Here is a 57,671-nt window from a genome sequence, read left to right on the forward strand (position 1 = left end):
TCAATGAGGATATCGATTTTGGCAATTTTAGGGAATTGAAGGAGCAGCCCTTGGGCCAACTTCTCAGCTAGGGTTTCAAGGAGCTTAAAGACATTGTCTTCGGTGAGGGCCTTGATGAACTGGCAGACTTCTCCGTAATTAATGGATTGGGCCAAATCGTCGGTGCAGCCGGCCTGTCGCGTGTTGACGTGCAGCGTTGCGGAAATGACGAATTTTTGGCCGAGAACATTTTCTTCAGGGAAAACGCCATGCTTGGCAAAAACCTCTAATTTCTTAATCCGTATTTTATCCATAAATGCCTCCTTTTACCGGGCCAGAATGGCCTGGGTCATTTGAATGATCCGTTTGTTTTCCAGCACATCATGGACCCGGACGAAGGCACAGCCCCTCAGCAACCCGATGACGGTGGTGGCCAGGGTTCCCTCTACCCGTTCATCGGATGGGAGGTGCAGGGTATTGCCAATGACGGACTTTCTGGAGGTGCCTAAAAGAATGGGAAGACCCAGGACCTTGAGGGCATCCAGATGGTTGATGGCAGCAAGGTTTTGATCCTGGGTTTTTCCAAAGCCAACACCAGGATCCACCATGATATTGGTCTTAGGAATACCAGCGGCCTGGGCCAGGGTAACGGATTCTAAAAGATCCGTTACCATATCCTTAAGGAAGTCGTTGTATTCCGCTTTATGACGATTGTGCATGAGGCAGCAGGCGGCGCCATGGGCGAAGGTAATTTTGGCAATGGTGGGATCGGCTTTAAATCCCCAAATATCATTGACCAGGTCGGCACCGGCCTGGAGGGCGGCTTCCGCCACAGGGCCTTTGTAGGTGTCGATGGAGATGGGGATATCGAATCGGGATTTAACTGCGGTGATGATGGGGGTGATTCGATCGATTTCTTCAGAATCAGAAATTTTCTGATGGCCTGGCCGGGTGGACTCACCGCCGATATCGATGATGTCTGCCCCCTGATGGATCATTTCTGCGGTGTGAACAAGGGCAGCATCCAGGCTGTTAAACTGGCCGCCATCGGAAAAGGAATCCGGGGTGACATTCAGGATACCCATAATGTAGGTGTGGTTTTCTGTGTCAAATTTTCGGTTACCAATAATCATTATCTGCCTCCTATAAGGTCAAGGTGAGGTTTTTTTTGCTGTCTGGCCAGTGACAGTCCTTTATAGCCGGGCAGGCAAAGCAGCAGCGAGAGGTTTTATCTGCCCGATAGAGATATTTAGATAAGGGGGTATCCGTACCGTCGGCGTCCCGGTGATGGCGGATTGCCCCTTGAATTGCGGCGATTTCGGGGGAAGAAAAGCGACAATCCTTTAGAATAAGGCCGGCGAGCTTCGCGCTGGCTTCATGGTGGGGTGTCCCCTGGGTAAGCTCCTCGTAGCGGCCGATATCGTGGAGAAGGGCGGTGGCGTAAAGGTGTTCCTTCGACAGGCCGGTGCCCTCCTCTAAATTATAAATCACCATTAATCGCGCAACATCTAAAAAATGCTCCAGGGTATGTCGGCAAAAAATACGCTCGGCTTCTGCGGTCTGTAAAAGGCGGTATTGCTCTCTGTACAGGGGGTGGCAGCGGACTTTTTCGATCCGGTTCATCGTCATTATCCCCGGACCATTTGCAGAAAGGTTTGCTGAAGGGAGTAGTCCTCGGCAAAAACACCCCGGACCATGGTGGTGACGGTTTGGGCGCCGGGCTTTTGGACGCCTCGCATGGTCATACACAGATGCTCGGCTTCCAGCACAACCATGACACCCTTGGGGTGCAGGTGGGTTTCCAGTGCCTCTGCAATCTGGGCTGTCATGTTTTCCTGGATTTGAGGCCGCCTGGCAAAAACCTCGACGGTTCGGGCCAGCTTACTCAGACCGGCAACCTTGCCGTCTGGGATATAGGCCACGTGGGCTTTGCCGTAAAAGGGGAGAAGGTGGTGTTCGCAAACAGAGTAAAAGGTAATATCCTTTTCGATAACCATGTTGTTATTGGTTGCCTGAAATTGGGTGCTCAAGTGGACTGCCGGGTCCTCGGTGAGTCCGCCGTAAATTTGTTCGCACATCCGGGCAATGCGGTCTGGGGTCTGAAGCAGACCTTCCCGGTTGATGTCCTCGCCGATGCCTTCCAGCATGAGCCGGACACCTTCTTTAATTTTCACAGAATCCATCATTTCTTATACCTCCTTAAATTTCGGAATGTCAGGTACAAAAAAACATCCCGTTGTATAAGTCTTTGAATAAATAATAATTCATTTCCCTTTACAATCGAGATGGTTATCATCTGTGTGTAGCAATGGGTGCGGATTTCGTATCGTAAGACATACTTTTCGTTTCGACGGCAACTCCCCATCCGTTGAACACTTGACGCACGAAATCCTATTTTGCATATTATTTATTTGGAAACAGTATAGCACGATTGGGCAGATCAATCCATTAAATTTTCTTTTTTATTTTTCAGGGAATTATTTTCTATCATAATTAAAAAAATTTGTTATAATAGGAATTAATACAAGCGGGAGGAGCATACATGAGGAAAAAAAGTATCTTAATCGATGGGAATAGCCTTTTATACCGGATGTTTTATGGTATTCGGGAAATGACGACAGCAAAGGGGGTGCCCACCAATGCCATTTATGGCTTTGTCGGGGTCCTGGTAAAAATTGAACAGGAATACCGTCCGGATTATTTCGGTGTCGCCTTTGATTTGAAAGCTCCCACCTTCCGTCATAAAAAATATGCTGATTATAAAGCAGGGCGGGATAAAATGCCCGAGGATTTGGGATCTCAGTTCGTTTTGTTAAAAGAGCTCCTTCGGAAAATGGAGGTGCCCATTCTGGAGCTTTCAGGATACGAGGCCGACGATATTATCGGGACCCTAGCAAAGGAGGGGGAACGCCAGGAGGCGGATACCTTCATTATTACTGGGGATAAGGATTCCTTCCAGCTGGTGGACGATCGGATTTCTATTTTATATACCACCACCCGCAGCGGCAACCAATTCACCACAGTGGATGCCGATTATATCATGGAGCGTTACGGGGTGACCCCACTAGAGCTCATTGATGTGAAGGCCCTCATGGGGGACCCCTCAGACAATATCCCCGGGGTAGCTGGAATTGGTGAAAAAACAGCCATAAAGCTTATCAAGGCTTATCACACGATCGACGGTCTGTACGATCATATTGATGACCTTAAGGGGAAGCAGAAGGAAAAGCTGCTGAATGGCCGGGACTCGGCCTATGAAAGTCGATTTTTAGGTGAGATCTGTGTGATGGCACCGGTGGAAAAACATATTGAGGATTTGGCCTTTGACGGGATGTTTACCGACAGTGCCAAGGAAATGTTAGCAGAATTAGAGTTTAAGTCCATCCTTAAAAAGGTGGATGGCTCTGATGCCGTATTGACAGACCACCAGGGAGATATGCTGCCCTTTACCCGGGTTGAGGATCAGCGCAGCCTTATGGGGCTGCTGGGGCAAATCAATCAATTCAGCCGTGTCTTTATCTATGCTTTAGAGGAGGGGGATGCCCTCTGGATGGCCCTGCGGGCGGGGAGTCAGTATTATTTTTTACCCGATGCGGCCATGGTAGAGGCTTTTATCGGCGGTTTAGCGGATATTCCTGTAGCCGATGATGTTGAAATCATCGGTCAGGATTTAAAACAGCTGACCCATATTTTTAACCGCTTTGGAGGATGTATTCCCAACTATACCTTTGATACCATGATTGGAGGCTATTTGCTGAATCCCTCGGACAGCCGATATCATTTATCCGCATTGGCGGCTAAGTACTTGGATGAGGCGTTACCGGATGACGAGGAATTCTTTGGAAAGGGTAAAACCAAGAAAGCCGCAGAGGACATGGAAGTCGGGGTGTTGGCACCTTACACCATTCGCCTTTGTGACGCTCTATATCGCTTGTGGAAGCTTCTGCCTGAAAAAATTGAAGAGGATGGCATGACCTGCTTAATGGACACCATTGAGCTGCCCCTTTTGGCTATTATGGCTTCTATGGAGGAATTAGGCTTTACCATTGATGTTGGGGCTTTAGAGGCATTATCCCATTCTTTTGAAAAGCGGCTTCTGGAGCTCACCCAGGAGATTTATGATTTGGCAGGGGAGACCTTTAACATTAACTCCACCAAGCAGCTGGGTGTGGTCCTCTTTGACAATTTAAAGCTGCCGGTGATTAAGAAAACAAAGACGGGATATTCTACCAGTGTGGAGGTATTGGAAGAACTGAAGCTTTTCCATCCCATCATTGAAAAGATTTTGGAATATCGATCCCTCTCGAAGCTTGATGGAACCTACGGCAAGGGTCTGATTAAGCTGATCGATCCCGAAACCCACAGGGTATATTCAACCTTTAACCAGACGGTGGCAGCCACCGGGCGGTTGAGTTCATCGGACCCGAATTTACAGAACATACCGGTCAAAACAGAGCTGGGGCGGGAAATCCGTCGGGTGTTCATTCCTTCGGCACCAGACCGAATTCTGGTGGACGCGGACTATTCCCAAATCGAACTGCGGGTCCTGGCCCATCTCTCCGGGGATGAAAATCTGATTGATGCCTTTAAAAAGGAACAGGATATCCATACCCGTACGGCTTCAGAAATATTTGGGGTGCCCATGGATGGGGTTACCAGAGAGCAGCGTGGCCATGCCAAGGCCATAAACTTTGGGCTGATCTACGGTAAGCAGGCCTTTAGTCTTGGGAAGGAGCTGGGCATCAGCCGAAAAGAGGCCCAGGATTATATCGATACGTATTTTGCCCGTTACCCCAAGGTGGCAGCGTATATGGAAAATGTGGTGACGGAAGCTAAAGAGAAGGGTTATGTGACAACCCTGTGGGGCAGACGGCGCTATCTTCCGGAAATCCACTCCCGTAATCGGATGCTGGTTCAATCCGGGGAACGCATGGCCTTGAATACTCCCATTCAGGGAACGGCGGCGGATATCATTAAAAAAGCAATGATTACCGTATCTGCCCGTTTGGCCCAGGAGGGGCTGAAGGCAAAACTGATTCTCCAGGTTCATGATGAGTTGATTGTGGATGCTCTGGAATCCGAGCAGGAACAGGTACTATCCATTTTGATCCAGGAGATGGAGCGTGCGGCGGTATTGTCTGTTCCACTGACAGTGGATGCCCATTGCGGCCATTCTTGGTATGAGGTCAAGTAAAGCAGGAGAGCACATGAAAGTTATTGGTTTAACAGGCGGCATCGCTTCAGGTAAAAGCACTGTATCCCGGATTCTTCGAGAGGAGTTCGGGATCCCCATTGTCGATGCAGATCAGATTTCCCGGGATGTGGTGGCCCCAGGGGGGGCTGCCCTGGAACGCATTGCAGAGTCCTTTGGATCGGAATACCTTATGCCCGAGGGGGGGCTGGACCGCAAACGAATGGGAGCCTTGATTTGCGAGGATCCCAAGGCAAAAAATCGTCTGGAGGGCATTCTCCATCCTATTATTGAGCACCATGTTGAAAATATTATTGCGGATTATCGCGCTAGGGGAATGGATTTGATCGTCTATGACTGCCCCCTTTTAATTGAGGCCAGACAGGAACGTTTTGTGGATTCGGTGGCCTTGGTGGTAACGGATATTGCCCTGCGGGTCCAGCGGCTCATGGAAAGAGATGGCATTGCAGAGGATGAAGCCAGGAAAAAAATCGCCATCCAAATGTCAGATGATGATAAAGAGCGGTACGCCGATTTTCTGATTTCCAATGATGGGGATGAAGAGGCTCTGAGAGAGGCGCTTTCACGGTTGGTCATGCGCTGGAAAAATTGTTGATTTTTTTGAAAAAAGTACTTGCAATTCAGAAATGCTTTGGTTATAATAATGCTTGTCTTCTTTTAGAGAGACAAACAGTGCGAGGATGGTGGAACTGGCAGACACGCAGGTTTGAGGGACCTGTGGCCAATGCGGCTGTGAGGGTTCGAATCCCTTTCCTCGCACCATGTATAAATAAACACGCAATATGCGGAAGTGGCTCAGTGGTATAAGCAGAGAACCCAAATCTGTGATTTGGTGTGAATCGCTTAGTGGGAGAGTTTAGCTCTTTTGAAGAGTCAGCACGAAGAAAAAAGAATGTTTTTAAGCGGAAGTGGCTCAGTGGTAGAGCATCGCCTTGCCAAGGCGAGGGTCGCGAGTTCAAATCTCGTCTTCCGCTCCATTAAAAAACCAAGCTCGATTGAATCGGGCTTTTTTAATACTTTGAATTAACCTCAAAAACTAAAAGCCACAGATTGCCCCCCCCAAAGGGGATCTGTGGCTTTTGTCTTGGAAATTCATTCTCGTTAAAAGTATTTTTCTAAACAATGTTGAATATAAACAACCTCCCCGATGATGTGAATGTCATCCCGTTTGATATGGCAGCATCGGGCATCGTAGTCAGGGTTATGGGGCTGGAGAATGACATAATCATCCTGTAGGACAACCTTACGAATGATGAGATTCTCTCGGTTGATGTGGAGAGCCATGGCGGTTCCTGGCTTCAAAGTGGTATCCAGGCGAATGATGGCCTGGGCACCTTGTTGCAGTGTAGGGGCCATGCTGTCATCTGGGATTTGGAAGGCGAAGACTGCTCCCCACGTAGCCACCTTCTCCACGGGAAGACGTAGGGATTCCCCGGTGCGGGCGTTGGAGAAAAGGGGGATATCGTACCGAATGCAGTCAAACACGGCAACCTCGGAGTAGGCATCGGCTGAAACCGTGTCTTCTAAAATGATTTCACTCTCATAGCGGTTAACGGGCTCTCCCATGAGCCATTGGGGGTTGACATCAAAGTAAGCAGCCATTTGCTGGATGGTGGTTATTTTAGGTGCCATTTCACCCCGGGTATAGCGTGAAATGCTGGGGGGTGAGAGATTAAAGGTCCGACCCATGGAATAGGTGTTTTCCTGGGCCGCATCCATTAGGGCCTTTAGCCGCTCGCCGAAGATGGCTTTGTTGATTTTAGGTTTTGCCATTTCAATGCCCACCCTTTGTGATACAGTCATAAAGATCAGTCCGCCGGGAGGAGAGAATGGGAAGTTCCTGGCGGACTTTTTTTACCAGATCAAAGTCTAAGGTCTCATAAAGAATACCCGGATGTTCATCCAAGGCCGAGACAATATGGCCCCATGGGTCCACCAGGGAGGAATGCCCCCAGGCACAATATTCGGCTTCTGTGTCCCGGGCAGAGGAACAGGCCGCCACATAGCATTGGTTATCCACTGCCCGGGCCCGAAGGGTTAAGTCCCAGTGCAGGGGACCGGTGGTCATGTTAAAGGCAGCGGGAATCACCATCAGCTGTGCTCCTTGATCCGCCATGATACGGAAAAGCTCCGGGAAGCGCAGGTCAAAACAGATGGCTACCCCAACGGGGCCAAATTCGGTTTGGACGACAGTGATGGTATCGCCGGCGGAAAGGACCCGGGATTCCCGGAAGTGGATGCCACCTTCGATGGAAACATCGAAAAGATGAATTTTACGGTGATGCCCGATACACGATCCCTTCCGATCAAAAACATAGCAGGTATTGTAAATGCGTTTATCGACGCGCTCAGGGACGCTGCCGGCAAAAAGATAGACCCCGGCATCGGCGGCCAGCTGGCTGAGCTGGCCATAGATATAGCCCTCCATGGGCTCGGCCACTCGGCTGAAATTGCCATGGCAATAGGGACAAACAAACATTTCTGGTAAGACAACGAAATCCGCACCTTGTCCAGCAGCTTTTTCAACCATTGCTTTGGCTGTATTTAAATTGGTGTCCAAATGATTAATGGGTGTCATTTGACAACAGGCGATTTTTGCTTTCATGTTTTCCTCCAGTTCATATTAGTATTATACCCTATCCTTTAAAAAGAAGGAAAGGGAGAAGTAAAAAACGGAAACGACAATCAAGAATTAAAAATTAAGGAATTATGCACCCAACCTCGGCTTTTTTTGTTATAATTATAAGTTAGTAAAGAGAAGAAGAGGTCTGTGCATGAGTGATTTGGCATTAACCATTGATTGTGGGACAAAAGGGTTAAGAGGCATTATTTTTGATACATATGGCAATCAATTGGCAACGGCTGAAAAGCGGTATGAAAGCTATTATAGCCTGAATATGGGATGGGTGGAAGCACCTGCCAAAATGTTTTGGGATGATCTATGCCAGGTGCTGGGTATTTTAAAGAAGGAAGAACCATCGCTTTTTGCCCGGGTGGCGGGTATTACCGTGGCTTGCCAGAGGGATACCGGTACCATTGTCGATTCTCAGGGCGAGGCATTAAGGGATTTCATTATCTGGCAGGATCGGCGAAAGTTGGATAAGCCTGTGGAGATTCCAAAGCTTTGGCGCATCCTTTTTGATTTGGCAGGAAAGGGCCCCTTTGTGGATTCCTTTAACACTCAGACCCATGCCCATTGGATAAAAGTCAATGAACCGGAAAAATGGGCGGCAGCCCATGCCTATGTTTTGTTATCCAGCTACCTCATCGGAAAATTAACGGGAAAACTCATTGATTGCCGGTCTGATATTGCCGGGCACCTCCCCTTTGACTTTAAGAAAAAGGAATGGAGTGGCTCCAAGGATATTTTAACCCAAATTATCCGCATTGAACGGGAAAAACTGGTTCCCCTGGTGGATTCCTGTGCCGCTCTGGGAGGCATCACAGAAACAGCCGCCCTGGAAACCGGGCTGCCAGTAGGACTGCCGGTTATTGGGTCGGGGACGGATAAGGGCTGTGAAACCATTGGTGTGGGCTGTCTGGGTCCAGACACAGCCAGCGTTTCCCTGGGAACCCAGGCGACAGTGGAAATAACGACCGATCATTACTTTGAATTGATTCGTTTTTATCCGCCATTTCCAGGGGTTGGCCCGAAGAGCTATAATCCGGAAATTACAGTTTATAATGGTTTTTGGATGATGAATTGGTTTGTTGAAACCTTTGCCCAGCTGGAGAAGCAGCAATGTGATGAGCAGGGAGAGGATATTTTAGCCTTTCTGGACCGGCAGATTGAAAGAATTCCGGCGGGATCTGAAGGCCTGGTGCTCCAGCCCTACTGGGGAATGGAATCCTTCAAGCCAGAAGCCATGGGGTCCATTATTGGGCTCACTGAGGGGCAAAACAAATACCATATCTACCGTGCCATCATTGAGGGGATTGGCTATGCCCTGCGGGAGGGGCTCGAACAGATCGAAGCGAAGTCTGGCACTCGGGTTAAAAGTATTGGATTATCTGGTGGTGGCGCCCAAAGTGATATCATTTGTGGCATAATGGCCGATATTTTTGGAAGAGAGACCTATCGGGTACAGACATCAGCGACTACAGGGCTCGGTGGAGCGATGGCCATATTTGTGGCCCTTGGCCGGTATGAAGATTTAAGGGAAGCGGGTTACAATATGATTCGGAAAACCCGGAGATATCGTCCAGACCCCAAAAGACAGAGGCTGTACGATGAGATTTATAGAGACGTATATGCGAAGGCTTATAAGCGGTACCAACCCTTATATCAATCCTTAAAGAGCATTATGGCAAAGGTGAAAAATGACTAAGAAATGTAAAATCGGATTGGATGTGGGATCAACCACCATTAAGGTGGTTGTTTTAGATGAAGAAAACACGATGATTTTTAAGGCTTACAGGCGCCATCTGTCTAATATTCGAGAGATGATGGCGGTGCTTTTGCAGGAAACGTACACCTTGATTGGTAATGTTCCAGTGACCATTAGCGTGACAGGTTCTGGAGGACTCTTGGTGTCCAAGTGGATTGATGTTGCCTTTGTCCAGGAAGTTGTCGCCGGGACCATTGCTGTGGAGAAGAAGATTCCCCGGACAGACTGTGCCATTGAACTGGGAGGGGAGGATGCTAAAATCACCTTTTTTGAAGGGAATATTGAGCAGCGGATGAACGGGACCTGCGCTGGCGGAACCGGTGCCTTTATCGACCAAATGGCCACCCTCCTTAAGACCGACGCCGGGGGCTTAAATGAAATGGCAAAGACCCACACCACCATTTATCCCATTGCATCCCGATGCGGGGTTTTTTCAAAGACGGATATTCAGCCCCTCCTCAATGAAGGGGCTGAAAAAGCGGATATTGCCGCCTCTATTTTCCAGGCTGTGGTCAACCAGACCATCAGTGGCCTGGCTTGCGGTCATACCATCCGTGGGAATGTTGCTTTTCTGGGGGGACCCCTTTTCTTTTTATCCGAGCTTAGGGAACGCTTTATTGAAAGCTTGAAGCTGACCCCGGCCCAGGTGATTTTCCCTGAAGATTCCAATCTTTTTGTTGCCATGGGAGCCGCTTACTCGTCAGAGAAAAATGGAGTCATTTCCTTTGGTGAGATTATCAGGCGGCTTAAGGAAAACACCTTTGTCCAGGATATGGGGGTGGATCGCCTTCAGCCCTTATTTGCAGATGCAGGGGAACGCCAGGCTTTTGAAGCTCGCCATGCCCAGGCCAGGGTGGTGCGCGGGGACTTGGCAGCATACGAAGGACCCTGCTTTTTAGGTATCGATGTGGGCTCTACCACCACCAAAACGGTTCTCATTGGAGAAAACGGGGAGCTGCTTTACAGCTTTTACGGCAGTAATGAGGGGGACCCCTTAGAAAAGTCCCGACAAATCCTGTTGGATATTTATGCTAATTTGCCCCAGGGGGCTGTCATTGCTAAGTCGGCGGTGACCGGCTATGGGGAAGGTCTTATTCAAACAGCCCTGAAGGTGGACATCGGGGAGATTGAAACCATCGCTCACTATAAGGGAGCCAAGTATTTTAAGCCCGAGGTGGATTTCATCCTGGATATTGGCGGCCAGGATATGAAGTGCATGAAGATCCGCAATGGAACCATCGACAGCATCATCTTAAACGAAGCCTGTTCCTCAGGCTGTGGATCCTTCTTGGAGACCTTTGCCAAATCCTTAAATCTTTCCATGGAGGATTTTGTGGAAAGTGCTCTGGATGCAGAAGCCCCCATTAATTTAGGGACCCGGTGTACAGTGTTCATGAATTCCAAGGTCAAGCAGGCCCAAAAGGAAGGGGCCAGCGTCGGTGAGATTTCGGCGGGATTGTCCTATTCGGTCATTAAGAATGCCCTCCAAAAGGTAATTAAGGTGCATAACCCTAAAGATTTAGGGGAGAACATCATCGTACAGGGCGGAACCTTCAATAATGACGCGGTGCTCCGGGCCTTTGAGAAAATTACAGATAAAGAGGTGGTACGCCCGGATATTGCCGGGCTGATGGGTGCCTTTGGTGCGGCTCTTATCGCCAGAGAAGGGTACATCCAGGGTGAGACGACCACACTGCTGGGGAGAGAAGCGCTGAATTCCTTCAGTGTGGCAATCAAACATCGTCGCTGCGGTGGCTGCAGTAATAATTGTCAGCTGACCGTCAATATTTTCGGGGATGGCTCCCGGCACATTACTGGAAACCGATGTGAAATCGGGGCTGGTGTCAGCCATAAGAAAAACGATCTTCCCAATCTGTATAAGTACAAATACCAACGAGTTTTTGATTACCAGCCCTTGCCCACGGCCATGGCCGCCAAGGGTGTCATCGGCATCCCCCGGGTGCTGAACCAATATGAAAATTATCCCTTCTGGTTCATCTTTTTAACATCCCTGGGCTACCGGGTCATCCTCTCCGGAGATTCTAACCGGAGGACCTATGAAAAGGGTATGGCCAGCATCCCCTCGGAATCCGTTTGCTACCCGGCAAAGTTGGTGCACGGACACATCCAGGATCTTATTGACAGTGGGGTTAAAAAGATTTTTTATCCCTGTATTTCTTTGGAGGAAAAGGAATTTGAAGGGGTGGATAATTGGTATAATTGCCCTATTGTAATGTCTTACCCTGAAACCATTAAGCATAATATGGATGTTTTGGGGGAAGAGGGCATTACCTTTATCAATCCCTTCCTGGCCCTGGATAACCATAAACGGCTGGAAGAACGGCTGATAGAGATCTTTGGGGAAGAGGGGGCAACCAAGGAAGAGGTGAGCATCGCCCTTCGCCATGCCCATGGAGAGCGGGAACGCTTTCGGAAGGATATGCAGCGCAAGGGCGAAGAAACCCTGGCCTGGCTGAAACGCAACCATCAAAGGGGGATTGTCCTGGCCGGCCGGCCCTACCACATCGACCCAGAAATCAACCACGGACTGGATAATGTCATTACCTCCCTGGGGCTGGCAGTCCTCACCGAGGATTCCATCGCCCATTTGGCGGCTGGAAGCAATGCTGGAGATCATTACCGCGTATTGGACCAGTGGAAATATCATAGTCGACTGTATAAGGCGGCGGAGGTGGTCGCCCAAAATGATTGCTTAGAGCTGGTGCAGCTGACCTCCTTTGGGTGCGGCCTGGATGCGGTGACCTCGGAACAAACCCAGGAGCTTTTGGAAAGCAAGGGGGGAATTTATACCCTCATCAAAATCGATGAGGTCAATAACCTGGGGGCTGTACGAATCCGAATGCGCTCCTTAAAGGCAGCCATGGAGGAACGGGCAAAAAATCATATCAAGCTGCCCGAACACCCCTTACCCAAGCGGATGTCCTTTACCAAGGAAATGCGCAAGAACCACACGATTTTAGCACCCCAGATGTCACCCATCCATTTTGATTTCATCGCTGATGTTATGAAGGTCTGTGGCTACAACTTAGAGGTGCTACCCAGCGTGGATGCGGCAGCGGTTGACGCAGGACTGAGTTATGTGAATAACGATGCCTGCTACCCCAGTATTTTGACAACGGGACAGATTATGGCGGCCCTGAAGTCCGGAAAATACGATTTGGATAACGTTTCGGTAATGATGACCCAGACCGGCGGCCCCTGCCGGGCATCCAATTATGTGGGCTTTATCCGGAAGGCCTTGCGGGAAGCGGGAATGGAGCAAATTCCGGTTATTTCCCTCAATGTAGTGGGTCTGGAGGAAAATCCCGGCTTTAAGATTACGGTGGGCATGGCCCATCGGCTGATGATTGCTGCGGTGTACGGGGATTTGTTTCAACGACTTATTTATGGAACACGTCCCTATGAACGGGATGCCGGGTCCACCATGGCGCTATACGAAAAATGGCGCCGAATCGTTAAGCACAATGTTACAAAGCCCAGTATTCGGGTATTCCGTCGCAATGTGCGGCAGATCATTGCCGAATTCGATGCCCTTCCCCGAATCAGCCGACATATCCCAAAGGTGGCCATCGTGGGGGAAATTTTGGTGAAATACCATCCGACGGCCAATAATAACCTTGTGGAAGTCTTGGAAAAGGAAGGTGCTGAGGTAGTGGTGCCGGATTTATTGGATTTCTTCCTCTATTGCTGTTATAATTCAATTTATAAGTACGATGTGCTTTCGGGTACCCTCTCCGGGAAGCGGAGCAGCCAGCTGGCCATCAAGGTGATTGAGCAGTACCGAAGAAATATGAAAAGGGCCCTTAATGAGAGTACCCATTACCGGGGACCTTCCACCATCCAGGAAAAGGCGACAAAGGCCCAGGAGCTCATTGCACTGGGGAACCAGGGAGGAGAAGGCTGGTTCCTGACGGCGGAAATGATGGAGCTCATTGAAAATGGGGTAGAGAATATTGTTTGTGTTCAGCCCTTTGCGTGTTTGCCGAACCATGTTATGGGGAAGGGGATGATTAAGCCCATTCGTAGACGTTATCCCAAGGCGAATATTGCGCCCATTGATTATGATCCCGGGGACTCCGAGGTCAATCAGATCAATCGGATCAAGCTGATGATGGAGACGGCCCGAAGAAATTTGGAAGAATAAAGATTGGAGAGATGTCATGTTAACGGATTTTAAAATCGACATGGGGAATATACCTGCCCATGTTGCCATCATTATGGATGGCAATGGACGTTGGGCAAAGAGAAAGTTGAGACCCCGTCTCTTTGGACACAATGCGGGGATGAAGGCGCTGCATACCACGGTAAAAACCGCCTCTGATTTAGGGGTAAAGGTTCTGACGGTGTATGCCTTCTCTACAGAAAACTGGAAGCGGAGCCCTGAAGAGGTGGACGGCCTGATGAAGATTGCCGTGGAGTATTTTATTAAAGAAATTGCAGAGCTCCATGAAAACCATGTCCAGGTCCGCATGATTGGAGATATGAGCCGGGTTCCTGCAGATGTTCAAAAGGCAGCGGCAGACGCCTGTGGGCTCACCGCCGAGAATGAGGGGCTGATTCTCAATGTGGCACTCAACTATGGTGGACGGGATGAAATCCTAAGGGCTGTTAAAGCTATTATGGCCGAGGGGATCCCTCCAGAGGAGGTTACCGAGGCCTGTATCTCCAACAATCTGTACACTGCAGGGCTGCCGGACCCAGATATTATTTTAAGGACTGGCGGTGAAAAACGCTTGAGTAATTTCTTGCTTTGGCAGGACTCCTACGCAGAAATTATTTTTGATGATATTTGGTGGCCGGATTTTGATTCAGATGCGTTTTATAGGGTTATTGAGGAATATCAAAAAAGGGAAAGGCGTTACGGTGCGGTAAAGTAAAATGCGAAAACGGATTTTGACGGCGGTGGTGGGCTTACCCCTGCTATTCGCAATGCTTTATTTTGGAGGGATTTACCTGTTTATAACCTGTGTCGTGCTCACGTCCATTGGTCTGTGGGAATATGCCAAGGCGGTTAATCGACGCTTAGACTGTAAAATCCGCTTCCCTTTCCTATTCATTCTGGGAATACTGATTCTATGTTTTATGAAGCTCGATTATGGGATGGTTTTGCCCTTGTTGGCGGTTTGCTTTATTGCCGTTTTTTGTACGGAGGTGTTTTTGGGAAAGGCCGATGTTTATCGGGGGATGGCTTCAGTTGTGGGACTGGTTTATATTCCCATGATGTTTGGTTTTCTACTGCTCTTTGATACGGTGCCATCGGGACGATGCTATCTTTGGATGGTTTTTGTCATCGCTTTTATCACCGATACAGCGGCTTATTTCACCGGAATGGCCATCGGAAAGACAAAGCTGGCCCCAAAAATCAGCCCAAAGAAAACAGTGGCCGGGGCTGTTGGCGGAGTGGTTTTTGCCGCCATCGCCATGGTGATCTACGGTTTGATTCTTCAGTATAATTTTAATTTTACCCTTCCGATTTATATGTACATCGTACTCGGCGTGGTGGGCTCTATTGCTGGCCAGTGCGGAGATTTAACGGCATCGATGCTCAAACGGAAGATGGACATCAAGGATTTTGGAAAATGTCTGCCCGGTCACGGAGGCATTTTGGATCGTTTTGATAGTATTCTGTTTATCATCCCCATTGTATATATTTTTGCGATATATACCTTCGGATATCTTTAAAAAGATGGGGTGCTAAAACTTAGGAGGTATTGATGTTAAATACAGTACTAATGGTTATCCTCACCCTGCTGATTCTTTCCATATTGGTGGTGGTCCATGAATGGGGGCATTATATCGTTGCCAAGAAAACAGGCGTGTATGTCATTGAATTTGCCATTGGCATGGGGCCGGTTCTCTTTTCCCGTCAGGGTAAGGAAACGCGTTTTAGCATCCGAGCATTGCCCATCGGCGGCTTTTGCCGCATGTATGGAGAGAATGAGGATGAGGAAGAAGAGGTGGAGCCAGAATCCCTCCCCATCGAAGTGGATGAATCCCGGAGCTTTCAGAATAAGTCCAAGGGACAGCGGCTGGCCATCTTAGTGGCCGGGGCAGCCATGAATATTATCTTTGCTTACCTTTGTCTGGTGGTGGTATTTTTACTCAAGGGAACTGGACTTGGCCCTTCACTTTTAAATGGTGTTCAGGCAACCGTCAGCTTTGGGGGGACCATCTTCCAAAGCTTGGGAATGCTCGTTACCGGCCAGCTTGGGCTGAATGATTTTGCTGGTCCCATTGGGATGGTGGGTATGGTTTCCAGTTTTTATCAATACGGATTTGCTGCTTTACTAACCTTTACAGCCCTTATTTCAGTTAACCTCGGTGTGATTAATCTGCTGCCCCTTCCTGCACTGGACGGTGGACAGGCATTGATTTTGATCATTGAAAAAATAACGGGGAAGGAGCTGGACCCCAAAAAGGCAGCAACCATTAATTATATCGGTTTTATGGCATTGATGGGGCTGGCCCTCGTCATTGCAGTGAATGATGTTTTACGCATAATGGGATAGGTGAGAAAATGAAAATTAATCGTAGAAAAACCAGGATTGTTTCCATCGGTGGCAGGGCCATCGGTGGAGAGAATCCTATTTTGATTCAATCCATGACGAATACGGATACCCGGGATGCAGAGGCGACAGCCGCCCAAATCAATGCCCTTTCGGCAGTGGGGTGCGAGATTGCCCGGGTGGCGGTACCGGACGAAGCTGCAGCGTATGCCCTGTCAGCCATTAAAACGAAGATCAACATCCCCCTGGTGGCGGATATCCATTTTGATTACCGTCTGGCTTTAAAAGCCATTGAAAATGGGGTGGATAAACTGCGGATCAACCCAGGGAATATTGGGGATATCAATAAAGTAAGGGAGGTTGTTTCAGCGGCTAAGGATCGGGGAATCCCCATTCGAATCGGTGTCAATGCTGGGTCTCTGGAAAAGCGTCTGCTCGATAAATACCAGGGGCCAACCGCCCAGGGAATGGTGGAAAGCGCCGAGGGACATATCCAAATCCTCCAGGATTTGGGTTTTGAGGATATTGTGGTATCTATGAAGGCTTCAAATGTCTTATTAACCATTGATGCTTACGCCCTATTCTCTGAAAAATACGATTATCCCTTGCATCTCGGTGTAACCGAGGCTGGGGTACTGCGCAGCGCCGCCGTTAAAACCGGTGTGGGACTGGGGTATCTGCTGTTAAATGGGATCGGGGATACCCTCCGGGTATCGGTAACCGGGGACCCTCTGGAAGAAATTTACGTGGCCAAGGACCTGTTATCCTCCATGGGGCTGTTTAAACAGAAGGATGGCATGGTAGAGGTGGTGTCCTGTCCCACCTGCGGCCGGACCGAAATCGACCTGATTGGCATTGCTCAGGAAATGAACAATCGGCTGCAAAATGTCCATAAGGACCTAAAGGTCGCCGTTATGGGCTGTGTGGTGAACGGCCCTGGAGAGGGTAAGGAAGCCGATATTGGTGTGGCCGGCGGAAAGGGAAAGGGCGTTTTGTTCAAAAAAGGACAGGTCTTTAAAACGGTGGCGGAGGATGAAATCATCCCCGCATTAATGGAAGAAATTGAAAAAATGTAGGAGGGCCCAGGATGAATCCGATGAGTGGAAAACAGGCAGCACTGCAAGACGTTCTAAAAAAATATAGCCTGGAACCAGAACGGATCGAGGTGGCCAGTGGCAGCCAGGAAATTATATTTACCTTTAAGGCAAACCCGAAATCCTGTGACAATGTGGCGGTCCAGCAGGATCTCTGCCAAATTTTTGATTATGCCAAAAGCGTGGCAGTGGTGATTCCAGTTGAGAAAACATCCCAAGGGCCAGATTTAAAGCTCATGGACCACATCACCACGGCGGATGAAGAGCGAAAGAACCAGATTGAGGCGGTTAAAGCCAAACGTCTGGAGGTTATCCAGAGTGAAAATGTGGCCATCGCCAAGCAAAAGCCCGTGGCAACACCGTCCTCCCCCAAGGGCAAGGTGGGAAAGGATGGCAAAGCCAGACCGAGTGCCAGTGGTGGTGCCCTTTGGGGGAAGCCCATCCGGGTTCCCGTAGAATCTCTGGCGACCATTGATTTTTCCAAGCAAACCCAGCTGGTCGGGCAGAAGCTTTGCATCGCCGGGTGCGTGTTCGGCATTGATAATCGGTCTGTCCGGGGAGGACGGGTCAGCTTTAATTTCAACGTAACCGATGGAACTGGTTCCGTAGGCTGCCAATTATTTGATGCCGAGGACCGTCTGCAGCCACTGATGGACAGTCTTAAAAAGGATGCCTGGGTTCGAATTGAAGGGACTCTGACTCTGGATAATTTCAGGAACCAAATCTTTTTAAAACCCCGAAATATTGAGCCAGCCACTGCCCCGATACGTACCGATGATGCCAAGATAAAACGGGTGGAGCTCCACCTCCACAGCCAGTACAGCTCCATGGACGCCGTCAGCAAGGTACATAAGATCATGAAGCAGGCAGAGGATTTTGGGCATGATGCCATCGGGATTACAGACCATGGCGTGGTTCAGGCCTATCCGGAAATGATGAACCTGAGTAAGAAAAATGGGATTAAGGTTTTGTACGGTGTGGAAGGTTATTTGGTGGATGATGGTGTATCCATTGCGAATGGTCCCCAGGATGAGCCCTTTACCGGGGAGTTTGTTTTCTTCGATTTGGAAACCACTGGTCTGGCCGCCGGGAAAGATGTCATCATTGAAATTGCCGCAACGAAGATTAAGAACAAGCATATTGTTGAAACCTTTTCTAAAATCATTAATCCCCATCGCCCCATACCCCCTAAGATTACTGAGCTTACGGGAATTACGGACCAAATGGTGTCGGGGGGGGAAGAGGCAGAGGATGTCATTCGCGATTTTTTGGAGTTTTGTGACGGCCGTATTTTAGTGGCCCACAACGCCGCCTTTGATATGGGGTTTTTACGTTGTGCCCTGGAGGACTATGGCATTGAGGACACGATCACCTATTTTGATACCCTGACCATGGCCCGGGCCCTCATGAAAGAAATTGGGAAGCATAACCTCAAAAAGCTGGCCAGTTATTTCAAAATCGATATGGGACACCACCATCGGGCGCTGGATGACGCCATTTGTTCTTCAAAGGTCATGTTCAAACTCATGGAGCGGGCAGAAAAATCCGGCTGCCATCGGGTGTCGGAGCTTAATGCGCTCATGAATAATGAGCAGATTTTAAAGACTGAACAAGGACGGCATGTCATTATTTATGCTAAAAATCAGGATGGGATCAAGGATTTGTACAAAATTGTCTCCAAGGCCCATGTGGAATATTTTTATCGCAAACCGAAAATTCCAAAATCACTCTTGGCGGCCAATCGAAAAAACCTGATTGTTGGGTCGGCCTGTGAGGCCGGGGAGCTTTATTTGGCCTTTAAAAATGGCGAAAAGCAAGCCCGTATCGATGCTTTGGCAGATTTTTATGATTACTATGAGGTCCAGCCCCTGGGGAATAATGACTTTCTTATTCGAGAGGAAGGACGAACCCGGGAAGAGCTCATCGAAATTAATCAAAAAATCATTGCCCTGGGGAAGGAAAAGGGAAAGCTGGTGGTGGCTACCGGGGATGTCCATTTTGTGGACCCTGAGGATGCCCTGTACCGGGAGGTGCTCCAATCCGGCCAAGGCTATCGGGATGCAGATATGCAGCCACCCTTGTACTACCGCTCCACCCAGGAAATGCTGGATGAATTCGACTATTTAGACCCGGAAACCGCCTACGAAATCGTGGTGACCAATACCCGTAAAATCGCGGATTCCATGGATGCCGTACTGCCCATTCCCGACGGGACCTTTCCCCCGGTCATTGAAGGTTCCGATGACGATATCCGGAATATGGTTTACGATAAGGCCCATGAAATCTATGGGGATCCCCTGCCGGAGATGGTGGAAAGCCGGGTAAAGCGGGAGCTGGATTCCATTATTGGCAATGGGTATTCGGTGCTCTACCTTATCGCTCAAAAGCTGGTGCACCATTCCCTGGAGGATGGGTATTTGGTAGGGTCCCGGGGGTCTGTCGGCTCCTCTTTGGTGGCCATGCTCTGTGGGATTACGGAGGTTAATTCCCTGGCACCCCATTATATCTGTCCCCATTGCAAGCATTATGAGTTTTTTGACAGCACCAAGGTGGGCTATGGCCCGGACCTTCCCGATGCCAATTGTCCAGAATGCGGTACGCCCATGCAAAAAGACGGCTTCGATATCCCCTTTGAAACCTTTCTGGGTTTCAAGGGAAATAAAGAGCCTGATATCGACTTGAACTTCTCCGGGGAAAATCAAGCAGAAGCCCACCGGTATACCGAGGTGCTTTTTGGGGAAGGCAAGGTCTACCGAGCCGGTACCATTGCCACCCTGGCAGATAAAACAGCCTATGGTTATGTCAAGAATTTCTATGAAGAAAAGGGAGAGTACAAGCCCGATGCGGAAATCAGCCGGGTGATCTCAGGATGTGAAGGGGTCAAGCGCACCACGGGTCAGCATCCTGGTGGGGTTATGGTCGTCCCCCGGGATAAGGATATTTACGATTTTACCCCCATCCAGCACCCGGCAGATGATCGGGACAGTGATACCTTAACCACCCATTTTGATTACCACTCCATTCAGGGGCGGATGCTGAAGCTGGATATTCTGGGGCATGATGACCCCACCATGCTGCGGATGCTTCAGGACCTTACCGGAGTAGATCCCCAAAGTATTCCCTTGGATGACGAAAATGTGCTGAAGCTCTTTAGAGGAACGGATTCCCTGGGATTAGTGGACGATGATTTCGATATTCCATTGGGAACCTGTGGGGTTCCGGAGTTTGGAACGGGCTTCGTCCGGCAGATGGTGCTGGATGCCAAACCCAACGCCTTTGCCGACCTTGTTCGGATTTCTGGGCTGTCCCATGGGACCAATGTTTGGCTTAATAATGCCCAGGACTTGATTCTCAATAAAGTGGTTTCCATTAAAGAGGTTATTTGTACCCGGGACGATATTATGCTTGGCCTGATTTCCATGGGACTGGATTCAGAAGAATCCTTTAAAATTATGGAGCATGTGCGAAAAGGGAAGGGCCTGACCGACGAGGAGGAAGCCTATATGCGCAGCTTTAATGTGCCGGAGTGGTACATTGATTCCTGTCAAAAGATTTCTTACATGTTCCCCAAGGCCCATGCCGTGGCTTATGTGATGATGGCCTTTCGGATAGCCTATTATAAGGTCTATCATCCATTGGCCTATTATGCCACTTATTTCAGTATACGGGCCAAGGAATTTAATCTGAGGGATATGACCAGCGGTAAGGAACACGTTAAAAAGACCATTGCAGAAATTAAGGCTCTGGGGAATAACGCCAGCAATAAAGAGTCCAATTCATTAACCTCATTGGAGCTGGCCCTGGAAATGTATTGTCGGGGTTTTGAATTTGTAAAGGTGGATATTTATCGCTCCCACTACAAAAATTTCCTCATTGAGGATGGCAAGCTATTGCCCCCCTTGATGGCCATTGATGGCCTGGGGGAAAAGGTAGCCGTCCAAATTTATGAAGAAGCCCGGATTAAGCCCTTCATGTCCAAGGAAGATCTTCAGAATCGGGCCCATGTCAATAAGAGTAACCTTGAAAAGTTGGATTCCTTTGGCTGTTTTGCAGGATTACCGGATTCGGACCAGATGTCCTTTTTTAGCTTTGGCTAAAAATTCAAAATTTCTTAAGTTATTGAGGGATGTTTTATGTTAGTGTTATACTATTAATGAAAAAAGGGGGTGGCGGCAGTTAATCGAAAAATAAATAAAAAAAAGAAACAACGCCAGTTGTACGGTTTTTTAGCCGGACTGTTGATTATTTTGCTGTGCCTTTTGGCCAGCAGCACTTTGTTTACCACAGACGCCGCCCATTACGCCGCTTTGACAAAAAAGGAGCCGGCAGGAGGGGGGTCCTCCATTACCGGGCCAGTGATTTCAACCATTACCGCTCCGGTGCCCACGGCTGAGCCAACCCAGAGGGTGGCGGTTGATCCCCTGACCACCGGAAGTATTACCCAGTTGGTTAATAAGACCCATGGACTACCCCAGGATTATAGCCCTGGAGACCTTGTGGCCAATGATCTGCCGGGTATCCGTCAGACCTATCTCCGCTCCGAGGCAGCAGCAGCTCTGGCAGAATTGTTTGCTGCTGGACAGGCCCAGGGCCTGGACTTACAGTGCTGTTCAGGCTTTCGGGATTATGATACTCAGGTGAGTGTCTTTGATTCGGAGGCGGCGAGTACAGGCCAAGCTTCTGCTGAGGCTACCACCGCCCCTCCGGGTTACAGTGAGCATCAAACGGGTTTATGCATTGATGTGACCAGTAATACCATCGGATTGGCCCTGACCACCGATTTTATCAACACCGCTGAGGGAGCATGGCTGGATGCCAATGCCTGGCGTTATGGTTTTATTATTCGCTATCCCAATGGTCAGGAGAGCATTACAGGCTACACCTATGAGCCCTGGCATTTGCGGTATTTAGGTGTGGATGTGGCTAAGGCAGTCTACGATAGTGGAAAGACCTATGAAGAGTATTTGAATATTATGGATTAAAGTGATTAGGAGAAGAAAAAATAAAGGGGCAGAGGTGGAAGCCTCTGTTCTTTTTTGTTATAATCTATTATTAGTATTAAGATTAAGAGAGGATGCAGCCCATTGAAAAAAGAAATGTCGAAAGTCTATGAACCCCATTCGGTGGAAGGCCGGATTTATGATTGGTGGCAGGAAAAAGGTTATTTTAAACCGGAGGTCCATCCAGAGGGAAAGGCCTACACCATCATGATGCCTCCACCAAATATTACGGGTCAGCTCCACATGGGCCATGCCTTTGATGATACCCTCCAGGATGTCCTCACCCGTTTTAAGCGGATGCAGGGTTATGCCGCCTTATGGGTTCCCGGTATGGACCATGCCAGTATTGCCACTGAGGTGAAGGTGGTAGATAAAATCCGAAATGAAGAAGGTAAAACAAAGGAAGATCTGGGTCGTGATGAATTTTTAAAGCGGGCCTGGGATTGGGCCATTACTTATAGAGACCGTATCCGGGAGCAGGTGAAAAAGCTTGGTGCTTCCTGTGACTGGGACAGAGAGCGCTTCACCATGGATGAGGGATGCTCAGAGGCTGTTAAAGACACCTTTATTCGCCTGTATGAGGAGGGCCTCATTTACAAGGGGAGCCGGATTATCAATTGGTGCCCGGATTGTAAAACGGCCCTATCCGATGCAGAGGTTGAATATCAGGAAGAAAATGGCCATTTGTGGCATATCCGTTATCCCTTTGAGGATGGTGAGGGCTACGTTACTGTGGCCACTACCCGCCCGGAAACCATGCTGGGAGACAGCGGTGTTGCCGTCAACCCCAAGGATGAACGCTACACCGACCTGGTGGGTAAAAACGTCATTCTGCCCATCGTGGGAAAAGCCATCCCTGTGGTAGCCGATGATTACGTGGACATGGAATTTGGCACCGGCGTGGTTAAGATGACCCCCGCTCATGATCCCAATGACTACGAGGTGGGCAAGCGCCATAATCTGGAAGAAATCAACGTGATGAACGAAAATGGGACTATGAATGCCTTGGCTGGTGAAAAATACGCCGGTATGGATCGTTATGCCTGCCGGAAGGCCGTTTTGGCGGATTTAGAGGCCTTGGGACTCCTCGAAAAAGTGGAGGAACACGTCCATAATGTGGGCCATTGCTACCGGTGCAGCACTACCGTGGAAACCATGACCTCTGAGCAATGGTTTGTAAAAATGGCACCCTTGGCCGAGCCAGCCATTGATGCGGTGCGAAACGGAGATACAAAATTTGTACCGGACCGTTTCAGCAAGATTTATTTCAATTGGATGGAAAACATTCGGGACTGGTGTATTTCCCGTCAGTTGTGGTGGGGACACCGGATTCCGGCCTACACTTGTGATGCCTGTGGTGAGCTGGTTGTTGCCAAGGAAAAGCCAGAGGTCTGTCCGAAATGTGGCGGCAGTCACTTCACCCAGGACCCTGATGCCCTGGATACCTGGTTTAGTTCTGCCCTCTGGCCCTTCTCAACTCTGGGATGGCCCAGGGATACCGCCGATTTAGAAAAATTCTATCCCAATGCCGTATTGGTCACAGGATATGATATTATTTTCTTCTGGGTTGCCCGTATGATTTTTATGGGGCTTTATAATATGGGTGAAGCACCCTTCTCGGATGTGTACATTCACGGCCTCATCCGAGATTCCCAGGGACGGAAGATGAGTAAATCCTTGGGGAACGGGATTGATCCCCTGGAAATCATTGAGGAATACTCTGCGGATGCTCTGCGTTTTGCTATTATCACCGGAAATTCTGCGGGAAATGATATCCGTTGGCAGGATGAAAAGGTGGAGTCCAGCCGGAACTTCCTGAACAAGGTTTGGAATGCCACCCGTTTTGTTCTCATGAATTTAGAAGACGATATCATGGATCAACAAGAAACCGCTATGGCGAACCTGGAAGCCACGGATAAGTGGATCCTTAGCCGGATGAACACCGTGGTGGGGGAAGTGACCCAGAACATGGAGAAATACGAGCTGGGGATTGCCGCACAAAAAATTTACGATTTCACCTGGAGCGAATACTGCGACTGGTATATCGAGCTGGTGAAACCCCGGCTGTACGGTGAGGATGAAGGCAGTAAGCTGGCGGCAGAATACACCTTAAATACTGTGCTCACGACGATTTTAAAATTGCTGCACCCCGTGGTGCCCTTTATCACAGAAGAAATTTATGCCTATTTACCTGGGAGTGGTGAGGCCATCATCGTGGCCAAATGGCCGGAATACGATGAAGCGCTGAGCTATCCCCAGGAGGAAAAGGACGTTGTTTTCTTAATGGAGGTCATTCGGAATATCCGGAATATCCGGGCGGAAGCCGATGTGCCAAATTCCAGAAAAGCTGAGCTGTATTTCATGACCGATAATGCGGAGCATGAAAGCCTCCTCATGACCTCAGAGGCCTTGCTTGAAAAGCTGGCGTCAGTATCCGGGGTGAAGACCATTGAGAAGGATGCGGTGGGGGATGGCTTTATCTCTGCTGTCATAGAAGATGCCGAAATATTCCTTTCCCTAGAGGATTTGGTGGATAAGGAAAAGGAAATCGCTCGTCTCCAGAATGAAAAGAAAAAAATTGAAAAAGAACTGGCCCGTTTAAATGGCAAGCTGGGTAACGAAGGCTTCCTTAAAAAAGCACCGGAGCAGGTAGTGGCCGCCGAGCGCGAAAAACTGGCAGGGTATACAGAGATGATGGCTAAGGTTGAAGACCGTCTGGCCTATTTTGAAAAATAGGTATAAATAAAGAGAGCAGCGGTAGATATCGCTGCTCTCTTGCATTTTAGGGTTCTTTACAATCGGGAAAGCGAATAGAGATTAGAGGTACTCTGTCTGCCCGATGGCCTCCAAGCCAGCTCTACAGCAGGATTCGTCTTCTTCTACAGAACCGCCGCTAATGCCAATGGCACCGATGAACTGATCACCGTCCTTTAAGGGAAAACCGCCGCCAAAGGTGACAATGCGCCCACCGCAATTATTCCCAATTCCGAATAGAGGGCCGGCTTCTTTAGCGGCGTCGGCAATACCGGCGCTGGTGCCCTTTAGGGCTGCTGCTGTCCAGGCCTTATCCTGGGCGATTTGGACACTGCAAAGAAGGGAATCCTCCATCCGTTCGACGTAAACGGGAATACCGCTCATGTCACAAACCGAAATGACCATAGGAACATTGATTTCAATGGCCTTTTTTTCGGCTGCCACCGCAAATTTTTTGGCTAAATCCAATAGTTTACCTGTTTGGGTCATTTTACCCACCTCCGAATATTTTCTTCAATTGTAAATCGATTACTATTAATTAGCAATGTAATAATTATACGAACAAGGACAAAATAAAGCTTAAGAGCCTTAAGGTTTAGAAAAAAAGATCGAAGCAGAAAACATTTCCGTTTTGACAATTGTGTGATATCGTGTTAAAATCAGACCATTAAAATAATAAAAAAACCTAAAGGGGAGTAACTCACCGAAAGGATTTGTATGGTCGTCATTCCGGGCAATGCCCCGGCCATGCATCAAGGATTTCTTGAGAGTAAGACCTTTATCCAGGCTAGATTTTTGGTTTGGGTGGGGTCTTTTTATTATTGCATCAATAGGAGGAAAAATTGGCAGAACAAAAAGAGAAACAAAGTTATTTACTCTCAGTGGCCGAAGCAGAGGCCCTCACCGGCACCAATGCGGAAACCGGACTCAGTGATATTCAGGTGGAAGCCCTGAGGGCAGAGTACGGACCCAACCGCATGGAAGAGGGCAAGCGAAAGTCACCCATTCGAATGTTCTTCGAGCAGTTTAAGGACTTCCTGATCATCGTTTTGATGGTTGCTGCCGTCATCTCTGGATTTTTAGGGGAAGTGAGTGATGCTGCTCTAATCATGGTCATCGTCATTTTGAACGCGGTCATCGGTGTGATTCAGGAAAATAAGGCCGAGGACGCCATGGAGGCCCTCAAGCGCATGACTATCCCTGAAGCTAAAGTTCTCCGGGGCGGTGTACAGCTGGTGGTGCCCTCTGAGGAATTGGTGCCAGGGGATATCGTTCTGCTGGATGCCGGGGATTTTGTACCGGCAGATGGCCGTCTGATTGAGGCGGCAACCCTGCAGATTCAGGAATCCGCTCTTACCGGAGAATCTGTCCCGGTGGAGAAAGAAAATATCGAAATCACCGATCCGGATACACCCTTAGGGGACCGGGTCAATACCGTGTTTTCCAGCAGTCTGGTCACCTATGGCCGGGGCCGTTTTATTGTAACGGCGACGGGGATGAACACCGAAATAGGAAAAATTGCCGGGATGCTTCAGGGAACGGAAAGCACCCAAACCCCACTCCAGCGCAGTTTGGAACAGCTGGGGAAGGTGTTGGCCGTGGGCGCTCTGGCCGCCTGTGCCGTTGTCTTTTTAGTGGGCCTTTTGCGCGGGGGCGATCCGCTGCTGCTCTTTATGACCGCCGTCAGTTTGGCGGTAGCTGCCATTCCAGAGGGATTACCAGCTATCGTCACGGTGGTGCTGGCCCTGGGCACCCAGAAGCTTATTGCCAAGCACGCCATTATCAGAAAGTTGCCAGCCGTGGAAACCCTGGGCTGCGCCTCGGTCATTTGTTCGGATAAAACCGGGACCCTGACTCAAAACCGCATGACCATTCGCAAGGTGTATGCCAACGAAGGGATTGTGGATGCAGAGAATATTATGGATGATGGCTTTACGGAAAGCGAGAAATTTGTTGTCCGAGTGGGCCAGCTGTGTAACGATGCCTCCATTACCTACAATGGGGAAGAAACCGTAGAAATTGGGGATCCCACCGAGGTGGCCATGGTCGCCTATGCGAACCTCCTGGGATTTGATAAGAACGAATCCCTAATGACGGCTCCCCGGGTGGCAGAGCTTCCCTTTGACTCCGAACGGAAGCTGATGACCACCGTTCATAAATATGGGAATTCCTGGGTAGGCTATACCAAGGGGGCACCCGATGTGCTCCTCTCCCGTTGTACCCACTATTTAAAGGGCTCCGAGGTTCTGCCCATGGATGCTGCGGCCCAGGCCGAAATATTGGCGGCCAATACAGAAATGTCCGACGAAGCCTATCGGGTATTGGGATATGCCTTCCAACACTACATGGATGCCCCTGAGGTTACCATGGAGAATTTGGAAAACCATTTAATCTTTGCCGGTCTGACCGGGATGATCGATCCTCCCCGGGAAGAAGTCCGGGGAGCCATTACCGAATGTCACACGGCTGGCATTAAGACGGTGATGATTACTGGGGACCATAAAAATACGGCAGTGGCCATTGCCAAGGATTTAAAGATTTTTGAAGAGGATAGTATTGCCCTTTCTGGTGTCGAGCTGGATGCACTGTCCGATGCCGAGCTTGAGCAGGAAATCGACCGCGTTGCTGTATACGCCCGGGTATCCCCGGAAAACAAGGTGCGCATCGTGGATACCTGGCAGAAGAGGGGGGCTGTCGTTGCCATGACCGGAGACGGGGTCAACGATGCCCCGGCGCTTAAGAAGGCGGATATCGGCTGTGCCATGGGAATAACGGGAACCGATGTTTCCAAGGAGTCCGCAGATATGATTTTGACGGATGATAATTTTGCCACTATCGTATCGGCGGTGAAGGAAGGCCGGAATATTTACGAAAATATCAAAAAGGCCGTTCATTTCCTGCTCTCCTGTAATATTGCGGAAATCCTTATTTTATTCTTTGCCACGGTAGTGGGCTGGGTGCAGCCCTTACTGCCCATCCATATTTTGTGGATCAACTTAATTACCGATAGCCTGCCGGCCTTGGCCTTAGGGGTTGAGAAAAATGATGAAGATATCATGGAACGGAAGCCGAGAAATCCCAAGGAAAGCATTTTTGCCCATGGTGTTGGCGGACGAATTATTTTTCAGGGAATCGTTCTGGCGGTTTTATCCCTTGGAGTATTCCATTACGGCCTGACGCATTTCGGGGTTGACGTTGGACGGACCATGGTCTTTGCAGTGCTGGGGTTATCCCAACTGACCCATGTTCTCAATGTTCGTTCTGAAAGCAAATCCGTTTTTAGTAAAAAGTTCTTTACCAACCGCTATCTCTGGGGAGCTATTGGCATTTCCCTGGTGCTCCAGCTTTCCGTTATTCTGATTCCTGGTGCCCATGCTATCTTTGATGTGACCACCTTAGATTTACGGGAATGGCTCATTGTCATTGGGGCATCCTTAGCACCCCTTGTGATTGTTGAAATTACAAAGCTTCTTGGACGGATATTCAATCAGGATGATAAGCACTAGGCGGACTTGTCCGGTTGAGGAAAGTATTTTTTAAAATTTAGAGACGGTGCATGCTGCTTTCACCATCGGAGGAGTAAGTGGCCATGGAGAATTAAGTCGTTCTCCATGGCTTTTTTTAATCCCGTGGTCAAAGGAAAATAAAAACAGTAGAAGTTTATGGAAATTGTGCTATAATATCCGCGGAGATAGTATTCTTAAGAAACTATACTTCATCTGATGCACTGTTAATGCAATCGTTACAACGAGGTTGGGCCTGTATTTTTTTTAGAATGGGACCCACAGAGATACAATGATCACAGGATGAACACATCAGCGTCTTTGCGATTCGTTGAGGTGTTTTTTTGTTGTATATCATGAAAGGATTGCATCAATGACAGTAACCTTATTACAAGGTAAGATACACCGTGCAACGGTGACCCAGGCAGCATTGGATTATATTGGCAGTATTACCGTGGACCAGGATTTGCTGGATGCTGCGGGGATTTTAGAGTATCAGGAGGTTCAGATTGTCGCTGTAGGAGATAAAGTCATCATTATGGCTGATGGGACCTATGCGCCTGAGGAGGCAGCAGCCCACAGGCCAAACGTTGTTTTTGTGGATGAGGAGAATGCCATTGGCCGGTGTATGCATTATGAGCAGCATGGTCGATTAGAGGATATGGCTTAACAGGAATCAGAAGAGAGGCTATCTCCAAATCCAAAAAAGGACGTATTAAAAATGAAGATTTCAGTAAGTATTCCAGAGGTAAAGCAATGGGTTAAGGCTCAGAAGATTGCAGGAAAGACCGTCGGATTGGTGCCGACGATGGGGTACCTCCATGAGGGTCATGCCAGCTTAATCAAAAGGTGTCTGGCAGAGAATGATGTCGTGGTTGTTTCCAACTTCGTCAATCCGACTCAGTTTGGAGTTGGTGAGGATCTGGCGGATTATCCTCGGGATTTTAATCAGGACTGCACATTGTGTGAGGCACTGGGGGTGGACATGGTGTTCCATCCCGATTCCCAGGAGATGTATAATGCTCCCCATGTTTCGGTCGCCGTTGATACCTTATCGGAAACCCTTTGTGGGAAAACCCGTCCCATCCATTTTTCCGGAGTGTGTACGGTGGTGTGCAAGCTCTTCAATATTGTGGCCCCAGACCGGGCATACTTTGGGGAGAAGGACGCCCAGCAGTTGGCCATTATCAGAAAAATGGTGGAGGATCTTAATTTCGATATAGAGGTGATTGGTTGTCCAATCGTGCGGGAGGATACCAAGATTCAGCCTGAAGCGACGATCTAGTTTGATTTAACTAAAAAAAGCTCTGCCATTGAGGTGACACGACCGCCTGTGGCAGAGCTTTTTTATGAAATAAAATATTGTGAAAACCTTAAGTTAAATCCTTTAAAATGGCAGCATAAATCTTTTGGGTATTTCCCTTCCATTTTTCACACATAGCCACTGCCTCTTCCTTGGTAGGGGTGTTGACGCTGATGGACATCAGTGCGATCCCATTCTCTGAAAGACTAAGGGATACTTGGAAATCGTAGGGGCCGTTTTTTTTGTAATCTGCCGTGGTGTACACCTCATTTAAAATCTTGTTCCGGCTTTCCAGAATATATCGGTCCAGCATTTCCTGGAGATACATGGGGATCTTATCTAAAAGCAACTCCAGGGTTTTATTTCCGTCAGCGGTGTTCGTTAAAATTTCTTTTTCGTCACCATCTTCGGTTTTCTGGATGAGCTGCTCTCCCAGGAGGGCATCAATATAAAGCTGAATATCAAAATAGCTGATCTGCACATTCTGAATAATAATGTAAGCCAGCTGTTCCCGGGTGATGCCAGTTTTGATTTTATTGAGTACATATAATATAATAAGTTTATCTTCTGTTTGATGGAATGGATTCAGCATCGCACTGCTCCTTTCTGCATCATTATAGCACAAAGGACCATGGAACGAAAGAAAGGTTGGTCGAATAACGTGAAAAAAAAACAAATTATCCTTCAAGTTTCAGATATTGTCCGTCATCGTGGGGTTGGGGATTTTGGATTTGCGGATATTTCAATATTGGATAAGGATGAGGGACGGGGTTATGGACAGGCCATATCCCTTGTTTTCCCTTTATCCCGGGGAATTTTATCCGAGGTAGAGACGGAGCCGACCATTACCTATTTCCACCATTACCGCACCATGAATCGTCTCATTGACGATACAACCCTTCAGCTGGCCCTATTTTTAGAGCGACAGGGTTACCGGGCATATCCGGTGCCAGCGTCCCAGTCGGATCCTGAGACCGGAGGGTATCGGGCGGTCTTTTCCCATAAGACAGCGGCGGTGCTTTCTGGAATGGGCTGGATTGGAAAAAGCGCCCTCTTCATCCATAGCCGTTATGGTCCGGCCGTTCGCTTGGGGACGGTGCTGACGGATGCTCCTTTGGGGAGTGGTTCAGAGCCCATGGAAAGCCGCTGCGGCCAGTGTACCCGCTGCCGGGATGTTTGCCCGGCACAAGCTATCGAGGGTGTCAAGTGGCAGATGGGGATGGCTAGAAATCAGTTGATCGATGTGCGCGCTTGTAGTACACATATGAAAGAAGCTTATCAGCATATTGGCCGAGGCGTGGTTTGTGGTTTGTGTATGGTTCACTGTCCCTTTGGGGCAATACAGAAAGAAAAGGTACAATGATTATGAATGGAATCAAAGAGAAAGTTCGTCAAAAGGCTATGGAAATGGGGGCGATTGATGTGGGCTGGGCCGATTTAGAAGCAGCTTCAGTATTGGCACCGGATGGCTTTAAGCAAGCATTATGCATTGTGGTGCCGCTCAATCGCGGGGTAATCAGCCATATTCAGGAAACACCGACCCATGCCTACTATGCCCATTATGTATCCGTCAATCGTCTGATTGATGATATCACCCTGCAGCTGGCATTGCTCCTGGAGGCAGAGGGATACCCTGCCCAGGCCATTCCTGCCGGCCCGCCAATGCTATCTGATGATACGGTCCTCCATGGTCTGTTCCAGCATAAGACTACTGCGGTGCTGTCTGGGATGGGATGGATTGGAAAGAGTGCCCTTTTTCTCCACCGGGAGTATGGGTCCGGGGTCCGGCTGGGTTCTGTACTCACCACCACAGCGCTCCCCATTGAAAATAAGCCCATGGAGAGCCAATGTGGAGGGTGCCGGATTTGTACCCGGGTGTGCCCCTCTGGTGCTATTAAGGGAGAGAAGTGGGAGCTTGGCATGGAGCGGGAGACCCTCTTTGATGCCCTGAAATGCGATACTTATATCAATACCCATCATGAAGAAATTGCCCATCAAATGGTCTGTGGCCTGTGTATGGCCCATTGCCCTTTTACGAAAGGAACGAGGAAGCTTGATGAATCCCTACGAAATTAAGGAACTAAGCCCAACGGGTGTGCTGGCAGAAATGGGGGTAGAGCAGGGAGACCTGCTCTTATCCATTAATGGCCGGGGTGTGGTGGATGAATTGGATATCCGTTTTTTAGGCGGGGAAGAGGAAATTTTGGTGGAGGTCCAAAAGCCCAACGGTGAAATTTGGGAGTTGGAAATCGAAAAGGAGAGCGATGAATCCCTGGGCCTTAACTGTGATGGGGGGACTTTGGGAATCCGCCGCTGCCGAAATAATTGTATCTTTTGCTTTATTGACCAGATGCCACCGGGAATGCGGGATACTTTATATATTAAAGATGATGACGAGCGTCTGTCTTTTCTCCAGGGGAATTATGTGACATTGACCAATCTTAGCGAAGAGCTGAAGCGACGTATCGTTGATTATCATATCATGCCCATCAATATTTCCATTCACACCACGGACCCGGAGCTGCGGTGTAAAATGTTGGGCAACCGCTTTGCTGGGAGTATCCTGGAAGATTTAGCCTTTTTTTCCAAACATCAGATCCAAATGAATGGCCAAATTGTGATGTGCCCTGGTTATAATGATGGAGAAGCCCTGAAGAAAACCCTGGAGGACGTCATGGTCTTTCATCCTTGGCTTGAGTCCCTATCCGTCGTTCCGGTGGGACTGAGCAGCTATCGGGAAGGACTGCCTGCCTTGTACCCGGTGGACGCTAAAAAAGCAGCTGAAACCTTGGATATTATAAAGGGAGTACAGGCCAAAATGCTGGTCCAATACGGTGTGCGATTTGTCTTTCCCAGCGATGAGTTCTTTCTCTTGGCAGGACAAGACCTGCCCGGAGAAGACTATTACGGGGACTTCAGCCAGTTAGAAAATGGTGTCGGTATGATGACGGATTTTAAGGCGGGCCTTAGGGATGCTTTGGCAGCCGTAACCCCAGAGTCTAAGGGGAGCCATCGCTTTGGGATTATTACCGGGGTGCTGGCAAAGGGGTTTATGGAGGATTGTGCAAAGGCTATTGAGGAAGTTTACCCCCGTGCGGATATTGCGGTGCTTCCCATCAAAAACAATCACTTTGGACCCTCTATCACCGTATGTGGACTTGTTACCGGTGGGGACATTGTCGTCCAGGTTCCAAAAGAAAATGAAATAGAGACTTATTTTATTCCGGAAAATATGGTAAGATATGGGACTGAAGATTTCTTAGATGATATGACGCTGGGGTCATTGTCCCAAGCCCTTGGGGCGGAGGTCGCTATGGTTCCCGTTCGGGGAGAAGCTTTGGCAGAAGCCGTTGCCCAGCGATTAATAGGAGGATAATATGGCAAAACCAATTGTTGCCGTCGTCGGACGGCCAAATGTAGGAAAATCAACCCTATTCAATAAACTGGTAGGGGAACGCATCGCCATTGTGGAGGATACCCCAGGGGTCACCCGGGATCGTATTATTTCCGATGCGGAGTGGCAAAATCATCATTTTACGCTGATTGATACCGGTGGGATTGAACCGGCGGCCAAGGATGATATTTTATTCCAGATGCGGGTGCAGGCAGAGGTCGCTATGGATATGGCGGATTTGATTCTGCTTTTAGTGGATGGCCGGGGCGGAATGACCGCTGCCGATGAAGAAGTCGCAGGGATGATCCGCAAGCGTGGGAAAAATGTCGTCCTGGCAGTGAACAAGTTAGATACTAAGAATTTAGAGGATGCTCTTTATGAATTTTATACCCTGGGTCTTGGGGAGCCCCTTCCGATTTCCGGGGAGCAGGGTCTGGGTCTGGGAGACCTGCTGGATGCCATCATCGAGAAGGTCAAAAAAGTCTATGATGAAGAGGAGCAGGAGGATAACCACCTGAAGGTGGCCGTTGTTGGGAAGCCCAACGCCGGAAAATCCACCCTGATTAATAAGATGTTGGGAGAGGACCGCCTCATCGTCAGTGATGTGGCTGGAACCACCCGGGATGCCGTGGATACGGATGTGAAGTACCATGGAAAAATCTATACCTTAATCGATACTGCCGGATTACGCCGTAAAAACAAAATTTACGATGATATCGAGCGATACAGTATCATTCGGGCGGTGGCCGCTGTGGAACGGGCGGATGTTGTTTTGATTTTGATCGACGCAGAACAGGGGGTCACCGAGCAAGACAGTAAGATTGCCGGCATTGCCCACAATCGTTCCAAGCCTTCGATTATTGTGGTTAACAAATGGGATTCTGTGGCCAAGGATGATAAGACCATGAAAAAGATGACCGAGGATATCCGGAAAACCCTTTCCTTTATGCCTTATGCCCCCATGATGTTCATCTCAGCCAAGACCGGACAGCGGGTATCCCAGCTCTATGAAAAAATTGATTTCGTCAAGTCCCAGAGCGAAAAACGCATCAGCACCGGGAAGCTTAATGAAGCCATTACCAGCTTCGTCATGATGAAGCAGCCACCGTCTAAAAGTGGCCGCAGGCTGAAGATTTTCTACGCTTCCCAGCCAGCAATCAATCCGCCGACCTTTGTGCTCTTTGTCAATGATGCCTCCCTCATGCACTTTTCCTATGAGCGTTATCTGGAGAACAAAATCAACGAGACCTTTGATTTCTTTGGAACGCCTATCCGGCTATTCATCCGGGAACGGAAAGAGAAGAATTAGGGCAGCAGTCCCTGGTGTTTAAGGGCACCGATGAGAAGCTGGGCCGCCATTCCCACCACCAAGCCTGTGGGAATGGCCAGCAGAACCAAGAAGGGCAGATAGTACAAAAGCAGCTTAAGATTTCCAATGACAAGGGTAGCAACGATGAGTTGGCCAAGGTTGTGGGCAATGGCCCCAGCCACGCTGATGGCCATGAGAGAAAGTCGTTGCTCTTTTTTATTGGCCATGGATAAAAGCCCCATGATCAGAGCGCTGACCAGTCCTCCGGAAAGGGCGTAGAGAATAGAGCTCATGCTGCCAAAGAGAAAACCAGCCAGGAAAACCCGGCTGGCCACCAGCAGCAGGGTAAGGGGAAGGCCAAAGGTATACAGACAAACCACCGTGGCGATATTGGCCAGTCCCAGCTTAATCCCCGGAATGGGGATGGGCAGGGGGACCAGGGATTCCAAATAGCTTAAAATAAGGGCGGTGGTCAGATACATGGCTAAAACCACTAACCTGCGGTTTCTACTCATGGCCGCCTCCCGGTTTAATCTCCACAATGAGGTGATGGGGCAGACAGGCGATGGTTTCCCCCGGGGAATCGATGGCAGCGCTATGAACACAGACTTGATTGGCACAGTCCGCAGATTCCATATGGGCGTGGCCATCGGTCACCACCAGGGTATTGGTTCCCTCATCGGTAGTGATGGTTTGGGTAAAATCGGTGTCCAGTGGGGTGTTGACTACCTCCTTGCCCTGGGCGGTGACCACAACATAAAGCCTTTGGGCGGACTGGTTCCATTGTTTGTAGACAAAGATACCCAAAATCGAAAATAAAGCGATTACTGCAATGTAAATAATTTCTTTTCTTTTAATAACAGACTCCTTATTAAAAAACATGAAAAAACCGAAAAAAGATCCTTGACATTACTATGGTGCTGCGTTATTATATACAAGCAGCCGACAGAAAAGGCAGTAAGCGAGAGTGTTGGAATTGGCAGACAAGCACGTTTCAGAGGCGTGTGTACTCCGTACGTACGGGTTCGACTCCCGTCTCTCGCACCAGTTGATAAAGATGACAGACTTCGGTCTGTCTTTTTTTCTTTCTATAGCTATGAGACACGGATAATACCACAGGGAATCCCTAAAATTGTAACATCCGATACCTTATAGCATTGGGGGGAATCTGCTTCAGTATAAAGCGGTGTCAGGGTAATGGTATCTTCATCGATGGTATAGCACCGAAAAATCACAGAATCATCGGGAAGCAGAATCATGCCGTCGGCAGCTGTAGGGATTTCGGCAGGGTTCATCTTGAAATTGACCACATCGTCTTTATAGTAGCGGTCATACATACTATTATCCGTTAGTGAGGCCTGGAGCTTCTGGGCAGTTCCCATGGAGAGCTCGGCTAAATCGGTAATGGAATAAGAACTCCAATCATTATTCAGGGCCATACTTGGAATAAATGGGGTGATATTATGGTTCCAGTTCATAAGAATACTCCTTCTATAAGGTGTTACCCAGCACCTGGGCAAGGGGTATTATAGCACATTGCACGGGGGTCTGCAAAAAAGAAACATTATAAAGATTCTTTAAGGCTGTATTGGTATGATGCTGACATTAAATTGATTTAAGGAAAGAGAGGATTTCATGGAGCGTTTAAAAACATGGGTATGGGACCACAAGGTGCCAGTCCTGATTGGTATCGGTATTCTGATTGTTTTAATTATTGCCTTTGCATTATGGCGAACTTTCTATTATGATAATAAGAAGATTGTTTTAGGGGTCGATGTTTCGGCTTATCAGGGCGAGATTGATTGGGAGGTCATTTCGGAACAGGGTATATCCTTTGCATATATCAAGGCAACGGAAGGGACTGATTTTATCGATAAACGCTTTAATGAAAATTGGACAGCAGCACGGAAAACCAATTTGAAGGTTGGGGCTTACTTCTTTGTGAATTTTAATGAAGGCGGAAAGGACCAGGCTAAGTATTTTATAAAAAATGTACCTAAGGAATCGGGCAGCTTGCCGCCGGTTATTGATCTGGAGCTCTACGGTGATTATTTGGATAACCCACCCCAAAAAGAGAAGGTCAATACCATGCTTAAGGAAATGATTGAAACCTTGAAGGAAGAATATGGCGAAATCCCGATTATCTATACCAATTATAATACTTACAATCAATATTTAAGTAATGCCTTTACCGAGGTACCCATTTGGATCTGTGATATTTCCTCGAGTAATCCAGAACTTTCTGGGGGGCATCAGTGGGTATTTTGGCAATATTCCCAGCGTCAAATCCTCCAGGGATACGATGGGGAGGAACGCTTCATCGATATGAATGTTTTTAATGGCGACACAAAAGCATTTAAAGCAATGTTCAATTAATAGGTAATGATATACAGCCTGTCCTGGACAGGCTTTTAACATGAGTACAAGGGAGATAAACATGGATTATAATGCAGAAGCACTAAAGGCCCACAAGGCTCACAGGGGAAAAGTTGAAGTTGTTTCAAAAATGGATGTTGGGGATAAGGATGCCCTGAGTATTGCCTACACCCCTGGTGTGGCAGAGCCCTGCCGTCGGATTGCAGAGAACAAAGAGGATGTGTATACTTACACTGCTAAGGGAAACCTGGTGGCCATCCTCACCGATGGCTCAGCCGTCCTCGGGCTGGGAAATATTGGACCAGAAGCCGCCATGCCGGTTATGGAGGGCAAGGCCATCCTTTTTAAAGAATTTGGCAATGTCGATGCCTTCCCCATTTGTGTGGATACCCAGGATGTGGACGAAATTGTCCAGACGGCCATTAACATCGCACCCACCTTTGGTGGGATCAACCTTGAAGATATTGCGGCACCCCGGTGCTTTGAAATTGAGGAGCGTCTCCAGGCGGCTCTGGATATTCCAATTTTCCACGATGATCAGCACGGAACGGCTATTGTAGTGGCCTCTGGGTTGATTAACGCCATGAAGGTGGTGGATAAGGCCATGGACCAGGTGCGTGTGGTCATCAGTGGGGCCGGATCTGCCGGGACCGCCATTGCCAAAATGCTGCTAGCCGTGGGCTTTGTGGATATCGTAATGGTGGATCGGGATGGCGTGCTGTACAAAGGGAAAAGCGGCATGCCAGCACATATGGCATGGTTAGCAGAGCACACCAATCCCCAGGGGATTACTGGGGGCTTAGCCGAAGCCATGGCCGGGGCCGATGCCTTTGTGGGGGTTTCCGCCCCCAATATTGTCTCCCAGGAGATGGTGCGCTCCATGGCTGAGGATGCCATTGTATTTGCCATGGCGAACCCCGTGCCGGAAATCATGCCCGAGGACGCCCAGGCGGCCGGAGCTCGGATTATTGGAACCGGACGGTCGGATTACCCCAACCAAATCAATAACCTGCTGGCCTTTCCGGGACTTTTCCGCGGGGCTTTAGATGCCCGGGCCAAGCGCATTACCCAGGGGATGAAGGTAGCCGCCGCCAATGCCATTGCCAATCTGGTATCTGAAGAAGAGCGCTGTGATATCTGCATTATTCCTAGTCCCTTTGATAAGCGTGTGGGACCGGCGGTGACCAAGGCAGTCTACGATGCATGGATGGCCGAGGATGATGCACAATAATCGATATATCATGTTTGAACAAGGAGGAAATGAATGCCGAGTACATTGGTGATTGTTGAGTCGCCGGCTAAGGCGAAAACCATCAAGAAATACCTTCCCAAGGGCTATGAGGTGGAAGCCACCATGGGTCATGTCATCGACCTGCCCAAAAGCCGGCTTGGAATCGATGTGGATAACCATTTTCGACCCGATTATATTAAAATTCGCGGTAAAGGCGATTTACTCAAGAAGCTTAAAAAGGAAGCAAAGAAGGCCGATAATGTCCTTCTGGCAACGGACCCCGATCGCGAGGGGGAGGCCATTTCCTGGCATGTTGCCAATTTTTTGGAAATGGACCCTGCGGATTCCTGTCGGATTGAATTTCATGAAATTACAAAAAAGGCCATTAATGCGGCCATTGATAATAAACGCCAGGTAGATATGGACCTGGTGAATTCCCAGCAGGCAAGGCGTATCCTTGACCGCTTGGTGGGGTATTCCCTGAGCCCTTTCCTTTGGAAAAAGGTCAAAAAGGGTTTAAGCGGTGGTCGGGTCCAGTCGGTGGTTACCCGAATCATCGTCGATCGGGAGGAGGAAATTCAGGCCTTCGTCCCAGAGGAATATTGGACCATCGATGCGGATTTAAAGAAGCAAAAGGATAAGGCTGTCTTTACCGCCTCCCTGCATTCCGAAAAGGGAAAGAAGCTTAAGATTTCTAATGGGATTGAAGCCGATCGACTGGAAGCCCTGCTTAAAGGAGAGGGCGAGTTTGTGGTATCCGGGGTGAAAAAAAGGGTGCGTAAGCAAAAACCCCCAATGCCCTTTACCACCAGTACCCTCCAGCAGACGGCCTACCAGGCCTTGGGCTTTACCACCCAGCGGACCATGCGCATCGCCCAGCAGCTGTATGAAGGGGTGGATATCATGGGACGTGGCCAGATCGGTCTGGTGAGCTACATCCGTACCGATTCCACCCGTTTAGCCGATGAGGCAGTGGCGGCGGCCAAGGATTATATCGAAACACAGTTTGGTAAAGAATACCTGGGTGGGGGAAAGAGTGCCGTTAAGAAAAAAAACGTCCAGGATGCCCACGAAGCCATCCGTCCCTCAACCATCGATTTAACCCCGGACAGCATTGCCAGCTCCTTGGAAAAGGACCAATACAAGCTGTATAAGCTCATTTGGGAGCGGATGATTGCCAGCCAGATGTCAGAGGCTGAATATTACGTGACCGATGTGGACATTCTTTTTGGGGAATTGCTGTTCAAGGCAAAGGGGGAGACCATTAAATTTAAGGGCTTCACCGAAATCATGGAAAGCAAGTCCAAGAAGGATAATATCCTCCCAGAGTTATCGGAAGGGGAGGTTCTGGATTTAAAGAAGCTCCACAAGGATCAGAAATTCACCAAGCCTCCGGCTCGCTACACCGAAGCAACCCTGGTCAAGGTTTTGGAAGAAAAGGGAATCGGACGACCCAGTACCTACGCGCCGACCATTTCAACCATTAAAAACCGTGACTACGTTGAGGTCAAGGAAAAGTACTTTTATCCCACAGAGCTTGGGGTTGTCGTTACGGACCTGATGAAGGAGTACTTTGCTGATATCGTCGATGAAGCCTTTACCGCGAAGATGGAGGAAGGCCTGGATGAAGTGGCCACCGGTGGTGAAAACTGGATCGATTTGCTGGATAAATTCTACGTCGGCTTTAAAAGCGAGTTGGAAAATGCCCAGGAAAACGCCCAAAGTGTCAAAGTAGAGGACCCGGAATCCGATGAAATCTGTGAGCTGTGCGGGCGTCGCATGGTCATTAAAAAAGGAAAATATGGAAAGTTTCTGGCTTGCCCAGGCTTTCCAGAGTGTAAAAATACCAAGCCCTTTTTGGAAAAAACAGGGGGGATTTGTCCGGAATGTGGGGGGGACCTTATTAAACGCGTCTCCAAAAAAGGACGAACCTTTTATGCCTGTTCAAATTATCCGGAGTGTGAATTTGTCACCTGGGACGTTCCCGTGGTAGAGAAATGTCCGGTTTGTGGCAATACCATGTTCCAAAAAGGCTTTGGAAAACGGAAACGCACCTATTGTGCCAAGTGCAGTGGGAACGAAGCGAAATAATAAAAAAGAAGGATAGTATAATGAAAGAAGAAAGAACGACATTACATGCCACCACCATCGTTGGTATTCGGCATAACGGCCAGGTAGCCATTGCCGGCGATGGTCAGGTCACCATGGGCGAAAGCGTGATTATGAAAGCAACGGCTAAAAAAATCCGCCGGCTTTACAATGACCAGGTGCTCACTGGCTTTGCCGGCTCAGTGGCGGATGCCTTTACGTTGTGTGATTTATTTGAACAAAAGCTGGAGCAATACAATGGCAACCTTAAGCGTTCTGCTGTGGAGTTGGCCAAGGAGTGGCGTTCGGATAAGGTGCTGCGCAAGCTAGAGGCCATGCTCATCGTGATGGATAAGGAAAACATGCTCATTGTCTCCGGGACCGGCGAGGTCATCGAGCCCGATGACGATATCGCTGCCATTGGCTCCGGTGGATTCTACGCCATGTCCGCTGCCCGGGCACTGAAGGCCCATTCCCCGCTATCTGCCAGTGAGATCGTGTATGAATCCATGAAGATTGCCTCGGAAATCTGTGTGTTTACCAACGATAATATCATCGTAGAAAGCTTATAGGTACCGGTATGTGTGCCATTGAAATGAAAGAGTTGACCCCTAAGCGTATCGTCTCCGAGCTGAATCGCTATATCATCGGCCAGGAAAAGGCTAAAAAGGCCGTGGCCGTCTCCCTGCGCAATCGCTACCGAAGATCCCTCCTGCCAGAAGCTGAACGGGATGAATTCACACCCAAGAATATTATTCTCATGGGACCTACTGGGGTGGGAAAAACTGAAATTGCCAGACGGATTGCAAAGTTGGTGTCGGCCCCCTTCATTAAGGTAGAGGCGACTAAATTCACCGAGGTGGGCTATGTGGGCAGGGATGTGGAATCCATGGTTCGGGATTTGGTCACCACCTCCATCCGTATGGTTCAGCAGGAAAAAATGAAGGAAGTGTACGAACAAGCCCAGGCTAAGGCAGAGGGCATGATTTTAGACGTCCTGGTTCCCCAGCATAAAAAACAGCAGAAAAACGAAACCTTAATGAACCCCTTTGAAATCCTCTCTAAAATGGGGAATAATACAGCGGCTTCCAACTCCCAAACCACAGAGGTCGTCCCGGTGGAGGACCCAGCGAAGGAGGCGGCCATTCAGACCAAGCGGGCAGAGATTAAAAAGGATTTGGCGGCCGGCAAGCTAGAGGACGAAGTCATCGAAATCGATGTGGATGATGACGGCATGAAATCCATTGGCATGATGGCCGGTATGAACGAGGATATGAGTATCAGCATTGGCAATATCTTCGATGGCCTCATTCCTGGAGGCAATAAAAAGAAGAAAAAACGGACGGTGAAGGTCAGCGAGGCTCGGAAGATCATTACCAACCAGGAAGCCACTAAAATGATCGATATGGACGAGGTCCACGAGCTGGGGCTTCGGGCGGCCGAGCAGAGCGGCATCATCTTCATTGATGAAATCGACAAAATCATTGGGAATAACGGCGGCAATGGCCCGGATGTTTCCCGGGAAGGGGTCCAGCGGGACATCCTGCCCATTGTTGAAGGCAGCACAGTGACCACCAAGTACGGCCCGGTGAAGACGGACTTTATCCTCTTCATTGGGGCTGGGGCCTTCCATGTCTCTAAAATCGAGGATATGATCCCTGAACTCCAGGGGCGTTTCCCGGTAACGGTCCAGCTGGACAGTCTCACTGAAGAGGATTTTGTACAAATCCTAACGGCCCCGGAAAATGCAGTGGTCAAGCAGTATACCAGTTTGCTGCGTACCGAAGGGGTCGAACTGCACTTTGACGAAGCTGCCATCCATAAGATTGCTAAAATTGCCTTTACCAAAAATGAAGTCGAAGAGAATATCGGTGCCCGACGTCTCCACACCGTTTTTGAAGAGCTGTTGGAAGAAATATCTTTCTACGCCAGCGACTATGATGCGGAGGTTTTCAATATCGATGAAAAATATGTGGAATCCGTATTCAAGCTTGGGGATCAGGAACGAAGCTACGCCAAGTACTTTTTATAAAAAGCCTTGATTTGTTTCACCGTTTATGTTAAATTATTCAAGTATGCTATTACACACATTTCCAGAAACTGCCATTGGTGCCCACAGGGTCATGGTGGTTCATGAGGGAAATGGAGGAAAAAAACCAGGAGGAATTTAAAATGGCAACCGTATCAATGAAACAATTACTCGAAGCAGGCGTCCACTTTGGACATCAGACCAGACGTTGGAACCCGAAGATGGCTCCCTATATCTTCACCGAAAGAAATGGGATTTACATTATCGACTTACAGCAGACTGTTAAGCTGATCGACGTCGCTTATGATTTCGTCAGAGAAATCGCAGCAGATGGCAAGGACATCCTCTTTGTCGGGACTAAAAAACAGGCTCAGAACAGCATCGAAGCAGAAGCAAAGCGCTCTGGCAGCTTCTTCGTGAACCATCGCTGGTTAGGTGGTACCTTAACCAACTTTGAAACCATCAGCAAGCGGACTCGCCGCCTGAAGGAATTAAAGGCTATGGAAGAAGACGGCACCTTCGATTTACTGCCGAAGAAGGAAATCATCAAATTAAGAAGAGAACGTGAAAAGCTCCAGAAATTCCTGGGCGGTATTGAAGATATGAGACGTATGCCCGGTGCAATGATCGTCATTGACAGCAAGAAGGAACGGATTGCCATTGCTGAAGCTCATAAATTAGGCATCCCCATCATCAGCATCGTGGATACCAACTGTGACCCAGACGAAATCGATTATGTCATTCCTGGGAATGATGACGCTATCCGTGCTGTTGCTTTAATCTTAGGCGTATTAGCTGATGCCATCATCGAAGGCAAGCAAGGCGAACAGATTGAAGAAGCAGTGGCAGAAGTTGTTGAAGCTGTCGCTGAAGAAATCGCTGTTGCCGAAGAAATTATTGAAGAAGTCGCTGCAGAAGCTGCTGCAGAATAATTAAATTATCATAAGGAGGACCAAAATGGACGCAAAACTCGTAAAAGAATTAAGAGAAAAAACCGGCGCTGGCATGATGGATTGTAAAAAAGCCTTAGTCGCAACCGATGGCAATATTGAAAAAGCCATTGAACATCTGCGTGAAAAGGGCTTAGCTGCTACCGCAAAAAAAGCAGGCCGTATCGCTGCAGAAGGCGTCGTCGAATCCTATATCCATATGGGGGGTAAAATCGGTGTTCTGGTTGAAATTAACTGTGAAACCGACTTTGTTGCAAAAACTGATGGTTTTAAAGCCTTTGCAAGAGATGTCGCCATGCACATCGCTGCTGCCAATCCAAGCTATGTCTCCAAAGACGAAGTACCTCAGGATGAAGTCGAGCACGAAAAAGAAATCCTGCGGGCCCAGGCTTTAAATGAAGGCAAGCCCGAAAAAATCGTCGATAAGATGGTGGAAGGCCGTATCCATAAGTTCTACAAAGAAATCTGTTTGTTAGAACAGCCTTTTGTTAAAAATCCTGACCTCACCGTGGAAGATCTGGTCAAAGAACAGATCATGACCATCGGCGAAAACGTCAAGATTCGTCGCTTTGCCCGTTTCCAATTAGGGGAAGGCATCGAAAAGAAGGAAGAAAATTTTGCTGAAGAAGTGGCAAAACAAATGGCGTAAACCAAGCTTGATTTAATCGAATTATAATGCATTGAGAATCCCCGGATGAGCCCCGGTTTATGGGCAAATCCGGGGATTTTTTGCGTCCAAATCTTTATCCTCGCTTAACAAGGTATCGGTTGGAACTAAAAATAATCACAATCAGTCAAGACAACGAAAAAGAAATTGACAACAGGAATTTACTGTTATATGATAAGTCAAATTTTACGGAAAGGTTGTATCGATACATGGTTTTTAAGGGGAATTAAAGGAATGACTGGAAAAGGAAAATTCGATTAACCAGGAGGTTAACAAGTGAAAGGGTATGGTTTGTTTTTAAAGATGTTTGTTGGTTTATCGTTTTTAGCCATGATCATTATTAATATGCTGGCTGTTTTATTGCCAATTAATGGCATATCAACAGGGGCTGTCTCTGATGCCTATCCCAATCTTTTTGCACCAGCGGGCATTACCTTTTCTATCTGGAGTGTCATTTATTTATTCCTAGGGGCATACACACTTTATTACATTGGTTTTTTTCATAGTCCGGGGGAGCAACTATCCAAAGAGAATCAAGACCAAATCGCACTCCTTTTTTCAGCTTCTTCGTTGGTCAATATTGCTTGGATTTTTGCCTGGCAATATCGTATTATTCCATTGTCTGTCGTATTGATGGTTGTACTCCTTCTGCTGCTCATCAAAATCAATTGTATGATTCGATCTTCTGCCAAATCACGCCGAGAGGATTATTTGATCCGAATTCCCTTCAATATTTACTTTGGATGGATCACGATTGCCACCATTGCAAACTTTACTGTTTTGTTTATTAGCCTGGGTTGGGATGGCTTTAGCCTGGCATCCCAGCTATGGATGGTCGCCGTTTTGATTCTAGGGACCGCCATCGGGGTGGTGACCGCATTCTTTTTAAAAAGCATCTCCTATACACTGGTATTGATTTGGGCCTATTTGGGCATCCTCTACAAGCATTTAGATGCCTCGGGATTCTTCGGGTGCTACCCTATTGTTATTTTTGCCGTCTCCATTGCTTTGGTCGTTTTTGTCATAGAAGTGACTTATCTCTGGATAAAATCGGACAGGAGGACTATAATAAAAACAAATAATACCGATAGGTAGTATGTTAAAAGGAGAAAGCCAATGTGTGAAAAATTGAAAGTAACAACAACATAGGGTCCGATGATCGGCGAGGTAAAGGGTGATGTGGCGGTTTTTAAAGGGGTTCCCTATGCAAAGCCCCCGGTGGAAAATTTGCGATTTGCACCGCCAGAACCACCTGATCCATGGAAGGAAGACCGGGAATGCTTTACATTTGGAAATTGTGCCATTCAGGAACCAAGCCTTTTAGTGAATACGACCCCCAGTGAGGATTGCCTCTACTTAAACCTCTGGGTTCCCACCAATTTAGAGGGTAAAAAGGCGCCCGTATTCTTCTGGATTCATGGCGGTGGGTACTACAATGGCTGCGGCACCATGAATTACTACGATGGAACGGCCTTTGCTCAAAAGGGGATTATTGTGGTTACCATCAATTATCGCCTGGGGGTCCTGGGCTTTCTGGGCCTTAAAACCCTGTACGATGAATTTGGGACAACGGGAAACTGGGGAACCCTGGATCAAATTGCGGCACTCAAATGGACGAAGGAAAACATTGCGGCCTTTGGCGGTGATCCAGAGGCCATCACCATTGCAGGGGAATCTGCAGGCTCCTTCTCCGTCTCAAACCTGGTCCTCAGTCCTCTAACCAAGGGACTCTTTAAGCAAGCCATTATGCAGAGCGGCTCGGTATTTGAAAACTTTGCCGCTGTCCCCTATACCCAGTCCATGCTTAAGCCCACCATGGATATGTCCGCTGCTTTTGCCCAGTCCCTGGGGGCAGAGGACACGCCCGAGGGCTTGGCCAAGCTTCGCCAAATGGACGCCCTGGATTTATGGAAGGCCGGGTTTTTCTCTTCGGATGTCACCGTATCCTGTCCCTTTGCCTTCTGGGCAACCCTGGATGGCACTGTCATCCCAGAGAACCCCGTGGATGCCCTGATGACGGGAAGGTACAACCCCTGCAACGTGCTCATGGGCTTTAACCAAAACGAAGGCATCGTCTTTATGTCCGATCAAAGCACAGAGGATGGCGCCAGGGATTATATCAATCGGATTTTCTCTGAAACCTCGGCAAAAGAAGTCCGAAACTACTACAAAGAACAGGGCCTAACGGATATGCAGTGCATCCCAGACCTGGTAACCTATACCTATTTCAAGGCAGGAATGACCTTCTTTAAGGAAACCCTGGCCCGCCAGGGTGCAGCGGTGTATGGTTATGAATTTGATTTTACCGGCGATGGCAATTACCCCATGCAGCAATTGGGTGCACATCACGCCCTGGATATTCTGTACGTGTTCGACACCATCGAAACAGCAGGCCTCACCGCTGGTGATGCCGGCGAATTCGTCGAAAATCAAATGCATGATCTATGGTGCAATTTTGTAAAAACCGGGAACCCCAACGAAGGCGATCCCTTGCCAGATCCCACGCTTTGGGAGAAATACAAGGACACAGATCCCAAAACCTATTACATTTCAGACAAGGTCCACTTCGGACCCACCGAGGATATGGGAAAAATTCGGTTTTTTCAGAATCTCAGCCCCGGGCCGTTGACGGTATATGTGGGTGATTGAGGGCTGTAGTAAAAAAGTATTTTAATATGAAAGAAAAGGAAAGGGGCTGTAGATTGATACGCCCCTTTTAAACTATCCCTATTTTGGCTTAACAAATTTTATGAAAGTCGGTGGGTCACCATGAAAAGCAAGGACTGTGAAGGTAAACCCCGGGATGAATACGATATAATCGTTGTAGGAGGCGGTATAGCCGGTTTGACCGCGACCGCTTATGCCTGCTTCCATGGTAAAAAGACATTACTGTGCGAAAAGGAGGAAAAAATCGGGGGCCTGGTCAATACCTTTTGGTATAGAGGGTTCGCCTTTGATGGTGGAATTCGAGCCTTGGAAAATTCTGGAATTTTGTTTCCAATGCTTAAGAGCTTGGGAATTGATATTTGTTTTAAGAAATCCCCGGTGGCCATTGGGATGCAGGGAAAATGGGTTAATCTAGAATCCCAAGGGCTTGAGGGCTATACCTCATTGCTTGAAAACTGCTTTCCCCATCAGCACGAGGATATTCATGGTATCATGCAGGAAATCAACCGAATGATGCAGTGCGAACAAATAATCAGCGGTATCGAGAATCCTTTGTTTTTAGATCCTAAAACGGTGGATGGCCGATATCTGATGAAGACATTGCTTCCCTGGCTGATTAAATATCAGAAAAGCATCAAAGTCATTCGTCAAAACCAGGAACCCATTGATACTTTTTTACAGCGCATTACACAGAATGCTTCTTTGGCGGATCTGATTTCCCAGCATTTCTTTAAAGGGACACCCGCTTATTTTGCACTCAGTTATTTTAGCTTATACCAGGATTATTATTACCCCATGGGTGGAACCAAAGCTTTGCCCCAAGGACTAATGGATTTTATTTTGAAAAAAGAGGGTAAAATACGGACGAATTGTTCAGTTACTGGGATTAATGAAATTGGGCATGGTATTGCTTTGAAAAATGGTGAACAACTAGGATATCAGAAGCTTATATGGGCAGCAGATCAAACCAGGTTATACCACTGTATTACGCACCAGGGACATAGACGTACCCATCAACATTATCAGTCAGTAGCTAAAGGGCAGTACGGAGACTCTGTGCTCTCTTTCTTTCTGGGGGTGGATTTAGAGGCAGACTATTTTAATGAACGTTGTGGAAGCCATGGCTTTTACACCGAAAGCCTCCTGGGATTATCCTCTTTGGAAAAGTGGCAAGAGCGGTTTTCCAAAGGACCAGAGGCACTTTACGAGTGGGTGCGCACCTATCTTGAACGGACGACCTATGAAATTGCTGTTCCATCCCTAATGGATGCCAGATTGTCCCCTAGGGGGCAGACCGGGATAACCCTCAGCACTTTAATTGATTATGAGCTCATTGAATGTTTTGAACGTTGGGGAGAATACCGTCATTTTAAGGCCTTTTGTACAAAGACGGTTATTGAATTATTAAGCCAGGGGATATTTCCTGGCCTTAAAGAAAAAATCCTGTTTCATTGTTGTGGAACGCCCCAAACCATTGAGCGTAAAACTGGAAATAGAGGCGGTGCACTAACTGGCTGGGCCTTTATGGACCATGGACTACCGGCGGAAAATCGAATGCAAAAAATTACAAAAGCCGTCGAAACACCCTTTGAGGATATTCTCCAGTGTGGTCAATGGACCTTCAGTCCCTCGGGTCTGCCTGTTTCAATTTTAACTGGAAAAATTGCGGCTGATCGGTGTTGTAAAAGATAGATGGAAGGATGGATGACCCATGTTTATGTTAATCCTCAGTATAGTCGGAATGGCAATGACAGGAATTCTTTTTTATCATTTCCCTCGGTTACCGCATTTTTCTGACAAAAAAGGAGAAACACCGACAGTATCGGTTATCATCCCTGCTCGAAATGAAGCTGAGAATCTTCCCTTAATTTTGGAAGATTTAAAAAAACAGACGATTCCGATCGTGGATATCATCTGTGTGGATGATTCATCCAGTGACGATACAGCGGCGGTGGCCCTGGCCCATGGTGCCTTCGTCATTCAGTTAAAGGAAAAACCGGCTCAGTGGATGGGGAAGTCCTGGGCCTGCCAATGCGGGGCGGCCCAGGCCAAGGGGGAATTATTGCTTTTTATCGATGCAGATGTACGCTTAGGCCATCAGGCCATCGAGGCGTTAGTACACCAACAAATGGTACAGCAGGCGGTTATTTCGGTGCAGCCCTATCATCACACGCAGCAGTTCTATGAACAACTTTCTCTCTTTTTTAACCTTGTACTCATCGGGGCCAATGGAGCGGCACTGCCAAAGCAAAGAGCCATTGGACTTTTTGGCCCCATTATTTTGATGGAACGGCAGGTCTATTGGCAAATTGGTGGACATGGTTCCGTTCGACAGTGTATTGCAGAAGATGTTTCCCTGGGAGAAATTCTTAAAGCTGCTAATATTCCATTTCAATTATTTATTGGCAATCACGATATCCGGTTTCGAATGTACGCTGGTGGTATTGGGGATTTAATCCATGGCTGGACAAAAAACATGGCGACTGGCGCCAGTAAAACACCAATACTTCGAGGAATTATGGTTTTTTGCTGGATTTCTTCATTGATAGCCGTACCCATGACCTTACCGCCTTTCCTGGCAGCAGGCCAATGGGGTTTTGCCAGTCTCTTTTTAACCCTATATGTCCTTTGGGTTGTCCTTTTGAAGCATTTATCAAAAGAAATTGGGGATTTCCGCTTTTGGGGGATCATCCTTTACCCCATACCGTTGCTGGCATTTTTAATGATTTTTATGGTTTCTCTCATTAAAAAAATCTTTGGTTTACAGGTTCATTGGAAAGGGCGGTCCATGGGGACAAGGTGATAGTATGCAGATCATTTTTCTATCGAAAGGGCAGACTCTTTTTCTATTCTTTCTTTTGTGGCCTCTCTTTCAGGTATCGGCGGCGTTGCTCTGCTATTATTTGCCTGATCGTTTTTTTGATCCCAATGCCTTTTGGTATCGTAGCCATCCTTTTGAGCAAGGTGGCCGAATTTACGCCAAATGGTTTAAAATTAAGCGTTGGAAACAATGGCTGCCCGATGGTGGGGCGGTATTTAAGCGAAAGGGATTTCGCAAGAAACATTTAAAGGAAACTTCTTGGTCTTATTTTAATCAATTTTTAATTGAATCCTGTCGGGCAGAGCTGACCCATTGGCTGGCCATTTTGCCTTTTTGGATTTTTGGATTTTTCGCAGGACCTGGAGTTGTGGGGGTTATGTTAGGCTATGCGCTGTTGGTCAATGTACCCTGTATCCTGGTTCAACGCTTCAACAGGCCTCGAATTAAAGCGATGATGGGGCGAATGGAGAAGTCAGAGGGATAGAGAAAATTAGCCGTTTTATGATGTGTTCGTTTAAATCCTTTTTAAAACACTCCCAGGGGAGTGAAAAGGCCCCTGTAAATGGTAGACGTTTATAAAAAATGAGAAACATCCTAAGTGCTACGGATTCGGACTGACTCTACATTCAGAAAAAAGGGGAGACATATCTAAAGCTTCCCACACAATTGGATGAATTGCAGATGTTTCAGAGATAAAAATAAACAAATATCTCCGGCATTACACTGCGGGGAGCTTGACAATCAAGGTTGTCCCCACAGGGATGTTGGGCTCCACGGTGATGGCACCGCTGTGGAGTTCGACGATTTTTTTGGAAAGGGTAAGGCCCAGACCGTTCCCTTTGGTGGCATGGGAGGAATCCCCTTGATAGAATTTTTCGAAAATCCGGTCCATGGAGGCGCCCTCAATACCCTGTCCTTCATCAGAAAAAGTGATGATGAGGTGCCCTGGTGCCTTTTCAATGTGAATGGTAATTTTTCCACCGAACGGTGAGAATTTGATGGCGTTGTCCAACAGATTGATCCACACCTGTTTTAAAAGCTCTTCCCCGGCATTGATGCCGATTTCTGGAGAATCAAAATCGATCTCCAGATTTTTTTCAGTCCATTTTTGTTCAAGGAGGGCCACCACACGGCGCAGTTGTTCGCTTAAATTGTAGGTGCTTTTATCCGAGAGGATGGATTGGTTTTCCACCTTGGAAAGATTGAGGACATTGGTGGATAGCTCCACCAATCGGTCCGATTCTTTGATGATAATGTCCAGATAGTCACTGCGCTCCTCAGGGGTCAGGTCCTCATATTTGAGGATTCGGGCAAATCCCCGGATGGAGACGATGGGGGTTTTAAACTCATGGGAGAAGTTGTTGGTAAAATCTGTCCTCAGGACCTCAATACTCCCTAATTCTTCGGCCATATGGTTAAAGCTTTGATTGAGGTTTTGCAGTTCCCCAGGACCCTTGAGATTCAGCCGGGTGTTAAAATCCCCATCGGCGAGATGATCCACGGCGGAGATAATCTCCCGGATGGGGGCAAGGGGGATGCGGCTGAAAAACCCTGCAATAAGGGTTCCGGTAAAGATGCTGATGAGTCCAAAGATAAAAACGGGCATGAGGGGACTCAGTGGTACGATGACATCAAACCATCCCCGGGAGCTTAAAAAGATGAAGATTAAAAAAATAAAGCTCATGGTAAACAGCATAATGACAAAGATAATCGATGCAAAAAAAAGGGCAAGATACTGCTGCTGAAGGCGGTTGGATGGTTTATTCACAATGCTTCACCGCCTTATAGCCGATGCCTCTTATGGTGACTAAATCAAACTCTGGATAATCTTCAAAGCGTTTTCTAAGACGATTGATATGAACATTGACGGTGGTATCCAGGGATTCTGATTCCATCCCCCAGATTTCATCCATAAGCTGGATTCGGGTAAAAATGACGTTGGGGGTACAGAGAAGCTTGTAGAGGAGGTAAAACTCCTTAGGAGGAAGGGGTTGGCGTTCCTTGCCTCGAATGACGGTTAGAGTGTCGTACTCCAGGGTGACAGCTCCAATGGTCAAAATCTTTTCATTCATAATCTGGGAACGTCGCAGCAGGGCTTTAATGCGCAGGAGCATCTCGTCCTCGTTGACAGGCTTGACCATATAATCATCGGTTCCTGAAAGAAAGCCCTGGCACTTATCCTCTGGTAATGCCTTGGCACTGACCATAAGGATAGGGGTGGAATCTCCGGCATTTCTTAACTCTTGGGTGAAGGTATAACCATCCATTTCCGGCATCATGATATCCAGGACGATCAAATCGATGTGCTGATTATCCATGAGTTCCAGGGCCAGAAGACCATTATCCGCAGTGTGGACATGGTAGCCAGCGTGCTTTAAAATTGCCCGCATCAAGCGTGCGGTACTTAAATCGTCTTCGACCACTAATATGTCAAACATGACATCATCCTCCTTTACTGATTATAGATTATACTATTATACCACGAAGAATAAAGTACAGATTAACAGATGATACAAAACAACCATTTGACAGTGGAAAGACTTCAACCTATAATAAATCCATAACGTCACAAGGGAGAATGAAAATGCACTATCTGGAACGAAGAAAAGATATCCTCAATCTCATTATGCAGGAGGGATCAGTAAAGGCCGAGGAGCTGGCTAAGCGCTATGCCGTTGGGGTCCCGACTATCCGTAGAGATTTAAAATATTTGGCAGAGGAATATGGTATTGAAATAGCTTATGGTGGCGCCTATCGGAAGGAGTCCCTGGCTAATCAACACGTGGTCGAGCTAAATATTACTCAGAAGCGGATGCACAATTTAGAAGATAAGCGTTTCATTGCGAAAAAAGCAGCGGCCATTGTAGAGGATGGCGATACCATTGCGCTTAACGTTGGCAGCTCTGTGGAGCTGGTGTTAGATTATTTGGAAGGGATAAATACGGTTAATATCGTCACCCTTTCCCTCAATGTTGCCCTACGGGCGTCTACCATTCCCGGGGCCACCATTTATATGCCTGGGGGAAAACTGCGGAATTATTCCGGTGCCTTTTATGGCAGCGAAACCGAAAGCTTTTTAAAGCGCTTCAATATCGACAAGGCTTTTTTGGGGGTGGTGGCGGTATCCATTAATAAGGGCGTGACCCACCCTTCCCTGGAGGAGGTAAAGACCAATCAAATTTTGGCGGATATTAGTAGTGAATGCTATTTGCTGGCAGATCACTCTAAATTTGATAAAACCTCCCTTATTAAGATGTATGATTTGTCCCAGTTCCATGGATTTATCCTGGATGAGGCTACCCCGGAAATTTACAGAGAGTATGCCCGAAATAATGATATTATCATTATTTAATGAGATGATGCTATAAAGTGAATAGAATAAATCATAAAAAGCACTAATGTTTATCAAACTTTAGTGCTTTTTATATTGACTTTTTGGTAAATGTGAATATAATATGAATATAAAGTAAATATATTGTTGATATGAAGTGGACGGAAAGGGGGAAGTCCACATTGGTCAGAATTCATTTATTTAACAGGAGAATTGGAAAGGTTAAAAATGAAACAGTATATTATGGTGATTGATGAGGGAACGACGGGGACACGTTCTTTAATCTTCAACAAGGATTTTCGCATTGTGGCCCAGAGTTATGAAGAGTTCACCCAGTACACGCCCAGCGAGGATAAGGTGGAGCACAATGCCATGGAGATTTATGAAAAATCCGTGGAAATGTGTCAAAAGGCCATTGCTCAGGCAGGAATCGATCCTGCTGACATCGCCGCCATTGGGATTACCAATCAACGGGCAACGGCGGTGGTTTGGGATAAACAGACAGGAGAGCCGCTGTACAACGCTATTGTGTGGCAGGATACCCGAACGGCGGCCCAATGCCAGGCCATTAATGATGGACCTTGGGGAGAAAAGGCGCGGAAGGCAACGGGATGGACGGTGGCTCCGGTTTATTCTTCCATGATGCTGAAATGGTTTATGGAAAATGTGCCGGCCATTGGATCTAAAATTGACGCCGGGGAAGCTCTTTTTGGAACCATGGATACCTGGCTGATCTGGAAGCTGACTGGGGGAAAGGTACATAAGGTCAGTTACTCCAATGCGTCGGTTATGGGAAGCTATGATTTACACACCGGAAAATGGTATCAGGAGTTCCTGGATTTTCTGGGGATTCCCGTGGACATTTATCCAGTGGTAGAGGACGATTCTGGTGATTTTGGTGTGACGGAGCCAGAAATCTTTGGCGCAGCCATTCCCATTACCGGGGTGATTGCTGATCAGCACGCAGCGCTGTACGCCCAAGGGTGTCGGAAACAGGGTTCCTGTAAAATCACCAATGGGACGGGGTCCTTCCTGGATGTCAATGTGGGCAATAAGCTGACCATTTCAGATGAGGGCCTGAATACGGTCATCGCCTGGAAAATTGGGGATGACATTACTTATGCCTTAGAGGGTTATGAGGATGTGACCGGCTCGGCGGTTCAGTGGCTTCGGGATGGCCTTCAGTGTATTCAAACCTCGGCGGAGACTGAAACCCTGGCCCGCTCCGTGGATAGTGCCAATGGTGTTTATTTTGTGCCGGCCCTAACGGGCTTGAGCGCACCCTACCACGATCCCTTTGCCCGGGGAACCATTTTTGGAATTACCCGGGGGACGACCAAGGCCCATATTGTCCGGGCGACCCTGGAAGGGATAGCCTATCGCCTCCGGGATATTCTGGATGTAGTGGAAAAAGAATCCGGGGTTAAAATGGAGCAAATCCGTATTGATGGTGGGGCATCAAAAAATGATTTCCTGGCCCAGCGTATGGCGGATATGTTAGTGGCCCAGGTGGATCGTCCCTTCTCAGTGGAGGCCACTAGCCTGGGCGCTGCTGAAATGGCTGGCCTTGCCGTGGGATTATGGCAGGAATCGGATTTTGATGCCTGTTTGGAAATTGAAAAATCCTTTGTGCCAGAAATGCCAGCCGAACAGCGGGAATCCCGTTATAAGGATTGGAAAGCGGCTATCCAGCGCAGTATTGGCTGGATGAATCGATCAGTGTAATCACAATGTTGGGGGATATCCCATGCAGTACACGGATGGGATATCTCCTCTCTGGAATTCTTGGGATGAGGTATGCAGAAGCATGAAAAAACAATTTGAAGAAGGGTGCCAAGCCATTTCGTGGCTAGACCAAAAGAAAATCACCTTTTCGGTGGACGATCGCAAGGTTGTGACCCTGGTGGGAGAGGTGGAATCCTGGCAGCAGGTGGTGGATGCTGGCCATGTTGCAGGAAAGCTAAAGGGTGTTAAAGGCGTCATCAATGAGCTGACAGCCAAGGGAATACCCACAATGAAAAAAGATTATTCCAGCGCCGCTCAGTCGGCTCGTGGCCTTGGTCAAATCGGGACCTATGATATTGTGATTGTAGGAGCTGGTGTGACGGGAGCGGGTATTGCACGGACGCTGTCTAAATACGATCGATCGATTCTGGTCATCGAGAAAAAATCTGATATCTCTGAGGGGACATCGAAATCCAACAATGGGATGATTCACTCCGGCTACGATTCTAAAGCCGGGTCCCTTAAGGCCATTATGAATGTTAAGGGAAATGCCATGTACACAGAGTGGCAGGAGGAGCTTGGATTTAAGATGAATCGCTGTGGCTCCTTTGTGGCCGGCTTTGATGAAGAGGATGAAAAATATCTCCAGGACTATTATGAGCTGGGCAAAAAAAATGGGGTTCCGGGGATTGAAGTGATGGATGCCGATGCTGCCAGAAAAATTGAACCTGCCCTTGGGAAAGAGGTTAAAAAAGTCCTATGGACGCCCTCAGCGGCCTATGTTGAACCCTATGAGGTGGTCGAAGCCCTGATGGAAAATGCCATTGATAATGGGGCGCGGTTAATGCTGGACACGGAAGTTCTGGCCATAGATCGTGAAGGTGAGCGGGTGACCACGGTGGTGACCAGCCGCGGGATCGTCAAGGCGGGATGTGTCATTAATGCCGCCGGCCTGTACGCCGATACCATCGCAGAAATGGCGGGCGACCGTTTCTATACCATTCATCCCCGCCGTGGAAGCTTGGTGGTGCTGGATAAGAAGCTGGGAGAAAAGGCGACGAAGGCCTTTATTGGCACACCCCCGAAGAACTTTACAAAGGGTGGCGGGCCAACCCAGAGCCCCGAAGGGAATCCCTTCTGGGGACCATCGGCCATTGAGGTGGCGGATAAAGAAAATACCGAAGTGGATGAGGAGGATTTAACCTTTATCATGAAAAAGGGGAAGCACCTCACCGATGGGATTACGGAGCGGGACATCATTACCTTTTTCTCGGGATGCCGGGCGGCTAATTATATCGAGGATTTCATCATTGAAGCGTCTGAGACCCTGGAAAACTTTATTCATGTCGCAGGGATTCAATCCCCGGGTCTGGCCTCGGCCCCGGCCATTGCAGAAGCGGTTGAAGCAATTTATACCAGTCTTCTTCCGGGAGCCCAGGTGAAAGATAATTACAACCCCATTCGTCCGAGGGTTAAACCCTTTAGGGATTGTACTCGAGAAGAACAGGATGCACTGGTGGCAGAAAATCCCCTCTATGGCCATATCATCTGCCGGTGCGAAACCATCACTGAGGCGGAAATCGTCGCGGCCATCCATGGCAAAATTCCAGCTCTTACGGTGGATGCTGTAAAACGGCGGACCCGGGCTGGTATGGGACGTTGCCAAGGAGGATTCTGTGATCCCCGGGTCGTTGAAATCATCGCCCGGGAATTGGGAATCCCAGAGGACCGTGTCACTAAATGTGGCAAAGGCTCCGAAGTTTTGTCCGGTCCGTCGCGAAAGGAGAGGGTGTAGCCATGAAGCGAATGAATATTGATTGTGCCATCATCGGAGGAGGCCCGGCTGGCCTGGCGGCCGCCATCGAAGCCCATCGTGGGGGACTGAATGTCCTCATTATTGAGCGGGATGTCTGTCTTGGCGGGATTTTACAGCAGTGCATCCACGATGGCTTCGGCCTGACCCGCTTTAAACGCCGCATGACGGGCGGACAGTATGCCCAGGCCTTCATCAACGAGGTCGAGGATGAGGGTATCGCCGTAAAGCTGAACACCATGGTCTTGGAAATCACCAAGGATAAGATAGTTTATGCCATCAATGACCAGGAAGGGATGCTGGCCATTCAGGCAAAAACCGTCATTCTGACCATGGGCTGTCGTGAACGGACCCGTTCCCAGGTGATGATCTACGGCAGTCGCCCCTCTGGCGTTTTAACGGCGGGTGCTGTCCAGCGGTATATTAATATGGAGGGATACCTCCCTGGTAAAGAAGCAGTGATTCTGGGATCTGGTGATATTGGCCTTATCATGGCCAGACGGATGACTCTGGAGGGCATCCAGGTCAAGGGCGTGTATGAAATTATGCATTCTGAGGGGGGACTCACCCGGAATATTGTCCAATGCCTGGAGGATTACGATATTCCCCTGCATTTAGGCACCACTGTCCGAAAAATCCATGGGAAGAAAGCCATTGAGGGCGTTACCGTGGCCAAGGTCGATGACAATCTAAAGCCCATTGCTGGGACAGAGGAGTATATCCCCTGTGATTTGCTAGTGCTTTCCGTGGGGCTTATTCCGGAAAATGAGCTGAGTGAAAAACTTGACGTCGAGATGGACCCCGTCACCAAGGGGCCGGTGGTGAATGATGAAATGATGACTTCCGTTCCTGGTGTTTTCGCAGCGGGCAATGTGGCGACGGTCTTTGATTTAGTAGATTATGTTTCCCTCACCGGTGAGATTGCCGCCCGGGGCGCCATCCGCTACGTGACGGAAGGGGAGACCCCGGTGGAAACCATCGAGGTGCTGCCCGGGGATAATGTAAGCTTCGTTTTCCCCCAGAAGATCCGTAGGGATACCCAGAATGAAGGGGTTCATGTGTTTATGCGGGTCCGTAAGCCGGATACAAAGGTGGCTTCCATACGCATCCAGGGGGGAGAGTCCCAAAGGATTAAAAAACACCAAGTGGTTAAACCCCCGGAAATGGTTTGTGAGACCATCGCACTTTCAGACCTTTTCCTGGATGAACCACTCATCATCGGAATGGAGAAATAGCCATGGAGAAAAGAGAATACACCTGTATCGTCTGTCCGAAAAGCTGCAAAGGGACTCTGTCCATTGCCGACGATGGGGGGATGACCACAGAAGGCTTTGACTGCAAAAATGGGAAGCAATACGCCCAGGACGAATATACCGCACCCAAGCGGATGCTGACAACCACCGTGGCCATTCGGAATGCGGTTTTTAACCTGCTTCCGGTGGCGGGAAGTGGTGAAATCAGACGATCCCAGATTCCGGAGTGCCTGGATTATTTATATCAGATTTCGGTT

Annotated in this window: 48 protein-coding genes, 3 tRNA genes and 1 riboswitch (2 of these 52 only partly in view); of the genes, 38 read left to right on the forward strand and 13 right to left on the reverse strand. The window is 48.3% G+C overall.

From position 1 onward, the window contains the following. The 4 genes in view from folK to folE are tightly spaced (at most 12 nt apart) and all read right to left on the reverse strand, a layout consistent with a single transcriptional unit that may run on beyond the window. Positions 1-293 carry the 5' portion of a 2-amino-4-hydroxy-6-hydroxymethyldihydropteridine diphosphokinase gene (gene folK, locus BLW33_RS02830; RefSeq protein ID WP_090304839.1) on the reverse strand. 523 nt of this gene lie to the left of the window's left edge, so the window shows 293 of its 816 coding nt (coding positions 1-293); its start codon is at positions 291-293; its stop codon lies beyond the left edge, outside the window. A 12-nt stretch (positions 294-305) separates the two neighbouring features. Next, positions 306-1,112, reverse strand: a complete 807-nt coding sequence (gene folP / locus BLW33_RS02835; RefSeq protein WP_090304841.1) for a dihydropteroate synthase — start codon at positions 1,110-1,112, stop codon at positions 306-308. A gap of 10 nt (positions 1,113-1,122) precedes the next feature. Beyond that, a complete protein-coding gene (locus tag BLW33_RS02840) occupies positions 1,123-1,602 on the reverse strand; it encodes an HD domain-containing protein (RefSeq protein ID WP_090304843.1) in 480 nt (159 codons plus the stop codon). A 5-nt stretch (positions 1,603-1,607) separates the two neighbouring features. Then, complete coding sequence (gene folE / locus BLW33_RS02845; protein WP_090304845.1) at positions 1,608-2,165, reverse strand: GTP cyclohydrolase I FolE; 558 nt, start codon at positions 2,163-2,165, stop codon at positions 1,608-1,610. Positions 2,166-2,283: 118 nt separating this feature from the next. Further along, positions 2,284-2,380, reverse strand: a riboswitch (THF riboswitch). Between the two features lie 141 nt (positions 2,381-2,521). On the opposite strand from folE, the gene polA reads away from it, so the two are divergent. From polA to BLW33_RS02865, 4 genes are all read left to right on the forward strand, one after another. Then, entirely contained in the window at positions 2,522-5,173 is a 2,652-nt protein-coding gene (polA, locus tag BLW33_RS02850) for a DNA polymerase I (protein WP_090304847.1), read from the forward strand. Between the two features lie 13 nt (positions 5,174-5,186). Beyond that, a complete protein-coding gene (gene coaE, locus BLW33_RS02855; protein ID WP_176966597.1) occupies positions 5,187-5,786 on the forward strand; it encodes a dephospho-CoA kinase in 600 nt (199 codons plus the stop codon). Positions 5,787-5,865: 79 nt separating this feature from the next. Further along, positions 5,866-5,953, forward strand: a tRNA-Leu gene (locus BLW33_RS02860). A gap of 140 nt (positions 5,954-6,093) precedes the next feature. Then, positions 6,094-6,168: transfer RNA gene (locus tag BLW33_RS02865), tRNA-Gly, on the forward strand. 124 nt (positions 6,169-6,292) lie between these two features. On the opposite strand, the gene BLW33_RS02870 is transcribed toward BLW33_RS02865, so the two are convergent. Together BLW33_RS02870 and BLW33_RS02875 are read right to left on the reverse strand one after the other, a co-directional pair. Then, positions 6,293-6,964 carry a helix-turn-helix domain-containing protein gene (locus tag BLW33_RS02870; protein ID WP_090304851.1) on the reverse strand — a complete coding sequence of 224 codons (672 nt, stop codon included), beginning with the start codon at positions 6,962-6,964 and terminating at the stop codon, positions 6,293-6,295. 1 nt (position 6,965) lies between these two features. Further along, the gene (locus BLW33_RS02875; protein ID WP_090304853.1) at positions 6,966-7,796 is read right to left on the reverse strand and encodes a carbon-nitrogen hydrolase family protein; all 831 of its coding nucleotides are present in this window, start codon (positions 7,794-7,796) and stop codon (positions 6,966-6,968) included. Positions 7,797-7,965: 169 nt separating this feature from the next. Between BLW33_RS02875 and BLW33_RS02880 the strand changes: the two genes are divergently transcribed. The 9 genes from BLW33_RS02880 (at position 7,966) to BLW33_RS02920 (ending at position 24,936) form a co-directional block, all read left to right on the forward strand. Next, the gene (locus tag BLW33_RS02880; RefSeq protein WP_090304855.1) at positions 7,966-9,519 is read left to right on the forward strand and encodes an FGGY-family carbohydrate kinase; all 1,554 of its coding nucleotides are present in this window, start codon (positions 7,966-7,968) and stop codon (positions 9,517-9,519) included. Continuing rightward, on the forward strand, positions 9,512-13,744 hold the full coding sequence (locus tag BLW33_RS02885; RefSeq protein ID WP_090304857.1) for a 2-hydroxyacyl-CoA dehydratase: 4,233 nt from the start codon (positions 9,512-9,514) through the stop codon (positions 13,742-13,744). The genes BLW33_RS02880 and BLW33_RS02885 overlap by 8 nt, the downstream gene beginning before the upstream one ends. Before the next feature lie 16 nt (positions 13,745-13,760). Beyond that, positions 13,761-14,477: an isoprenyl transferase gene (locus BLW33_RS02890; RefSeq protein ID WP_090304859.1), complete on the forward strand. Its 717-nt coding sequence runs from the start codon at positions 13,761-13,763 to the stop codon at positions 14,475-14,477. A 1-nt stretch (position 14,478) separates the two neighbouring features. Next, entirely contained in the window at positions 14,479-15,282 is an 804-nt protein-coding gene (locus tag BLW33_RS02895) for a phosphatidate cytidylyltransferase (RefSeq protein ID WP_090304860.1), read from the forward strand. Positions 15,283-15,314: 32 nt separating this feature from the next. Beyond that, a complete protein-coding gene (locus BLW33_RS02900; protein ID WP_090304862.1) occupies positions 15,315-16,109 on the forward strand; it encodes a M50 family metallopeptidase in 795 nt (264 codons plus the stop codon). An 8-nt stretch (positions 16,110-16,117) separates the two neighbouring features. After that, on the forward strand, positions 16,118-17,182 hold the full coding sequence (gene ispG / locus BLW33_RS02905) for a flavodoxin-dependent (E)-4-hydroxy-3-methylbut-2-enyl-diphosphate synthase (RefSeq protein WP_090304864.1): 1,065 nt from the start codon (positions 16,118-16,120) through the stop codon (positions 17,180-17,182). 11 nt (positions 17,183-17,193) lie between these two features. Continuing rightward, a complete protein-coding gene (locus BLW33_RS02910; protein WP_090304866.1) occupies positions 17,194-21,297 on the forward strand; it encodes a PolC-type DNA polymerase III in 4,104 nt (1,367 codons plus the stop codon). 69 nt (positions 21,298-21,366) lie between these two features. After that, positions 21,367-22,182 carry a M15 family metallopeptidase gene (locus tag BLW33_RS02915; RefSeq protein ID WP_090304868.1) on the forward strand — a complete coding sequence of 272 codons (816 nt, stop codon included), beginning with the start codon at positions 21,367-21,369 and terminating at the stop codon, positions 22,180-22,182. A 114-nt stretch (positions 22,183-22,296) separates the two neighbouring features. Beyond that, positions 22,297-24,936 (forward strand): valine--tRNA ligase, encoded by a 2,640-nt coding sequence (locus BLW33_RS02920; protein WP_176966603.1) that lies wholly within the window; start codon positions 22,297-22,299, stop codon positions 24,934-24,936. An 81-nt stretch (positions 24,937-25,017) separates the two neighbouring features. Here BLW33_RS02920 and BLW33_RS02925 read toward each other — a convergent pair whose 3' ends face one another. Beyond that, positions 25,018-25,443, reverse strand: coding sequence for a GlcG/HbpS family heme-binding protein (locus tag BLW33_RS02925; RefSeq protein WP_090304872.1), 426 nt, complete (start codon positions 25,441-25,443; stop codon positions 25,018-25,020). Positions 25,444-25,835: 392 nt separating this feature from the next. Between BLW33_RS02925 and BLW33_RS02930 the strand changes: the two genes are divergently transcribed. From BLW33_RS02930 to panC, 3 genes are all read left to right on the forward strand, one after another. After that, complete coding sequence (locus BLW33_RS02930; protein WP_207647797.1) at positions 25,836-28,460, forward strand: calcium-translocating P-type ATPase, PMCA-type; 2,625 nt, start codon at positions 25,836-25,838, stop codon at positions 28,458-28,460. Between the two features lie 370 nt (positions 28,461-28,830). Next, entirely contained in the window at positions 28,831-29,127 is a 297-nt protein-coding gene (locus BLW33_RS02935; protein WP_090304876.1) for an aspartate 1-decarboxylase, read from the forward strand. A 51-nt stretch (positions 29,128-29,178) separates the two neighbouring features. Continuing rightward, positions 29,179-29,742: a pantoate--beta-alanine ligase gene (gene panC / locus BLW33_RS02940; protein ID WP_090304877.1), complete on the forward strand. Its 564-nt coding sequence runs from the start codon at positions 29,179-29,181 to the stop codon at positions 29,740-29,742. Positions 29,743-29,830: 88 nt separating this feature from the next. On the opposite strand, the gene BLW33_RS02945 is transcribed toward panC, so the two are convergent. After that, complete coding sequence (locus BLW33_RS02945; RefSeq protein ID WP_090304879.1) at positions 29,831-30,352, reverse strand: DUF4364 family protein; 522 nt, start codon at positions 30,350-30,352, stop codon at positions 29,831-29,833. A 39-nt stretch (positions 30,353-30,391) separates the two neighbouring features. On the opposite strand from BLW33_RS02945, the gene BLW33_RS02950 reads away from it, so the two are divergent. Genes BLW33_RS02950 through der form a run of 4 tightly spaced genes read left to right on the forward strand, consistent with a single transcriptional unit; the run spans position 30,392 to position 34,463 of the window. Next, complete coding sequence (locus BLW33_RS02950; RefSeq protein ID WP_176966598.1) at positions 30,392-31,123, forward strand: 4Fe-4S double cluster binding domain-containing protein; 732 nt, start codon at positions 30,392-30,394, stop codon at positions 31,121-31,123. Beyond that, positions 31,120-31,836, forward strand: a complete 717-nt coding sequence (locus tag BLW33_RS02955; protein WP_090304883.1) for a 4Fe-4S double cluster binding domain-containing protein — start codon at positions 31,120-31,122, stop codon at positions 31,834-31,836. The genes BLW33_RS02950 and BLW33_RS02955 overlap by 4 nt, the downstream gene beginning before the upstream one ends. Beyond that, entirely contained in the window at positions 31,817-33,136 is a 1,320-nt protein-coding gene (locus BLW33_RS02960) for a DUF512 domain-containing protein (protein ID WP_090304885.1), read from the forward strand. The genes BLW33_RS02955 and BLW33_RS02960 overlap by 20 nt, the downstream gene beginning before the upstream one ends. A gap of 1 nt (position 33,137) precedes the next feature. Then, entirely contained in the window at positions 33,138-34,463 is a 1,326-nt protein-coding gene (der, locus tag BLW33_RS02965; protein ID WP_090304887.1) for a ribosome biogenesis GTPase Der, read from the forward strand. Here the strand turns inward: der and BLW33_RS02970 are convergent. Both BLW33_RS02970 and BLW33_RS02975 read right to left on the reverse strand, forming a co-directional pair. Next, positions 34,460-34,978, reverse strand: coding sequence for a Gx transporter family protein (locus BLW33_RS02970; RefSeq protein ID WP_090304889.1), 519 nt, complete (start codon positions 34,976-34,978; stop codon positions 34,460-34,462). The two genes, der and BLW33_RS02970, sit on opposite strands and share 4 nt — an antisense overlap. Continuing rightward, positions 34,971-35,345 carry a NusG domain II-containing protein gene (locus BLW33_RS02975; RefSeq protein ID WP_090304891.1) on the reverse strand — a complete coding sequence of 125 codons (375 nt, stop codon included), beginning with the start codon at positions 35,343-35,345 and terminating at the stop codon, positions 34,971-34,973. Before BLW33_RS02975 ends, BLW33_RS02970 begins: the two co-directional genes overlap by 8 nt. A 79-nt stretch (positions 35,346-35,424) precedes the next feature. On the opposite strand from BLW33_RS02975, the gene BLW33_RS02980 reads away from it, so the two are divergent. Continuing rightward, a tRNA-Leu gene (locus BLW33_RS02980) sits at positions 35,425-35,510 on the forward strand. Positions 35,511-35,557: 47 nt separating this feature from the next. Here BLW33_RS02980 and BLW33_RS02985 read toward each other — a convergent pair. Continuing rightward, positions 35,558-35,941, reverse strand: coding sequence for a hypothetical protein (locus tag BLW33_RS02985; protein WP_090304892.1), 384 nt, complete (start codon positions 35,939-35,941; stop codon positions 35,558-35,560). Positions 35,942-36,098: 157 nt separating this feature from the next. On the opposite strand from BLW33_RS02985, the gene BLW33_RS02990 reads away from it, so the two are divergent. The 12 genes from BLW33_RS02990 to BLW33_RS03045 all read left to right on the forward strand — a co-directional run bounded on the left by BLW33_RS02990 (position 36,099) and on the right by BLW33_RS03045 (position 49,776). Continuing rightward, the gene (locus tag BLW33_RS02990; protein ID WP_090304894.1) at positions 36,099-36,839 is read left to right on the forward strand and encodes a GH25 family lysozyme; all 741 of its coding nucleotides are present in this window, start codon (positions 36,099-36,101) and stop codon (positions 36,837-36,839) included. Positions 36,840-36,900: 61 nt separating this feature from the next. Next, the gene (locus BLW33_RS02995) at positions 36,901-38,070 is read left to right on the forward strand and encodes an NAD(P)-dependent malic enzyme (protein WP_090304896.1); all 1,170 of its coding nucleotides are present in this window, start codon (positions 36,901-36,903) and stop codon (positions 38,068-38,070) included. Between the two features lie 33 nt (positions 38,071-38,103). Next, positions 38,104-40,161 carry a type I DNA topoisomerase gene (gene topA, locus BLW33_RS03000; RefSeq protein ID WP_090304898.1) on the forward strand — a complete coding sequence of 686 codons (2,058 nt, stop codon included), beginning with the start codon at positions 38,104-38,106 and terminating at the stop codon, positions 40,159-40,161. A gap of 20 nt (positions 40,162-40,181) precedes the next feature. Next, positions 40,182-40,730 (forward strand): ATP-dependent protease subunit HslV, encoded by a 549-nt coding sequence (hslV, locus tag BLW33_RS03005; RefSeq protein WP_090304899.1) that lies wholly within the window; start codon positions 40,182-40,184, stop codon positions 40,728-40,730. Positions 40,731-40,753: 23 nt separating this feature from the next. After that, complete coding sequence (gene hslU, locus BLW33_RS03010) at positions 40,754-42,190, forward strand: ATP-dependent protease ATPase subunit HslU (protein ID WP_207647794.1); 1,437 nt, start codon at positions 40,754-40,756, stop codon at positions 42,188-42,190. 140 nt (positions 42,191-42,330) lie between these two features. Further along, on the forward strand, positions 42,331-43,119 hold the full coding sequence (rpsB, locus tag BLW33_RS03015) for a 30S ribosomal protein S2 (protein WP_090304939.1): 789 nt from the start codon (positions 42,331-42,333) through the stop codon (positions 43,117-43,119). 25 nt (positions 43,120-43,144) lie between these two features. Next, complete coding sequence (gene tsf / locus BLW33_RS03020) at positions 43,145-43,786, forward strand: translation elongation factor Ts (protein ID WP_090304901.1); 642 nt, start codon at positions 43,145-43,147, stop codon at positions 43,784-43,786. Between the two features lie 294 nt (positions 43,787-44,080). Next, complete coding sequence (locus BLW33_RS03025) at positions 44,081-44,899, forward strand: tryptophan-rich sensory protein (protein WP_176966600.1); 819 nt, start codon at positions 44,081-44,083, stop codon at positions 44,897-44,899. Between the two features lie 60 nt (positions 44,900-44,959). Beyond that, positions 44,960-46,453, forward strand: coding sequence for a carboxylesterase/lipase family protein (locus BLW33_RS03030; RefSeq protein WP_090304903.1), 1,494 nt, complete (start codon positions 44,960-44,962; stop codon positions 46,451-46,453). A gap of 120 nt (positions 46,454-46,573) precedes the next feature. After that, positions 46,574-48,163: a phytoene desaturase family protein gene (locus BLW33_RS03035; RefSeq protein ID WP_090304905.1), complete on the forward strand. Its 1,590-nt coding sequence runs from the start codon at positions 46,574-46,576 to the stop codon at positions 48,161-48,163. Positions 48,164-48,218: 55 nt separating this feature from the next. Then, the gene (locus BLW33_RS03040; RefSeq protein ID WP_278286186.1) at positions 48,219-49,274 is read left to right on the forward strand and encodes a glycosyltransferase family 2 protein; all 1,056 of its coding nucleotides are present in this window, start codon (positions 48,219-48,221) and stop codon (positions 49,272-49,274) included. Between the two features lie 4 nt (positions 49,275-49,278). Further along, complete coding sequence (locus BLW33_RS03045; protein WP_090304909.1) at positions 49,279-49,776, forward strand: glycosyl-4,4'-diaponeurosporenoate acyltransferase CrtO family protein; 498 nt, start codon at positions 49,279-49,281, stop codon at positions 49,774-49,776. A 234-nt stretch (positions 49,777-50,010) separates the two neighbouring features. Here the strand turns inward: BLW33_RS03045 and BLW33_RS03050 are convergent, their stop codons facing one another. Both BLW33_RS03050 and BLW33_RS03055 read right to left on the reverse strand, forming a co-directional pair. Continuing rightward, entirely contained in the window at positions 50,011-51,060 is a 1,050-nt protein-coding gene (locus tag BLW33_RS03050; RefSeq protein ID WP_242911579.1) for a HAMP domain-containing sensor histidine kinase, read from the reverse strand. Next, positions 51,053-51,730 (reverse strand): response regulator transcription factor, encoded by a 678-nt coding sequence (locus tag BLW33_RS03055; RefSeq protein WP_090304910.1) that lies wholly within the window; start codon positions 51,728-51,730, stop codon positions 51,053-51,055. The genes BLW33_RS03050 and BLW33_RS03055 overlap by 8 nt, the downstream gene beginning before the upstream one ends. Before the next feature lie 146 nt (positions 51,731-51,876). Here BLW33_RS03055 and BLW33_RS03060 point away from each other — a divergent pair, with 146 nt between their 5' ends. From BLW33_RS03060 to BLW33_RS03080, 5 genes are all read left to right on the forward strand, one after another. Further along, complete coding sequence (locus BLW33_RS03060; RefSeq protein WP_090304911.1) at positions 51,877-52,644, forward strand: DeoR/GlpR family DNA-binding transcription regulator; 768 nt, start codon at positions 51,877-51,879, stop codon at positions 52,642-52,644. Between the two features lie 207 nt (positions 52,645-52,851). Then, entirely contained in the window at positions 52,852-54,348 is a 1,497-nt protein-coding gene (locus BLW33_RS03065) for an FGGY family carbohydrate kinase (protein ID WP_090304912.1), read from the forward strand. Between the two features lie 82 nt (positions 54,349-54,430). Then, the gene (locus BLW33_RS03070; protein WP_090304913.1) at positions 54,431-56,143 is read left to right on the forward strand and encodes an FAD-dependent oxidoreductase; all 1,713 of its coding nucleotides are present in this window, start codon (positions 54,431-54,433) and stop codon (positions 56,141-56,143) included. Between the two features lie 2 nt (positions 56,144-56,145). After that, complete coding sequence (locus tag BLW33_RS03075; protein ID WP_090304914.1) at positions 56,146-57,396, forward strand: NAD(P)/FAD-dependent oxidoreductase; 1,251 nt, start codon at positions 56,146-56,148, stop codon at positions 57,394-57,396. 2 nt (positions 57,397-57,398) lie between these two features. Continuing rightward, positions 57,399-57,671, forward strand: partial view of a DUF1667 domain-containing protein gene (locus tag BLW33_RS03080; RefSeq protein WP_090304915.1) — the 5' portion only. 93 nt of this gene lie beyond the right edge of the window; 273 of the gene's 366 nt are visible here — the first part of the coding sequence; its start codon is at positions 57,399-57,401; its stop codon lies off the right edge, out of view.

Origin of the sequence: Eubacterium aggregans (assembly GCF_900107815.1) — a bacterium.
GTDB classification, from domain to species: domain Bacteria; phylum Bacillota; class Clostridia; order Eubacteriales; family Eubacteriaceae; genus Eubacterium_O; species Eubacterium_O aggregans.

What these genes read in the sequence shown, in the direction of transcription:
- folP (WP_090304841.1), bottom strand. Translation starts at nt 1,112, where the DNA reads ATGATTATTGGTAACCGAAAATTTGACACAGAAAACCACACCTACATT.
- BLW33_RS02840 (WP_090304843.1), bottom strand. Translation starts at nt 1,602, where the DNA reads ATGAACCGGATCGAAAAAGTCCGCTGCCACCCCCTGTACAGAGAGCAA.
- folE (WP_090304845.1), bottom strand. Translation starts at nt 2,165, where the DNA reads ATGATGGATTCTGTGAAAATTAAAGAAGGTGTCCGGCTCATGCTGGAA.
- polA (WP_090304847.1), top strand. Translation starts at nt 2,522, where the DNA reads ATGAGGAAAAAAAGTATCTTAATCGATGGGAATAGCCTTTTATACCGG.
- coaE (WP_176966597.1), top strand. Translation starts at nt 5,187, where the DNA reads ATGAAAGTTATTGGTTTAACAGGCGGCATCGCTTCAGGTAAAAGCACT.
- BLW33_RS02870 (WP_090304851.1), bottom strand. Translation starts at nt 6,964, where the DNA reads ATGGCAAAACCTAAAATCAACAAAGCCATCTTCGGCGAGCGGCTAAAG.
- BLW33_RS02875 (WP_090304853.1), bottom strand. Translation starts at nt 7,796, where the DNA reads ATGAAAGCAAAAATCGCCTGTTGTCAAATGACACCCATTAATCATTTG.
- BLW33_RS02880 (WP_090304855.1), top strand. Translation starts at nt 7,966, where the DNA reads ATGAGTGATTTGGCATTAACCATTGATTGTGGGACAAAAGGGTTAAGA.
- BLW33_RS02885 (WP_090304857.1), top strand. Translation starts at nt 9,512, where the DNA reads ATGACTAAGAAATGTAAAATCGGATTGGATGTGGGATCAACCACCATT.
- BLW33_RS02890 (WP_090304859.1), top strand. Translation starts at nt 13,761, where the DNA reads ATGTTAACGGATTTTAAAATCGACATGGGGAATATACCTGCCCATGTT.
- BLW33_RS02895 (WP_090304860.1), top strand. Translation starts at nt 14,479, where the DNA reads ATGCGAAAACGGATTTTGACGGCGGTGGTGGGCTTACCCCTGCTATTC.
- BLW33_RS02900 (WP_090304862.1), top strand. Translation starts at nt 15,315, where the DNA reads ATGTTAAATACAGTACTAATGGTTATCCTCACCCTGCTGATTCTTTCC.
- ispG (WP_090304864.1), top strand. Translation starts at nt 16,118, where the DNA reads ATGAAAATTAATCGTAGAAAAACCAGGATTGTTTCCATCGGTGGCAGG.
- BLW33_RS02910 (WP_090304866.1), top strand. Translation starts at nt 17,194, where the DNA reads ATGAATCCGATGAGTGGAAAACAGGCAGCACTGCAAGACGTTCTAAAA.
- BLW33_RS02920 (WP_176966603.1), top strand. Translation starts at nt 22,297, where the DNA reads ATGTCGAAAGTCTATGAACCCCATTCGGTGGAAGGCCGGATTTATGAT.
- BLW33_RS02925 (WP_090304872.1), bottom strand. Translation starts at nt 25,443, where the DNA reads ATGACCCAAACAGGTAAACTATTGGATTTAGCCAAAAAATTTGCGGTG.
- BLW33_RS02935 (WP_090304876.1), top strand. Translation starts at nt 28,831, where the DNA reads ATGACAGTAACCTTATTACAAGGTAAGATACACCGTGCAACGGTGACC.
- panC (WP_090304877.1), top strand. Translation starts at nt 29,179, where the DNA reads ATGAAGATTTCAGTAAGTATTCCAGAGGTAAAGCAATGGGTTAAGGCT.
- BLW33_RS02945 (WP_090304879.1), bottom strand. Translation starts at nt 30,352, where the DNA reads ATGCTGAATCCATTCCATCAAACAGAAGATAAACTTATTATATTATAT.
- BLW33_RS02950 (WP_176966598.1), top strand. Translation starts at nt 30,392, where the DNA reads ATGGAACGAAAGAAAGGTTGGTCGAATAACGTGAAAAAAAAACAAATT.
- BLW33_RS02955 (WP_090304883.1), top strand. Translation starts at nt 31,120, where the DNA reads ATGATTATGAATGGAATCAAAGAGAAAGTTCGTCAAAAGGCTATGGAA.
- BLW33_RS02960 (WP_090304885.1), top strand. Translation starts at nt 31,817, where the DNA reads ATGAATCCCTACGAAATTAAGGAACTAAGCCCAACGGGTGTGCTGGCA.
- der (WP_090304887.1), top strand. Translation starts at nt 33,138, where the DNA reads ATGGCAAAACCAATTGTTGCCGTCGTCGGACGGCCAAATGTAGGAAAA.
- BLW33_RS02970 (WP_090304889.1), bottom strand. Translation starts at nt 34,978, where the DNA reads ATGAGTAGAAACCGCAGGTTAGTGGTTTTAGCCATGTATCTGACCACC.
- BLW33_RS02975 (WP_090304891.1), bottom strand. Translation starts at nt 35,345, where the DNA reads ATGTTTTTTAATAAGGAGTCTGTTATTAAAAGAAAAGAAATTATTTAC.
- BLW33_RS02985 (WP_090304892.1), bottom strand. Translation starts at nt 35,941, where the DNA reads ATGAACTGGAACCATAATATCACCCCATTTATTCCAAGTATGGCCCTG.
- BLW33_RS02990 (WP_090304894.1), top strand. Translation starts at nt 36,099, where the DNA reads ATGGAGCGTTTAAAAACATGGGTATGGGACCACAAGGTGCCAGTCCTG.
- BLW33_RS02995 (WP_090304896.1), top strand. Translation starts at nt 36,901, where the DNA reads ATGGATTATAATGCAGAAGCACTAAAGGCCCACAAGGCTCACAGGGGA.
- topA (WP_090304898.1), top strand. Translation starts at nt 38,104, where the DNA reads ATGCCGAGTACATTGGTGATTGTTGAGTCGCCGGCTAAGGCGAAAACC.
- hslV (WP_090304899.1), top strand. Translation starts at nt 40,182, where the DNA reads ATGAAAGAAGAAAGAACGACATTACATGCCACCACCATCGTTGGTATT.
- hslU (WP_207647794.1), top strand. Translation starts at nt 40,754, where the DNA reads ATGAAAGAGTTGACCCCTAAGCGTATCGTCTCCGAGCTGAATCGCTAT.
- rpsB (WP_090304939.1), top strand. Translation starts at nt 42,331, where the DNA reads ATGGCAACCGTATCAATGAAACAATTACTCGAAGCAGGCGTCCACTTT.
- tsf (WP_090304901.1), top strand. Translation starts at nt 43,145, where the DNA reads ATGGACGCAAAACTCGTAAAAGAATTAAGAGAAAAAACCGGCGCTGGC.
- BLW33_RS03030 (WP_090304903.1), top strand. Translation starts at nt 44,960, where the DNA reads ATGATCGGCGAGGTAAAGGGTGATGTGGCGGTTTTTAAAGGGGTTCCC.
- BLW33_RS03035 (WP_090304905.1), top strand. Translation starts at nt 46,574, where the DNA reads ATGAAAAGCAAGGACTGTGAAGGTAAACCCCGGGATGAATACGATATA.
- BLW33_RS03040 (WP_278286186.1), top strand. Translation starts at nt 48,219, where the DNA reads ATGACAGGAATTCTTTTTTATCATTTCCCTCGGTTACCGCATTTTTCT.
- BLW33_RS03045 (WP_090304909.1), top strand. Translation starts at nt 49,279, where the DNA reads ATGCAGATCATTTTTCTATCGAAAGGGCAGACTCTTTTTCTATTCTTT.
- BLW33_RS03055 (WP_090304910.1), bottom strand. Translation starts at nt 51,730, where the DNA reads ATGTTTGACATATTAGTGGTCGAAGACGATTTAAGTACCGCACGCTTG.
- BLW33_RS03060 (WP_090304911.1), top strand. Translation starts at nt 51,877, where the DNA reads ATGCACTATCTGGAACGAAGAAAAGATATCCTCAATCTCATTATGCAG.
- BLW33_RS03065 (WP_090304912.1), top strand. Translation starts at nt 52,852, where the DNA reads ATGAAACAGTATATTATGGTGATTGATGAGGGAACGACGGGGACACGT.
- BLW33_RS03070 (WP_090304913.1), top strand. Translation starts at nt 54,431, where the DNA reads ATGAAAAAACAATTTGAAGAAGGGTGCCAAGCCATTTCGTGGCTAGAC.
- BLW33_RS03075 (WP_090304914.1), top strand. Translation starts at nt 56,146, where the DNA reads ATGAAGCGAATGAATATTGATTGTGCCATCATCGGAGGAGGCCCGGCT.